General features: G+C 39.1%; 54 protein-coding genes and 3 riboswitches (1 of these 57 running past the window's edge). Of the genes, 9 read left to right on the top strand and 45 right to left on the bottom strand.

Features of this window, described 5'->3' with window-relative positions:
* From F4694_RS20045 to F4694_RS19980, 14 genes are all read right to left on the bottom strand, one after another.
* Positions 1–581, bottom strand: partial view of an ABC transporter substrate-binding protein gene (locus F4694_RS20045; protein WP_179601224.1) — the beginning only. The gene continues 688 nt to the left of window position 1, outside the view; only the first 581 of its 1,269 coding nucleotides appear in the window; its start codon is at positions 579–581; the stop codon falls past the left edge of the window.
* Between the two features lie 198 nt (positions 582–779).
* Positions 780–1,697: an ArsR/SmtB family transcription factor gene (locus F4694_RS20040; RefSeq protein ID WP_179601221.1), complete on the bottom strand. Its 918-nt coding sequence runs from the start codon at positions 1,695–1,697 to the stop codon at positions 780–782.
* Positions 1,698–2,275: 578 nt separating this feature from the next.
* Positions 2,276–3,361, bottom strand: coding sequence for a Gfo/Idh/MocA family protein (locus F4694_RS20035; protein ID WP_179601217.1), 1,086 nt, complete (start codon positions 3,359–3,361; stop codon positions 2,276–2,278).
* A 13-nt stretch (positions 3,362–3,374) separates the two neighbouring features.
* Positions 3,375–4,349, bottom strand: a complete 975-nt coding sequence (locus F4694_RS20030; protein WP_179601197.1) for a Gfo/Idh/MocA family protein — start codon at positions 4,347–4,349, stop codon at positions 3,375–3,377.
* A 37-nt stretch (positions 4,350–4,386) separates the two neighbouring features.
* Entirely contained in the window at positions 4,387–5,493 is a 1,107-nt protein-coding gene (locus F4694_RS20025) for a Gfo/Idh/MocA family protein (protein WP_179601192.1), read from the bottom strand.
* A 20-nt stretch (positions 5,494–5,513) separates the two neighbouring features.
* Positions 5,514–6,392, bottom strand: a complete 879-nt coding sequence (locus F4694_RS20020; RefSeq protein WP_179601190.1) for a sugar phosphate isomerase/epimerase family protein — start codon at positions 6,390–6,392, stop codon at positions 5,514–5,516.
* Between the two features lie 42 nt (positions 6,393–6,434).
* A complete protein-coding gene (locus F4694_RS20015) occupies positions 6,435–7,268 on the bottom strand; it encodes a carbohydrate ABC transporter permease (RefSeq protein ID WP_179601188.1) in 834 nt (277 codons plus the stop codon).
* A 13-nt stretch (positions 7,269–7,281) separates the two neighbouring features.
* Positions 7,282–8,259, bottom strand: coding sequence for a carbohydrate ABC transporter permease (locus tag F4694_RS20010; RefSeq protein ID WP_308806425.1), 978 nt, complete (start codon positions 8,257–8,259; stop codon positions 7,282–7,284).
* 64 nt (positions 8,260–8,323) lie between these two features.
* A complete protein-coding gene (locus tag F4694_RS20005) occupies positions 8,324–9,625 on the bottom strand; it encodes an ABC transporter substrate-binding protein (protein WP_257029320.1) in 1,302 nt (433 codons plus the stop codon).
* Between the two features lie 291 nt (positions 9,626–9,916).
* Positions 9,917–11,059, bottom strand: a complete 1,143-nt coding sequence (locus F4694_RS20000; RefSeq protein ID WP_179601186.1) for a GntR family transcriptional regulator — start codon at positions 11,057–11,059, stop codon at positions 9,917–9,919.
* A 469-nt stretch (positions 11,060–11,528) separates the two neighbouring features.
* Positions 11,529–12,323 (bottom strand): XdhC family protein, encoded by a 795-nt coding sequence (locus F4694_RS19995; RefSeq protein WP_179601184.1) that lies wholly within the window; start codon positions 12,321–12,323, stop codon positions 11,529–11,531.
* Between the two features lie 22 nt (positions 12,324–12,345).
* Complete coding sequence (locus F4694_RS19990; protein WP_179601182.1) at positions 12,346–13,218, bottom strand: FAD binding domain-containing protein; 873 nt, start codon at positions 13,216–13,218, stop codon at positions 12,346–12,348.
* Positions 13,203–13,679, bottom strand: a complete 477-nt coding sequence (locus F4694_RS19985; RefSeq protein ID WP_179601180.1) for a (2Fe-2S)-binding protein — start codon at positions 13,677–13,679, stop codon at positions 13,203–13,205. Before F4694_RS19985 ends, F4694_RS19990 begins: the two co-directional genes overlap by 16 nt.
* Entirely contained in the window at positions 13,676–15,838 is a 2,163-nt protein-coding gene (locus F4694_RS19980) for a xanthine dehydrogenase family protein molybdopterin-binding subunit (protein ID WP_179601178.1), read from the bottom strand. Before F4694_RS19980 ends, F4694_RS19985 begins: the two co-directional genes overlap by 4 nt.
* A gap of 297 nt (positions 15,839–16,135) precedes the next feature.
* Here F4694_RS19980 and F4694_RS19975 point away from each other — a divergent pair, with 297 nt between their 5' ends.
* Positions 16,136–16,309 (top strand): hypothetical protein, encoded by a 174-nt coding sequence (locus F4694_RS19975; RefSeq protein ID WP_179601176.1) that lies wholly within the window; start codon positions 16,136–16,138, stop codon positions 16,307–16,309.
* A gap of 165 nt (positions 16,310–16,474) precedes the next feature.
* Here the strand turns inward: F4694_RS19975 and F4694_RS19970 are convergent, their stop codons facing one another.
* Positions 16,475–17,062 (bottom strand): nucleotidyltransferase family protein, encoded by a 588-nt coding sequence (locus F4694_RS19970; protein ID WP_179601174.1) that lies wholly within the window; start codon positions 17,060–17,062, stop codon positions 16,475–16,477.
* Between the two features lie 199 nt (positions 17,063–17,261).
* On the opposite strand from F4694_RS19970, the gene F4694_RS19965 reads away from it, so the two are divergent.
* Both F4694_RS19965 and F4694_RS19960 read left to right on the top strand, forming a co-directional pair.
* Complete coding sequence (locus F4694_RS19965; RefSeq protein WP_179601172.1) at positions 17,262–18,038, top strand: arylamine N-acetyltransferase family protein; 777 nt, start codon at positions 17,262–17,264, stop codon at positions 18,036–18,038.
* Positions 18,039–18,094: 56 nt separating this feature from the next.
* Positions 18,095–19,123 carry a phosphotransferase gene (locus F4694_RS19960; RefSeq protein ID WP_179601170.1) on the top strand — a complete coding sequence of 343 codons (1,029 nt, stop codon included), beginning with the start codon at positions 18,095–18,097 and terminating at the stop codon, positions 19,121–19,123.
* 84 nt (positions 19,124–19,207) lie between these two features.
* Here F4694_RS19960 and F4694_RS19955 read toward each other — a convergent pair whose 3' ends face one another.
* From F4694_RS19955 to F4694_RS19875, 17 genes are all read right to left on the bottom strand, one after another.
* Positions 19,208–19,375: a hypothetical protein gene (locus tag F4694_RS19955; protein ID WP_179601168.1), complete on the bottom strand. Its 168-nt coding sequence runs from the start codon at positions 19,373–19,375 to the stop codon at positions 19,208–19,210.
* A gap of 33 nt (positions 19,376–19,408) precedes the next feature.
* The gene (gene purU / locus F4694_RS19950; RefSeq protein ID WP_179601166.1) at positions 19,409–20,278 is read right to left on the bottom strand and encodes a formyltetrahydrofolate deformylase; all 870 of its coding nucleotides are present in this window, start codon (positions 20,276–20,278) and stop codon (positions 19,409–19,411) included.
* Between the two features lie 27 nt (positions 20,279–20,305).
* Positions 20,306–21,706 carry a dihydrolipoyl dehydrogenase gene (gene lpdA / locus F4694_RS19945; RefSeq protein WP_179601164.1) on the bottom strand — a complete coding sequence of 467 codons (1,401 nt, stop codon included), beginning with the start codon at positions 21,704–21,706 and terminating at the stop codon, positions 20,306–20,308.
* A gap of 99 nt (positions 21,707–21,805) precedes the next feature.
* A complete protein-coding gene (locus F4694_RS19940) occupies positions 21,806–22,111 on the bottom strand; it encodes an iron-sulfur cluster biosynthesis family protein (protein ID WP_179601162.1) in 306 nt (101 codons plus the stop codon).
* Positions 22,112–22,139: 28 nt separating this feature from the next.
* Positions 22,140–23,027 carry a lipoyl synthase gene (gene lipA / locus F4694_RS19935; protein WP_179601160.1) on the bottom strand — a complete coding sequence of 296 codons (888 nt, stop codon included), beginning with the start codon at positions 23,025–23,027 and terminating at the stop codon, positions 22,140–22,142.
* A 108-nt stretch (positions 23,028–23,135) separates the two neighbouring features.
* Complete coding sequence (gene gcvPB, locus F4694_RS19930; RefSeq protein ID WP_179601158.1) at positions 23,136–24,620, bottom strand: aminomethyl-transferring glycine dehydrogenase subunit GcvPB; 1,485 nt, start codon at positions 24,618–24,620, stop codon at positions 23,136–23,138.
* Positions 24,613–25,965 carry an aminomethyl-transferring glycine dehydrogenase subunit GcvPA gene (gene gcvPA, locus F4694_RS19925; RefSeq protein ID WP_179601156.1) on the bottom strand — a complete coding sequence of 451 codons (1,353 nt, stop codon included), beginning with the start codon at positions 25,963–25,965 and terminating at the stop codon, positions 24,613–24,615. Before gcvPA ends, gcvPB begins: the two co-directional genes overlap by 8 nt.
* A gap of 1 nt (position 25,966) precedes the next feature.
* On the bottom strand, positions 25,967–26,362 hold the full coding sequence (gene gcvH, locus F4694_RS19920; protein ID WP_179601154.1) for a glycine cleavage system protein GcvH: 396 nt from the start codon (positions 26,360–26,362) through the stop codon (positions 25,967–25,969).
* Positions 26,363–26,438: 76 nt separating this feature from the next.
* Complete coding sequence (gene gcvT / locus F4694_RS19915; RefSeq protein WP_179601152.1) at positions 26,439–27,551, bottom strand: glycine cleavage system aminomethyltransferase GcvT; 1,113 nt, start codon at positions 27,549–27,551, stop codon at positions 26,439–26,441.
* Positions 27,552–27,566: 15 nt separating this feature from the next.
* The gene (gene sdaAA / locus F4694_RS19910; protein WP_179601150.1) at positions 27,567–28,448 is read right to left on the bottom strand and encodes an L-serine ammonia-lyase, iron-sulfur-dependent, subunit alpha; all 882 of its coding nucleotides are present in this window, start codon (positions 28,446–28,448) and stop codon (positions 27,567–27,569) included.
* Complete coding sequence (locus F4694_RS19905) at positions 28,445–28,960, bottom strand: serine dehydratase beta chain (protein ID WP_179601148.1); 516 nt, start codon at positions 28,958–28,960, stop codon at positions 28,445–28,447. Before F4694_RS19905 ends, sdaAA begins: the two co-directional genes overlap by 4 nt.
* 15 nt (positions 28,961–28,975) lie before the next feature.
* Positions 28,976–30,226 (bottom strand): serine hydroxymethyltransferase, encoded by a 1,251-nt coding sequence (gene glyA / locus F4694_RS19900; RefSeq protein ID WP_179601146.1) that lies wholly within the window; start codon positions 30,224–30,226, stop codon positions 28,976–28,978.
* 105 nt (positions 30,227–30,331) lie between these two features.
* Positions 30,332–30,429: riboswitch (glycine riboswitch) on the bottom strand.
* A 186-nt stretch (positions 30,430–30,615) separates the two neighbouring features.
* Positions 30,616–32,010 carry an amino acid permease gene (locus F4694_RS19895; RefSeq protein ID WP_179601144.1) on the bottom strand — a complete coding sequence of 465 codons (1,395 nt, stop codon included), beginning with the start codon at positions 32,008–32,010 and terminating at the stop codon, positions 30,616–30,618.
* A 253-nt stretch (positions 32,011–32,263) separates the two neighbouring features.
* Positions 32,264–32,320, bottom strand: a riboswitch (glycine riboswitch).
* 3 nt (positions 32,321–32,323) lie between these two features.
* Positions 32,324–32,422, bottom strand: a riboswitch (glycine riboswitch).
* Positions 32,423–32,547: 125 nt separating this feature from the next.
* Complete coding sequence (locus tag F4694_RS19890; RefSeq protein ID WP_179601142.1) at positions 32,548–33,507, bottom strand: SGNH/GDSL hydrolase family protein; 960 nt, start codon at positions 33,505–33,507, stop codon at positions 32,548–32,550.
* Positions 33,508–33,901: 394 nt separating this feature from the next.
* Positions 33,902–34,198 (bottom strand): YrdB family protein, encoded by a 297-nt coding sequence (locus F4694_RS19885; RefSeq protein WP_257029319.1) that lies wholly within the window; start codon positions 34,196–34,198, stop codon positions 33,902–33,904.
* 42 nt (positions 34,199–34,240) lie between these two features.
* The gene (locus tag F4694_RS19880) at positions 34,241–34,999 is read right to left on the bottom strand and encodes an ABC transporter ATP-binding protein (RefSeq protein ID WP_179601579.1); all 759 of its coding nucleotides are present in this window, start codon (positions 34,997–34,999) and stop codon (positions 34,241–34,243) included.
* A gap of 4 nt (positions 35,000–35,003) precedes the next feature.
* A complete protein-coding gene (locus tag F4694_RS19875) occupies positions 35,004–37,310 on the bottom strand; it encodes an ABC transporter permease (protein ID WP_179601140.1) in 2,307 nt (768 codons plus the stop codon).
* A 223-nt stretch (positions 37,311–37,533) separates the two neighbouring features.
* Here F4694_RS19875 and F4694_RS19870 point away from each other — a divergent pair, with 223 nt between their 5' ends.
* Entirely contained in the window at positions 37,534–38,469 is a 936-nt protein-coding gene (locus F4694_RS19870) for an FkbM family methyltransferase (protein ID WP_179601138.1), read from the top strand.
* A gap of 99 nt (positions 38,470–38,568) precedes the next feature.
* Here F4694_RS19870 and F4694_RS19865 read toward each other — a convergent pair whose 3' ends face one another.
* Positions 38,569–39,237: a nitroreductase family protein gene (locus F4694_RS19865; RefSeq protein WP_179601136.1), complete on the bottom strand. Its 669-nt coding sequence runs from the start codon at positions 39,235–39,237 to the stop codon at positions 38,569–38,571.
* A gap of 276 nt (positions 39,238–39,513) precedes the next feature.
* On the opposite strand from F4694_RS19865, the gene F4694_RS19860 reads away from it, so the two are divergent.
* Positions 39,514–40,131 carry an NUDIX hydrolase gene (locus tag F4694_RS19860; protein ID WP_179601134.1) on the top strand — a complete coding sequence of 206 codons (618 nt, stop codon included), beginning with the start codon at positions 39,514–39,516 and terminating at the stop codon, positions 40,129–40,131.
* A gap of 139 nt (positions 40,132–40,270) precedes the next feature.
* Here F4694_RS19860 and F4694_RS19855 read toward each other — a convergent pair whose 3' ends face one another.
* A complete protein-coding gene (locus F4694_RS19855; protein ID WP_179601132.1) occupies positions 40,271–40,768 on the bottom strand; it encodes a peptidoglycan recognition protein family protein in 498 nt (165 codons plus the stop codon).
* Complete coding sequence (locus F4694_RS19850) at positions 40,765–41,595, bottom strand: protein phosphatase 2C domain-containing protein (protein WP_179601130.1); 831 nt, start codon at positions 41,593–41,595, stop codon at positions 40,765–40,767. The genes F4694_RS19855 and F4694_RS19850 overlap by 4 nt, the downstream gene beginning before the upstream one ends.
* 266 nt (positions 41,596–41,861) lie before the next feature.
* Between F4694_RS19850 and F4694_RS19845 the strand changes: the two genes are divergently transcribed.
* Both F4694_RS19845 and F4694_RS19840 read left to right on the top strand, forming a co-directional pair.
* Entirely contained in the window at positions 41,862–41,978 is a 117-nt protein-coding gene (locus F4694_RS19845; RefSeq protein ID WP_179601127.1) for a YjcZ family sporulation protein, read from the top strand.
* A gap of 64 nt (positions 41,979–42,042) precedes the next feature.
* Complete coding sequence (locus F4694_RS19840) at positions 42,043–42,135, top strand: YjcZ family sporulation protein (protein WP_179601125.1); 93 nt, start codon at positions 42,043–42,045, stop codon at positions 42,133–42,135.
* Positions 42,136–42,298: 163 nt separating this feature from the next.
* Here F4694_RS19840 and fdhD read toward each other — a convergent pair whose 3' ends face one another.
* The 10 genes from fdhD to F4694_RS19795 form a co-directional block, all read right to left on the bottom strand.
* The gene (gene fdhD, locus F4694_RS19835) at positions 42,299–43,117 is read right to left on the bottom strand and encodes a formate dehydrogenase accessory sulfurtransferase FdhD (protein ID WP_179601123.1); all 819 of its coding nucleotides are present in this window, start codon (positions 43,115–43,117) and stop codon (positions 42,299–42,301) included.
* Positions 43,118–43,148: 31 nt separating this feature from the next.
* Positions 43,149–45,506 (bottom strand): FdhF/YdeP family oxidoreductase, encoded by a 2,358-nt coding sequence (locus F4694_RS19830; RefSeq protein WP_179601120.1) that lies wholly within the window; start codon positions 45,504–45,506, stop codon positions 43,149–43,151.
* Positions 45,507–45,658: 152 nt separating this feature from the next.
* Positions 45,659–46,021, bottom strand: a complete 363-nt coding sequence (locus F4694_RS19825) for a Na-translocating system protein MpsC family protein (RefSeq protein WP_179601118.1) — start codon at positions 46,019–46,021, stop codon at positions 45,659–45,661.
* 96 nt (positions 46,022–46,117) lie between these two features.
* The gene (locus F4694_RS19820) at positions 46,118–47,389 is read right to left on the bottom strand and encodes an L-lactate MFS transporter (RefSeq protein ID WP_179601116.1); all 1,272 of its coding nucleotides are present in this window, start codon (positions 47,387–47,389) and stop codon (positions 46,118–46,120) included.
* 429 nt (positions 47,390–47,818) lie between these two features.
* A complete protein-coding gene (locus F4694_RS19815; RefSeq protein ID WP_179601114.1) occupies positions 47,819–48,526 on the bottom strand; it encodes a DNA alkylation repair protein in 708 nt (235 codons plus the stop codon).
* Entirely contained in the window at positions 48,483–48,653 is a 171-nt protein-coding gene (locus F4694_RS31815) for a hypothetical protein (RefSeq protein WP_218895753.1), read from the bottom strand. The genes F4694_RS19815 and F4694_RS31815 overlap by 44 nt, the downstream gene beginning before the upstream one ends.
* Positions 48,654–48,794: 141 nt before the next feature.
* Complete coding sequence (locus F4694_RS19810) at positions 48,795–50,174, bottom strand: sensor histidine kinase (protein WP_179601112.1); 1,380 nt, start codon at positions 50,172–50,174, stop codon at positions 48,795–48,797.
* Entirely contained in the window at positions 50,171–50,851 is a 681-nt protein-coding gene (locus tag F4694_RS19805; RefSeq protein WP_179601111.1) for a response regulator transcription factor, read from the bottom strand. The genes F4694_RS19810 and F4694_RS19805 overlap by 4 nt, the downstream gene beginning before the upstream one ends.
* Positions 50,852–50,917: 66 nt before the next feature.
* The gene (locus tag F4694_RS19800; RefSeq protein WP_179601109.1) at positions 50,918–51,598 is read right to left on the bottom strand and encodes an ABC transporter ATP-binding protein; all 681 of its coding nucleotides are present in this window, start codon (positions 51,596–51,598) and stop codon (positions 50,918–50,920) included.
* Position 51,599: 1 nt separating this feature from the next.
* A complete protein-coding gene (locus tag F4694_RS19795) occupies positions 51,600–52,634 on the bottom strand; it encodes an ABC transporter permease (protein ID WP_179601107.1) in 1,035 nt (344 codons plus the stop codon).
* Positions 52,635–53,063: 429 nt separating this feature from the next.
* On the opposite strand from F4694_RS19795, the gene F4694_RS19790 reads away from it, so the two are divergent.
* Together F4694_RS19790 and F4694_RS19785 are read left to right on the top strand one after the other, a co-directional pair.
* Positions 53,064–56,096, top strand: a complete 3,033-nt coding sequence (locus F4694_RS19790) for an efflux RND transporter permease subunit (protein ID WP_179601105.1) — start codon at positions 53,064–53,066, stop codon at positions 56,094–56,096.
* Positions 56,097–56,509: 413 nt separating this feature from the next.
* Entirely contained in the window at positions 56,510–57,307 is a 798-nt protein-coding gene (locus F4694_RS19785; RefSeq protein WP_179601103.1) for a Cof-type HAD-IIB family hydrolase, read from the top strand.
* Positions 57,308–57,671: the final 364 nt, after the last annotated feature.

The raw sequence follows: 57,671 nt of genomic DNA, 5'->3' as shown, positions 1-57,671 counted from the left end.
ATCAGCATGTAAAACTCCACAAGACCTGTTGACGGTACACCTAGTGCGTATAGATCTTTATTTTTTGCTTGAAGCTCTTGATTCAACTTTAAGATATCTTCATACGTTTTTGGAGCTTCATTTACGAATTCTTTATTATAGAACATTGTTAAAGGATGAATATCAATCGGGAATCCGTAAAGCTTTCCATCCAATTTTGCAAGATCCATTCCAGCTTTGTGGAAATCAGATTCTTTCAAACCTGCTTTTTCATACAGAGAGCCAACATCCTGAATCATGCCGTCAAGACGGTATGTTTCTAGGTTATTTCCATGAATGACAACAAGGTCATAGTCACCGGATTTGTATTTTGTATAGTGTTCTTTTTCTTGGCTTTCGACGATTTCATACTTGTCCTGAGAAGCATTGAATCCATCTGTAATCTTTTTCATGTATGCCCCGTCACCACCGGTGAAACCGTTGATAAACGAGATTTGAATCTTGCCATCTTTTGACTTAGTTGACGCACCATTGCCGCCTGAGCAAGCGCCTAATACTAGGACACTAGCAATTAATAAAACTAGCCATTTTAAAGACTTCATTCTGTTTTCCCCCTAGGAAATAGATTAACTTCGGTTGAAAGGTCCTTTTTCTTTGTAACCCTTTATTAAAACGCTTTCAACTTTACGAAGTTATTATTACATATTTTATTATTACAAATCAAGTGTTTTTATTATAATATTTTTTATAATAAAAAAGCTGACCGGAATAACATCCAATCAACTTTCTCCTTAAGCGTATTAACCTGCTGCAGCATATTGAATTCTCATGATCAATCCTTGCTCATAATTTCCGAACTTCGAGCCGAATAAATTAATACCACCTTGATTTTTCGCATCTTTTTCTACCCCGAGCTGCAGTGAAATGTAAGGCTTTTCCTGCAATTTCAAATCATCAATCGTCACCGGAGAAATTTTCACTCCATCAATAAAACTGCCTTCATGGTTGATTTTCCAATATTTTAACACACCATACTGAGTATTATGTGTTTCCCACCAACCTGGTGTTAAAAATCCCCTCTCGCCACCAAAGTCTCCAGGGCTTGTCCAGTAGCCAATTTCTTTCCCATTAATCCAGCAGGTGATATCAGAAGGCCAGTCTAAATTATGATATGGAGCCTCCGAACATAATTCAACGGAGAAATTCAGCTCCTCGACCCTCGCTCCGTATGGAATCCTGTTTGGGAAGTGATATTCAATGTTACCGGAACGAAACCAGATAAGCTGGGCATTTTTCCGCTCTGGTTCGTAAAAGGACCGTGGATCATCAAGGATATGGATGATGCCCTTTTCACTAAGGAGGCCGCAAGTTGGCTCAATATCACATCGAACGTATTCGCCAATTTCTAATTCAAAGGTTAACACATCTTCCTTCGCGGGGGCCTTCTCCTCAAGATCTATAATGATACGGTCATAGCGCTTTGAACTCACCTTTTGGCTCCCGCGGCCGGGTACGATCTCAGTCGTGATCAAACCTACTTCCTCCAGCTTCCTTACATTCACCGCTGCCGAAGAAAACGGGATGTTTAATAGTTCAGAAAGCTCATTCACATTTTTGGGACCGCCAGTTAACGACCGAATCATTTCCATCCGGTGTTCATTTGCGAGCGCTTTACAGATATCAATCGCTTCTTGTAATGTTAATTGTAATGTTCTCACATTGTTCTCCCTTTTGTTACATCTTTTATTATAATAAAAATACCGGAAAATGAATTCAACTGCAAATTTTCTTATAATAAAACGATGGTCTTTCCTTCATTTTACAATAATTTGTTTTAAAACTAAACTTATTAATACGATTATAAGACATATCGTCTTCTCAGAATATATTAGCTGGTGTTGTAGTTTACATAGTATCCATATACGGTCTAGAAGGGTAAAGAACTTGTTTACCGTAGTTTTCTTGAATTTTTAATCTCGACATCATGATAATTAATTTGTAAGATACTGTAAATGGTAATTTGTTCAACCCATATTGGCATTTGGAGAAATTCGTGGGATTTAAATCAAATGCTTTCACTCAAAAGATAGAGTACTTATACGATATTTTTCTAATACAGTATTACAGATTAATAAAAAAACGTTCCTTCCAATGTGCAAGAAACGTTCATTCTACTTATCTATTTAATTGTTTAACTTAATCAGCTTGGTTTCCTAGAGCAAAGCGGACGGTTCTAATGGTTATTTTTGACCAGTGTTAATCACAGTTGAACCATCAGAACCGTCCCTCTTGTGCCCTAAAATTCAGGAATGTCGATTTTCACTTCAGAACCTTGTTCCGCGGAACGTAAAATTCCATCAATGATTGCTTGATTGATGACAATTTGTTCACCAGGAATTGGTGCTGGATTACCATTTTGAATCGCCAAAACAAAGTCGCGTACCTTTTCATAAAAGATATTTAACTGATGTCTTTGTATAGGAATGGCAGATTCTACATGGTGCCCTTTAATATCATGGAAAAGGCTGATCGAGCCGATTCCCCCGTCCCATACACCGCTCCATGGTCCGCTACCTGCTGGTGTTAATTTCAAACCGGCATCCATGCCAAGGAAGAGTGTTGGACCTAGAGAGTCCATATGCATGGCCCATGATATTTTAAAGTTTAAAACAATACCGCCTTCTAAACGGATCATCGCCACTCCAAAATCCTCTACTTCAAACTTATCCGCTTCCTTGTGATATAAAGGATTCGTACCGAAATGATTAGACGTATAGGCAGAAACGGTTAAGGGCTTAGGATAGCCCAGCGTATTTAAAGCCAGGTCTAATGAATAACAACCGATATCGGCCATTGCACCCGCACCTGCTAATTCTTTATTGATAAAGGTACCCCCCGGCATTCCCCGCCGGCGTCCCCCGCCTGTTTGAACATAATAGACATTCCCTAGTTCACCCGATTGAACGATTTCTTTTACGGCTTTCATATTAGGATCATATCGTGGTTGAAACCCGACCGTCAGCATTCTATCTGCCATTTTGGAGGCCTCTACCATTTCTATCGCCTGTCCTAAGGTCACGGCCATCGGTTTTTCCACTAGCACATGTTTGCCTGCATTAAGGGAATCAATGCTTGTGCTATGATGTGCGACATTCGGGGTACATATACTGACACCGTCGAGATCCATATGTAACAGCTCGAAATGGTCATCAAAAGCCTTTGCTTCTGTTAATTCAAGCTGTTCAATAAATTTCTTAGCCTTGCCTGGAATGACATCGGCAACCGCTACAACCCTTACATCCGGCATTTGCTTATAAGCTCTTGCATGTGCAGCAGCAATTCCGCCGCTGCCGATAATTCCGATCTTGACCGTATTTGACATCTTCTTTCCTCCGTTATTTTACTGAAGTAATAGCTTGATAGCCTGCCGCTCTATAAATCTGTTCGGTCAGTGCGACGACTTCCTTAGCGAATTCCCCAGGAACCTTGACTTCAGTAATGCCTAGGATGGCATCGATAAAGCTTTTGTCTGAATTGTTTGTTTGTGGAGGAAGCTCATGGATAATCGCTTCATTTCCTAATCGGCGAAGAACAATCTTGCCATTGTCATAAAAAATCGCTCCATTCTCTCCACAGAAAACATAGGTTTCATGCCAGCATGGAGCATTTCCAACAATATTTAAACCTGCCACTACATTGTTTTCAAAGCGGATCGTTGTAAAAGAATCCAGCTCTACATGCGTTTTATGCTTTTCTAATTTACATTCGACTTCAAGCGGTTTTAAACCCGTCGTCCACAAAAGTACATCGACAATGTGACTTCCCGAATCCATCAGCATTCCGCCGCCGGATAACGATGGATTCTGCCGCCAGGTACCTGTGGTCAAGTGTTTCCAATCCTGGTATAAAGAAGCGGTGACTGATGTAAGCTTTCCAATTGTTCCTTTTGAGAGTGCTTCCCGAATGTAAAGAAAGCTAGGCTCAAAATGTCTTTGATAAGATACTTGCAGAACCCTCTTTGCCTTTTTTGCCAATTCAATCAGCTGCTCTGCTTCATCTAAAGTACAAGCCATTGGTTTTTCAATTAACACATGGCATCCATGTTGAATCGAATCCACCACCTGTTGATAATGCAGGGTATGCGGCGAACAAATAAGCACCGCATCCATTGGGATTGTTTCCAACATATCTTGATGATCGTTAAATTCATCAATCTGCTCAAGGTTGAATTTTCCGATCAATTGTTTGCGATTTTCCAGACTTGGGTCAGCTACCGCAACAATCTGAGCGGTATTTATTTCCCTCAATTGTTTGACATGCACATGAGAAATACCACCCGTTCCAATAATACCTACTCTAACAGTTTCCATCTCTTACACCCCACTTTGAATCCTATTAAAACCCTCATTAATTCGTAACAAAGGAAGATTTCTCTTGGAAGTAAACGGCTTTTCCTGTTTTAGCAGATTCATAGATAGCCTCTAAGATTTGCGTGACTACATATGCTTGTTCCGGCTTTACCACAGGCTCTGTGTCATTGAGAATTGTATCAATCCAAAGTCTTGCTTCTAGATCGGCATCTGATTCTGAATCTCCATCATAAAAGGCTACTCCCCCAGCACCGAGTTCAACATTGGTGGTATAAAGCTTTCCGAAGCTTTCCCCGTTGATTCTAAGTCCATCCTTCATATCGGCTCCGCCCTCTGTACCGCTAAGTGAGCATTTTGCTTCATCCTCATCTAGAGAGTTTAAAGCCCAGCTTGCCTCGAGCACAATGGTAGCGCCATTTTCCATCGTAATAAAGCCAAATGCAGAATCCTCAACGGTAAATTTTTCAGGTTCCCATGGCCCCCATGCATTGGCAGCATTTTTCTTTTGGCTTAATTTATGATACGTGTTACCCATCACAGATTTAGGTTTATAGTTATTCATCATCCATAATGTTAAATCGAGGGCATGGGTACCAATATCAATTAACGGGCCGCCGCCTTGTTTTTCTTCATCCAAAAACACACCCCATGTTGGAACGGCACGTCGGCGAATCGCATGTGCCTTCGCAAAATAGATCTCCCCTAAATCCCCGCGATCACATACTTGATGTAAATACTGGCTATCAGGTCGGAAACGATTGTTATACCCGATTGTCAGTTTTTTTCCAGAGCGTTTTGCCGCCTCAACCATGGTTCGTGCTTCAGCAGACGTCTTTGCCATAGGCTTTTCACACATCACATGCTTACCCGAATCCAGCGAAGCAACAGATATTTCCGCATGAGAATCATTCGGCGTAAGGACATGAACCACCTCAATCGCTTTGTCCTGGATAAGTTCACGATAATCCTTATACACCTTTGCGTCAGGAATTCCGTACTCGGCCGCCGCTTTTTCAGCTCTTTCAATCAGAACATCACAAAAGGCAACTAATTCAACATGCTTCAGCTTAGATAAACTTGGCATATGTTTTCCATTTGCGATACCGCCACAACCTACAATTGCTACTTTTACTGTTCTTGTCATCTTTAAGTCCTCCTGTGTTTTTATTTAAAATAAATAGCAAGATGTTCTTTAGCCTTGATAATTCCTTGCTGTTCTTTCTCTAAAGACCCCCAATAGCGATGATCTTCTAGTTCTATACTAATCGGACCCTGATAACCGACCTTTTCTAAACGCACAGCTACCTTTGCCCAATCCACATCTCCTTGCCCAGGAATGGTGTATCTCCATGATCCTTCAGAAAAATCATAGTTTACTCCAAAAGTGGCAGTAATGTTGCCGCACTCATATTGTTCATCATATAAAATTTCAGTGTCTTTACCATGACAATAATTAATTCTGTCACCAAATTCACTTAAAACCCGTAAATGGTCAATCCCTAGCCTTACTAAGTGGGAAGGATCATAATTGATTCCGAAATGTTTAGACGGAATTTCATTGAACATCGCTCTTAGCATTTCTGGTGTACAGCCTAAAGTTGGATAATACGGAGCTGGCCCCGGCCACCCTTCTAAGGCAATATAAATGTTCTCTTGTTCCGCATGCTTCACGATAGTAGGAAATGTTTCTTTCCAGATTTCAAACGCTTTTTTTCTCGGCATCGTAATATCTTCCGGAACCAGACACATAAACATGACTTTTCCACCAAGCTCAGAAATTTCTGTCATTTGAGATTTTAGAGCGTTCACTGCTTCTTCACGACTTTTCGTATCTGCGCTTAAGAGCTTTGTGCTGCCAACCGCTCCTACACCATCAATCGATCCGACCTCAAGCCCAGCATTTTCTAATACATCTTTCACTTCTTGGTTATAAACTGGAACATCGATTACATCTAGGCCAATACTAGCAGCGAATCTTGCGACAGACTCCATTCCTTCGGCACCGATCTTTGGTGAAATTCTCATTCCTATTTTCTTATTCATATGAACAACCTCCTACTATTTAAAATAAATATTAATAGATTCCTATTTAATTCCACTAAAAGTAATTCCTTTAATAAATGTTTTTTGTAAAAAGAAGAATAGTATGATAACAGGTACTGTCATCATCGTTGATACAGCCATCATAAGTCCCCACTCAGAACCCTTCTGGCTTTGGAATTGCTGTAAACCTAGAGATAAAGTGTATTGCACAGAATCGGTTAAATAGAGTAATGGTCCGATAAAGTCTGTCCAACTGGCCATGAATTGAAATAAACCTACAGCCAATACCGCTGGTTTTGCTAGTGGAAGCATGATTTGCCAATAGATTCTGAATTCGCTGGCGCCATCTATCTTCGCAGCCTCTCTTAAGCTATCAGGTAAGCCCATAAAAAACTGCCTTAACAGGAAGATGTAAAAAGGGATTCCGAAAAATGCTGGGATGATTAATGGATAAGGCGTACCTACTAACCCTAATTTTTCAAACAATAAAAATAATGGAATCATCGTTACTTGCCCAGGAATCATCATGACGCCAATGGTAATGATAAAAAGGATATTCCTTCCTGGCCACTTTAGTTTCGCGAAGCTATAGGCGACAATCGGACATGATAATACAGCTCCAATGGTACTGACCAGGGTAATAATGGTGGTGTTTTTTAGATAAGTAAAAAATGGGATATAATTCATGGCATCGATATAATTGCTCCACTTAACGGGCTTCGGAATCCATTCAGGCGGAAAAGTAAATACTTGTGTCAAAGGTTTTAATGACGTTGATACCATCCAGATAAATGGAATCATAAAGAAAAACGATGCGATGATTAGTACCAAATGTGCTGAAAAACGTGTTACTTTCTTTTTCCTGGTTCCATCCATTTTTTCTCCTCCCTTATTTGCCTTGATAGTGAACCCATCGCTTGGATGTGATAAATACAAAGGCCGTTAATGCCATAATGATGACAAATAAAACCCATGCCATGGCCGATGCATAGCCCATTTTAAAGAATTTAAAGCCATTATCGTATAAATACATGACATAAAATGTTAATGAATTGGCTGGTGTCCCTTTCCCTTGTGTCAATGTGTAAGGCAGTGTAAATTGCTGGAAGGCACCTATAATTCCCATTACCAAATTAAAAAAGATAACTGGTGTTAGTAGAGGAATTGTAATATGAAAGGTTTTTTGGAACCAGTTCGCTCCGTCTACTTCTGCTGCATCATAATAATCTTCTGGAATATCTCCCAGCCCCGCTAAATAGATGACTACTGCCTGACCTATTCCCCACAATGACATGAGAATCAATGAAGGCTTAGACCATGTCTCACTTCCAAGCCATGACGGCCCATCAATACCGATCGTGCTTAAAACTCCGTTTACTAGCCCAAACCCTGGATTTAACAGCCACATCCATAGAACTGCCAATGCTACATGTGGAACGAGAGTCGGAAGGAAGAAAATGGTTCGGTAAACAGCCATCCCTTTTACTTTCATGTTCAGCATCATGGCGAGTGCCACACCAAAGATGATTCCTAATGGGACATAAAACACCGCAAAGTAAACGGTATTATAAACCGATTTCCAAAATAATTCATCATTCATTAGATTTTTGTAATTCTGCAAACCTACGAATTCACCAGGCTGAAGGATACTGTAGGATGTAAAGCTAAAATAGATGGATGAAAACAAAGGAATTGCGTAAAAAACCAGTAAACCAATAATCCAAGGTGAGACAAATAAAAATCCGGTTTTGTATTCCCCCCAATTACCCAGCCTTTTCTTAGCAGTGATGTTTATTTGTTTGTTAGGTCCTGTTTTAGGAGAGTTCATATTTTCAGCCAATGGTATGTCACCTTTCACATTAATCACCGCTCCTCCCGAATATTCTGTTCCGGGAGGAGAAAAACTCCTCCCTTTCTTATCCAGTAAGTTCTTATTTACTTAGTTCTTTATTTACTTTTTCATTCACTTTTGTTAATAGCTCTTCTGGCGTTCCATTTCCACGAGTTGCATTTTCTACCGCACTGGCCAGTTCGTTCCAATATAACGAGCCTTGTGTCATTACTGGTCGATGGTGAGAAACAGGTAAAATATTAACAAACTCTTTTAAGATTGGGTCTTCTTTATAACCTAGTTCTTCATTGACGGAATCAATGACAGAGAAGTCTCTCGCGATGCCACTGAAAATCTTTTGACCTTCTTCCCCGCCGAAGAACTTCAGAAATTTCCATGCAGCCTCTTTATTCTCCGCACCTTTAGGAATGACAACGGACCATCCTCCTGACCAAGTTGTATGATTTTCACCTGTTGGAGTTGGGATAGGAAATACCCCATATTTCAAGTCCGGTTTGAATTTCTTAATTGCGGAAACCTCCCACGGTCCACTTACCTTCATGCTTAATTGGCCCGTTAAGAATGGGTCCATGGCACCCTGACCTTGTGAATCAGTAAAACCAGCGATATCCTCAACATTATATTTCTTAGCAAAATCGGTCATCCACTGAAGAGCATCTACTAACTTTGGATCATTTGCTGTAGCTTTATTTGTTTCAGGATTATAGAATTCTCCGCCGAATGACCAACCCCAGCCATAAAACCAACCTTGGCCAAACCATGGAATAAAGCCAATTCGTTCAAAGCGCTTACCTTTTTTCTTCGTTAATTTTTCCGCAGCAGCTTCTAATTCAGCAATGGTTGTTGGAGGGTTTTCTGGGTCTAATCCCACTTCTTTGAAATGGTCTATATTAAAATACACAAGCCTTGAATCCGTAGTGGTAGGGATTCCGTACAGTTTACCTTGATAACTGGCCTCATCCCAAGCAAAAGGATAGTAGCTTTCCTTTTTAACTCCGCTGGATTCCGCTAATTGTGTCAAATCCTCCAAAGATCCTTGCGCTGCCCAGGATCCGATCTCAAAACGGTCGAAGTATGCGACATCTGGAGGATTTCCACCGGAAATGGCCGTCATTAATTTTTCATTTTGTCCTTCACCTTGATTTGCTGTATAGACAGCATTGATTTTGATATCTGGATTCTGTTTCTCAAACTCCTTAATGACTGCATCCACCGCTTCGCCCGTAACATCTGTCATTGGGTGCCAAAAAGTTACAGTTGTTTGATTTTTACTCCCTTTCTCTGAAGAGTTCGATTTGGAGGAGCATCCAGTAAGAATCATAGATAAAGTCAGCACGATCATTAATGCTATTGCTCCAATTCTTTTTTTCTTTTGCTTCATGTCCATCCCCCTGCTTTCTTATTAGTTTTTCATATTCCTTTTTATGTACTTTCATAGTTGAATCATTAATAAAAGCGCTTTCAAATTTACCTTTTAAAAAATCTAAGTTAAATGGTATAACAACTATAACTTGTTATTATTAATGGTATATTGATAGATTACCAACTACACACAGACATGTCAACATACTTTTTGAAAATTCTTTCTTTTTAGTTCTTAAGCATTTTTACAGTATTTTTGTTTAGAGAGCAACAAAAAAAGCAATCCTTTCACAAAGGATTGCTTTCGTATTTATATTCGCTGATTTGGCGCAGATGATTTTCCTTCAATCAAAGTAAAATCTATCACAGTATGCTTGGGAATTTTCTCGCCCTTTAATTGCTTCAATAATAGATCAACGGCCTTTTTGCCCATTTCTTCCTCATGTTGATGGATATGCGTAAAAAGCGACTGATCAAAACGGTCCTCTGGGCAGTCGAAACATACAATAGAATAATCTTCGGGAATTTCTTTTCCCAGCTTTTTTAATACATTCATTAGCGTTAAAGACAAATAATATTCACTCACCACAAAGGCCGTGACTTCCGGATTATTTAGAATAAATTGTTTAATCGAATGAAAGTCGGCTTTCATATTACTTTCCGAGTGATCCACGTACTGTGGTAAGGAACTGATCAGATCAATTAATAAAAAGTCAGGATTCATTTTCAAACCTTGCTTTGAAAAAGCAATATGAAACCCTTGGAGTCTCTCCTCTAGCGTAGAATTCCCGCTAGGAGACGGTGAAAGGAATGCGATTTCCTTATGACCTAACGTGAATAAATAATTCGTTAAGGTTTCACAGGCGGATTGATTGTTTGTACAAACGGAGCTAGCAGGAATACCTTTCAAGTAACGATCCACTAATACTATTGGATAGTCCTTTACCACTAGTTTTAATATTTCTGTATTGTAATGTTCGCCGTGCACCGGAAAGATGATGAGTCCATCCACACCACTTTTTACAAGATCGATGATAGCATTTTCCTCTTCTTTGGTGTTCCCTCCAGTACGTCGGATAATCAAGTTGCAATTATTTTGCATACAAATTTTTTCTATCGTTTTTACTAGATTTAACCCAAATGCATTATCAAAGTCAGGTATGATAAGGGCGACTAATTTACTAGTTGTAAGACTGGAACTTTGATAGCCATTGGAAGAGGACTCCATATTTTCTTGCTGCTGATGGGCGACAAATGAGCCTTTTCCTCTTATCCGCTCAATGATGTTATTTTGAGCAAGCAAATCTAATGCCTTTTTTGATGTAATTCTACTTACATCGAATTCTACAGCCAATTCCTTTTCCGAAAGTACTCGATCTCCCTCCATTAAATGACCTTGCTTAATTTGATCGATGATATATTCATATATTTTTTCATATAAGGGAGTACTCATACGCATTTCACCTTTTAAAGTTGATATATTTATTATATATAAATATATCATCTTAATGCTAGTAAAACAATATAGTTATTTTTGACTAGTTAAAAAGTTATATTCTACCATTTGAGAATTTACCGCTTTTATCGGTTGGGTGATCAGGGTAAGCACCTGAGTTGATAAATAGGCGGAAGAATTCCGCTTAATTCGTAATTAGTATTAAAAAAAGAGTAAATAGACGGAGAAATTCCGCCTATTTACTCGAAAAATTCAAAATTGGGAGATTTTTCTTTGGTTAAGCGGAAATCTCCGCTTATTTCCCCCGTAATGAGCTCCATTCTGCATCTAACCGGAAAAACTCCGCTTATTTTACTCGATTAATTTTTGATGCCAATACGACTTTCATCTCTTTACGTATCTCAAGAAAAGCACTCAAAACGGAATCCTTTACAATTATACAAGAAACGTTTTCTAAAAAATCAACCTATCTAATTAATTGTTTCTCTTTTATAGGTTTGGTTTCCTTGCTTAATTTGATGATTTCACCCATAATACTTATCGCAATTTCTTCTGTTGTTTCCGCACCAATCTCCAATCCAATTGGAGAATGAACCCGCTCTAGCTGTTCTTGTGCGATACCTTCACTTTTTAATTTCTCAAATATCGTTATCACCTTGCGTTTGCTTGCCACCATCCCAACATAGGCGATTGGAAATTGCAGTGCTGTTTTTAATACTCGGTCATCACCATCTTTTGTCACAATGATCACATAGGACTTTTCATTTAGGTTTGCCGCTAGTAATGCCTCTTCAATATCCTCGTTGACGAAAATGTTTGTGGCATTTGGAAAGCGTTCCTTAGTTGCGTAACCAACCCGGTCATCGACAATGCAATAAGGAAGTTCAAGGGAATCGGCAAGCTTTGATAGCGCATGTGCTAAGTGACCGGCTCCAGCCAGAACGAGTTCAGGTCTGCTTGTATAGACCTCGATAAACACCCTAAGTGTTCCGCCACAATTCATTTGAATTCCATCTTTTGCGTGTTTATTTAGTTTGTATTCAACGATTTTCGATTTGCCGATTTGGAGTGCTTTAACACTCTCTTCAATGATAAAGTGTTCTGCCAAGCCCCCTCCGACAGTACCTTCAATTGTACCGTCCCGGAATACAATCATTTTTCCAACATGCCTGGGAGTCGAGCCCTTTGATTCAATAATCATGGCTAGTGCAAAAGTTTCGTTTTGACGATTCAGCATGGCGACTTTTTCCATCAGCAGCATAAATAAGCTCCCCCCTTTAACCTTAAATGTGTTGAATATGTGTTGAGTTGGTAAGGAAATAACGTAATAGATTTAAAGCCACTGTTTTTCTGTATATAGCAGTGGAACGCTGATCATCGATTGGTTTGATGATTTTATCAAAGGCAGCTACAACCTTTGCAATATCCATATCTGTTACTGGTATGGTCTTACCTAGCAGCTTTTTCTCAATCTCATTGGAACGGATCATCGTAGGTCCAACCGCTCCGAAAGCGAAGCGAACATCCTCAATGACAGCACCTTTTGTCCGGATATATCCTGCAAACCCTACTTTGGCTATGGCATCTGCATTGCGGTTGCCCACCTTCTCAAAAACCACATGAGCACCTTCTTCTAAAACCGACGGCAAAATTATTTCAGTCAGAATTTCATTCGGCTCACGCTGCACTCTTCGCACACCTTGAATAAATTCACAAATCGGAACGATTCGATCCCCATTAACTGAGCGCAGCAAAAGTTTTGCGTTGTATACATACAATAAAGGCAGTGTGTCACCCGCTGGAGAGGCATTGCAAATATTGCCTCCCAATGTCCCTCTGTTTCGAATCGCCGGAGCTGCAATTGTTTTGATTGCCTTTTTCAACGGCATTGGGATTAACGGGTCTCGGAGTAATTCGCTATACGTACAGCAGGCACCAATATGGAGATCGTTACCATTTTGATTCACCTGCTTTAGCTCAAGAAGATGATCAATAAAAATAATGGGTTTCGTAATTTTTGGCGGTACACCCCTACGACTTTTGTGCATGACCATGACATCGGTGCCCCCGGCAACAATCGCACAGTTTGCTTTATTCAATTGGCTCAAGGTTTCTTCTAAACGGTCAAATCGATAGGCGATTATTGTTTCTTCCATAAGCCGTCCCCTTTTTTAGCCGCCATGTTGATTGCTTCAACAATCATATTGTAGCCCGTACATCGGCAAAGATTTCCGGATATCCCTTCACGAATTTCATCCTCAGAAGGATGTGGGTTTTGGGATAATAAAGCTGCACTGGCCATGACCATCCCGGGTATGCAGTAACCGCATTGGACTCCTCCGGCTTCGGAATAACTCTCATCTAAAATCTTAAATTGATCTGACTCCATGATTCCCTCAATCGTTACAACTTCGGCTCCATCGATGGAGCCAATTGGAATCAGACAGCTGTTTTGCAATAGGTTATTGACAAAAACACTACAGGCTCCACATTCTCCTTCTCCGCAGCCTTCCTTTGTACCTATTAAGGTAAAATCCTCTCTTATTACATCTAATAATCTTGCAGTTGGAGGAGCGTCAGTTTCTATTTTTCTTCCATTTAGGTTGAACTTTATCATCCTTCTTCACCTTCTTTCATCCAAAGACTTTCAATAATGACTTCAGGTGTGATTGGAATTTGTTGAAAAGAAGTTTGTAATGCATCCTCAATCGCCGCTTGGACGGCAGGAGCACCGCCAATTAACGTCAATTCACCTGCACCCTTTGCCCCGTATGGACCGTCCGCATACGGGTTATCAAAAACCTTGCTTTGTATAGTAACCACGTCCATTGAAGTCGGCGGTCCATAGTCCGTAATGCTTTTTTGTTGTATCCTGCCTTCTTTTGAGGTCATTTTTTCTAGATACCCGTAGGCTAAACCTTGTGCTAAGCCACCATCAATTTGCCCTTTCATCACCCTGTCATCAATGACTTTTCCTACTTCATAATTGGCATATACTTTTTCCAGCTTTACATTTCCGGTTAACGTATCCACTTCTACTTCCACAAAATTCACGCCCCATGAATATGCCGGATAGGCGTCTCCTGTAAATGTTTTTTCGTCCCATGGAATCATTTCACGGTGAACATAGTCCTCCGTTACTTCCTGTTCTACCCCTGTTAGCCACTGAGCCTTTAGTTTTTTTGCAGCACGTTCCAGTAACTTTCCGACGATCATTGTCGTCCTAGAGGCTACCGTCGGACCTGAGTCGGGGACCTCTTTTGTATCGGGATAAGGGTACAAAACTTCTTCGTATGGGAGGTCGAGTTCTTTGGCGACGATTTTACTCAGCGTTGTGAAAATGCCTTGTCCCATGTCAGAATTTGATATTTTAAGTGACACTTGATTGTCTTTAGATTTATAGAGCTTAACCTTTGCTTTTATGTGATCTCGTTCACCACTGCCTGTAAACCCACACCCGTGGAGGAACAACGACGTTCCAATCCCTTTTTTATAACGCTGGTTTTGTTGATTAAAGGTTTGAAACTCTGCTTTTTTCTTTTTGTAATTGGATGCGTTTAGCAAGTCCTCAATCATATCTTCCATTAATATTGGATCGCGGAAATTTCCTTTGGTAATCGTGGGGTCTCCCTGTTGAACGAGGTATTTTCGTTTATAGTCAAGTGGGTCGATGTTTGCTCGTTTACTAAGATGACCGATATGACTTTCGATTCCAGCAAAGCTTTGCGGCGCACCAAAGCCTCTGAAGGCACCGTTCGGTACAGTATTGGTTTTTAAGACATAGCCTTTTGCATGAAAATGCGGAATTTTATACACACCAGCACTGTTTAGTAAGGCGCGCTGCAGTACGACTGAGCTCAATCCCACATTCGCTCCGCCATCGAGAAATACCTCTACACACATGCTCATGATATTTCCTTCCTTATCAAGTGCTGTTCGATATTTGAGTTTGGCCGGATGTCTTTTCGTAGTGACGACCATATCCTCAGAACGGTCGAACACGAGCATGACCGATTTCTTGACCGCCTTTGCAGCAACGGCTACATGACAGGCCATCATCGAAGGAAACTCTTCCTTGCCCCCGAAACCACCGCCAGTTGGGCTTTGAACCACCCTAACATCATCATCGCCACACGCTAAGGCGGTTATCAATGCATTTTTTATATAGTAGAGACACTGCATCGATCCCTGGACTACAATTTCATCTTCCTTATATATGCCCAGCATTCCTTGCGGTTCAAGGTAAACATGCTCCTGATATCCCGTATTATATTCTTCTTCGATAATTTGACATGCACCCTGCTCAATGGCTGAAATGCTTTCTAAGCTTTCCCCAAATTCATAGCTTGCCATAGTTACCCCGGGTGATGACTTTTGTTTGATTGCTTCGTCCAATGTAAAAATCGCCTGATGTTCTTCCAATTCCATTTTCACTTCATCCAGCAAACGGTATAAGATATCAAGGTCTTTTCCTACGAGCATGAGAATCGGCTCACCAATATAATTGACCCACTCATTGGCAAATATGGGCTGATCTTCTTTAATAATTTTGACATAATTCGGTCCGGTGATATGCTCTGCACCAACCGCTTCATATCCTTCAGGAAGGTCTGGCAGTTGTATCGATTTGATTTTTCCATAAGCAATGGGCGAACGATACAAAACACCATAAACCATATTTTCCACTTTCACATCACTAATATAAGCCAACTGGCCAGATACCTTACCTTTATGGTCCTTTTTGGGCACTGAGGTGCTTATGTTTTTAAGATTCACGTTCCAACAACACCCTTCGACTCATTTTTAAAGAAGATACAAGATTAATAGAACCTCTTCCTACGATTTTATAAATCAGAATGATGTTTTATGATAAATTTCATCGAAGAAATTCGTTCTTTTCATTATATTTTAAAGTCGGGGAACATTACTTAACTGTGTAAGGGATCTTGACAAAGAATTTTGATTTAACGTTTCCCTGGGCATAAAAGTGAAAACGTTCACAAAATAATGTGGTAATCGCTTTCAAAATCGTTTATAATTATATTAAAATTACAACTTGAGAGGTGAAACAGCATGAAAGAATATATATTTCTTCTTGAAGAACCGGTGGGTAACAAAGAAATAAAGATCATAGCATCAGGAATGACGGAAGCCTTCAAAAAAGCAAAGGCACTTCGAAAAACTATTGTCGAAGATACTAAATTAAAGGTAAATATGATTTTAAAAGGAGTTAGATATACGGATTAACCTTAGTTTAAAATAGATTGAAAGGAATAATCCTACACATATGATCTTTTTAAGATTAAGAGAAGATAAATAAAGGAGAACACATTCGCTGGTTACGGAAATGTGTTCTCCTTTATATTTATATTTTTAAATAATAATTGATAAAACGCGAATATATCGTGAAACTTACGTTTTCTTATAATAATCAATGGCTTGTTGGTAATCTTCCTGAGTATCTACATCCATGATTATCCCCTGGTCATCTACACTGATGTATTCCCTATTGAAACCATTAAGCACCATACGCAAATTACTTTCCGGATCGGTTTCGAGAATTTTTTGTTTTACTAATCTTGATAATTTAATAGGATGACCACCTTTATAATGAAAGCTAGGAATCACAACATCCCCTTTGTGGTCCGCTAGCAGCTGAATTGTCTCCCTTTTAACAAGCGGACAATCTCCGGGTGTTATAAAGAAGGTTGGGACATTTACTTCGTTGCATCCCTTTTGGATGGAACTGAACATTCCTTGGTTAAAGTTTTCATTGTAAACAAACTTTAACTGAAATGAATAACTATTTTTATTATTGATTTTTTCGATTTCCTCTTTGATAAACTGAGCATGAAACCCAGCTACGACGATGACTCTGCTGCATACTCCTTCAAATTTAGAAATCGTATACTCCAACACAGTCTTTTGCCCAAGGGGCAACATCATTTTAAATGCATTCGCTCGACTGGAATATCCAGCAGCTAAGACGATTGCTTCCATTATTCTCACCTCACTATGGCCATGGGGACGGTTCCAGTGGATCTACCTTTTGTTTCATCAAGCTAAGAGAAACTGTCCCTCTGGAGTTTTCCATAATTTTATCATTAACACTATTAGTCTGCCTAAGATTATTTCGTATTTGGGTTACTGGGAACTTTTTGCTATCATTGAACATAGGTAGTACCAAGGAGGACGTGGAATGAACAACGTAAACGAATTATTTCGTGATAGAGTAGGTATCGCTCAAGAAAAAAAAATCACGTTTGACTATTTAAATACAGTACTTGAAAAAACTGCAAAGACCATTCCTTTTGAGAACCTATGTATTATCGAAAAAAGAACGAAGGAAATTACAATAGAAAATTTAACGAGTAAATTACTTCAACAAAACGAGGGCGGGCTTTGTTACGAACTTAATACAATTCTTTACCTTTTCTTGACTGAAAATGGGATTAGCCCCTCCCTAGTCCGCGGAGTCACTTATAATCATATGAGTCAACAATGGAGTGGGACTGGGAATACTCATGTGCTCAATCTAATTACTCATAATGGGCAGATCTATCTTGTTGATACTGGTTTCGGAGGGAATTTACCATTAAAACCTATTCCGTTAAGCGGAGAGACTGTTTCCTCTAGTAATGGAGAATTTAGAGTGGAACGAACAGACAGTGAACATGGGGATAATATTTTGTACATGAAATTAAATCGCAATGACGAGGATTGGAAAATAGGTTACGCTTTTAATTCTAAAGAGTCGATTCAAAATATATCTGAATTAAATGAAGTTCAAAGAATTATCGTGGAACATCCTGAATCTGCATTTAATAAGAAACCTTTAATCACAAAGATAACAGATAAAGGAAACATAACCTTAACTGACACTTCGTTTACACAATGGGTCGATCGTACATTGAATAAGGAAAACATCGATGAAAAACGATTTAATGAAATAAGAAAAGACTATTTTAACCTTTAAGCACCTTCCCCATGGAGTCTTGAGTTCTACAAAAATAGCAAAGGATTACGATTATAATGGTACATAACAATAAATACATTGATGAAATACTGGTACAATACTTCCCCGCAAGCAGTTGGGTAACAAGGGTTGGTCAAAGTGGTGTAAACAATACGACCCGATTTGTTCTTGTTGATCATGAACAATATGTACTCCGCGTTTACGAAACCCATCAGGATGTAGATAAGGTGAAGTATGAACATGCTATTTTAGTTGCTTTAGCAGAAATGCCTCTACCTTTTTCTATATCCAAGCCCATCCAAACAACGAATGGAAAAACGTTTGTTCGAACAGGGGATGGAAAGATTGCCGGTTTATTTCGGTACTTGGATGGTGTAAACCCTGCTCTGGATGTAGCAGCTAAGATTCATTCATTTGGGAGAACTGCTGCACTATTGTCAGCTTCGCTCGCACAGGTACATATTCAGCAGCGTCCGGCCTACAGACCGTATTATGAGATTGAAAGTACTCATCCTCGTTGTTCATTACAGGATGTCCTAAGCTTTTGCAAAAATCCTCCGAAGGAATTTTCGGAACTGAGAACAGATTTATTAGTTATACATGAACAGCTGAATTCTTTCATTGAGCAAGTTCCAGCTATAAGACAATTGCCACATCAGCTTGTCCACGGCGATATGAACGCGTCCAACATTCTCGTCAATCAAGATGATATTGTGACAGCTGTTCTTGATTTTGAATTTGTTACAAACGATTTACGGGTGATGGAACTGGCTGTTTGCTTATCAGACTTCATCCAACCTAGCGAAGAAGCAACCACTACTTGGGCAAATATTCATTCATTTCTTTCCGGTTATGGGCAATCACTAAAATTAACAGAAGCTGAAATTGAAGCTGTTCCCACCCTCATCCAACTGAGGAGTCTCGACGTATTCATTCATTTTTTTGGTCGTTATTTGGATCAGGTCAGCTCCCTTGACATTGTTAAGGAATATATTCAAAAGTGTGCGATACGATGTAATTGGATTATGGATAATAAAAACAAGCTGATCACCTTATGTACTGATAATATGTTAGATGTAAAGTAGTTAAAAACCTGAAAACTATGTGGACGGTTCTATCGATCAACATTTTTGTTTAAGCTAAACCATTAGAACCGTCCACATGAAACCCTATGTCCACTTCAATATTGATTGAAACAATAATCCCACGGCAAAAAGCAGCAGCATGAAATGTATGTAGTTTAATCTGCGCTTTCGTTTATTTTTAAGAAATATCCATATCCAAAGAATAGCTAAAACGATATGAATCCAGTCCAGTACATGTTCATCTCCTGCCATTAGTACCATCTCCTATGAACAATGATCAGCAACTCATGCAAATACAATCGTTTTATTACCATGAACTAGTACTTTATCTTCAACATGCCAGGAAACGGCTTCGGCGAGAACTCTCTTTTCTACATGACGTCCCGCGGTCTTTAAATCCGCTGCTGTATAGCGGTGATTAATACGCTGGACATCTTGCTCGATTATCGGTCCTTCATCAAGATCATTCGTTACATAATGTGCGGTGGCTCCTATTAACTTGACCCCGCGGTTAAACGCTCTTACATAAGGGTTTGCTCCAACAAAAGCAGGTAAAAAAGAGTGATGAATGTTAATGATTTGTTTTGGATAATGGGAAATGAATTTAGGAGAAAGAATCTGCATATACCTGGCCAAAACAATAAAATCCACTTTTCCTTTTAACAATTCTAAGGCTTTCTGTTCGGCCTCTTCTTTCGAATCTTGTGACAGCGGGATATGATAAAAAGGGATGCCATACCCCTCAACCATCTCTTTTAAATCAGGATGATTGCTGACTACCATTGGGATATCCACAGGAATTTCATTCGATTTCCACCGCCAAATAAGCTCAGTGAGACAGTGGTCCGCTTTGGAAACAAAGATGGCCATTCGCTTCCTTCTTTCATTACTGCTCAACTGCCAATCCAACGCATAATCCCGCGCCAGCTCATCGAGATCATTTTCAATTTTTTTATAAGTAGAATCATATTCTTCTAAATCAAACTCAATCCGCATAAAAAATATACCTGCTTGAGGATCTGTTGTATGTTGATCAAAATGTACAATATTGGCTTTGTGTTCTAATAAAAAATTCGTTACAGTCGAGATAATCCCTGGCTTTTCTGGACAAGAGATTAATAATTTTGCACGGTTCGGCTTTACTTTTGTGTTCATTGCTATCCTCCATTCTTCGGTTTTGATTTAGGCATGAATTGCCTTTCCATCTACGGCAAGGGCCGCTTCACCAATTGCTTCAGCCAAGGTCGGGTGGGGATGAATCGTATGAGCAATATCCATGGCGGTTGCGTTTAATACACGAGCGAGACCCACTTCCGTAATCATATCCGTTACATGCGGACCTACCATATGAGCTCCTAACAGTCTATTAGATCCTTCTTCAACAACCAATTTAACAAAACCATCTGATTCACCAAAAACCAAAGCCTTTCCAATGGCACGGAATGAAAACTTACCAGTTTTTACTTGATACCCTTTTCCCTTTGCTTCCTCTTCTGTTAGCCCAACACTCGCTACTTCTGGGCTGCTGTATACACATTTTGAAACAAGAGTCGAATCAAGTGGTCCAGGGTTTTCCCCAGCCATATGTTCAATCGCAATCATTCCTTCATGTGAGGCTACATGCGCAAGCTGCAAGCCGCCTATCACATCACCAATCGCGTAAATGTTTGGTTCATTGGTTTGATAAAATTCATTTGTTTTAATAAACTCACGATTGAAATCTATAGTGGTATTTTCCAGCCCAAGGCCTTCTGTATTCGGTAATCGTCCAACGGATACTAAAAGTTTATCAGCAGAAAATGACGTTTCTTTTCCTTTATGTTCCGCCTTAATCGAAACACCGTCACCTTTTTCTAAAGTCTCAGGCAGCACCTTTGCACTAGTAACAATTTTTACGCCTTTTTTCTTCATTAAACGCTGGATTTCTTTTGATACATCTTGATCCTCAGTCGGTAAGATACGATCAGCATATTCAAGTACGGTTACTTGTAATCCGAAGTCCACGAGCATGGATGCCCATTCGATTCCAATCACACCGCCTCCAACAATGATAATAGAAGTTGGAAGTGTCTCTATTTTCAAGGCTTCGTCCGATGTCATCACATAGCTTTCATCTACTTCTAGTCCTGGAAGTGTTCTTGGGCGAGAGCCTGTTGCAATCAAAATATTCCGTGGGCTTAAAATGATTTCATCTTCATCATTGTTCAATTCCACTAAAACATCTTTTGACTGCAAGATACTGCCTTTCCCCTCATAAACATCGATCTTTCCTTTTTTCATCAAATAGTGGACACCTTTAAAAAGCTGTTCCGTAATTTCTTCTTTTCGTGCCTGTACTTTTGAAAAATCAAGTCTAACTTCTGGTGCAATGACACCGTACTTTTCTACTTTTTTAGTTTGGGCGTACACTTCTGCGCTTCTTAGTAAAGCCTTGCTAGGGATACAACCAGCATGAAGACATGTTCCGCCAATTTTTCCTTTTTCAATAACCGCCGCTTTTAATCCTAATTGTGAAGCGCGAATAGCAGCCACGTATCCGCCTGTTCCACCGCCGATAATTACAACATCATATTCTTTTGTCATGTTCGTATCCCCTTCTATCAAAATATGTATTTATATCTTAGGAAAACTTAGATTATTAGTCCCAACAGGGGCTACATAAATTCATAGACTGCAAAACTATTAATCTATTTCAATTGCACATGCACTAGAGGAGAAGCTTTCTCCAACTAGAAAACCGTTTTCGTCATTATAATCAATATGTGTTACTTCATCTAAATAACGTTTTGTAAAACGATCCAGTTGAATCTGAATCCCATCCATCTCAATGATAAAATCGTTTCGTCGTGGTTCATCAAATACAATGGAAAACTTAACAGTCACACCGCAGCCGCCAGCGACTTCAGCGTCAATCCGGGGAGTCCGCTCTCCATTGACAACCATTTCCTTTAGCTTATTCATCGCCGATTCTGTCATTTTTATCAACATAGGAACTCACTCCTCCTTATTCGCTATTTTACATGGATGACACATTCGCTTTTGCTGCATTGACCTGTGCATCAGCATGATAAGAGGAGCGAACGAGCGGACCTGCTTCACAGTGGCTAAAGCCTTTTGACATGGCAATGATCTTTAGTTCTTCAAACTCTTGTGGACTCCAATATTTTTGGACTTTTAAATGATGTTTGGTTGGCTGCAAATATTGACCGATTGTCATAATATCTACATGGTTTGCACGAAGATCATCCATCGTTTCGATAATTTCTTCCTTTGTTTCTCCTAGACCAATCATAATGCTTGATTTTGTTGGAATCGCAGCATTCATTTGTTTTGCACGTCTTAAAAATTCAAGGGAACGTTCGTATGTGGCACGTGCACGAATTTTTGGTGACAAACGTTTCACTGTCTCAATATTGTGATTTAAAATGTCTGGCCCGGCATCCATTAATGTTTTTAAGTTGTCATATTCACCCTTCATATCGGACGGGAGGACTTCAATACTGCAAAATGGATTGCGTCGTCTTACTGCCCGTAGGGTTTCGGCAAATACTCCTGCCCCGCCATCTTTTAAATCATCACGAGCAACTGCGGTAATGACGACATGCTTTAGTCCCATTTGTTCTACTGATTCCGCTACACGTTCTGGCTCATCCCAATCAAGCTCTGTCGGCAGCCCAGTTTGAACCGCACAGAAACGGCAGGCTCGGGTGCATATACTTCCTAAAATCATAAAGGTTGCCGTTTTACGTACAGCCCAGCACTCATGGATGTTAGGACATTTCGCTTCTTCACAGACTGTATGAAGCTTTTTTTCACGCATCATTTTTTTTAGGCCCGTATACTCTTCATTTGTATTTAATTTTATTTTTAGCCATTCTGGTTTGCGAACATAATCGATTGACATATTTACCACTCCTATGAACTGTCATGAAGCTTAGGCTATTTTGAACCACCAAGAATGATATAGTAAGAACATCTATTCATTCTTGATGGTTCATGTTTAAACATTCAGTTATGACATTACAGTTTCTTTATTTACTACTTTTTCTTTTGTATAGCGCAAGATTGGTTGTCTAGCAGCCTGTACTTCATCTAACCGGCCAATTACTGTCGTATGTGGTGCGTCTAATACGACTCCTGGATTTTCTTCCACTTCTTTTGCAATTTGAATCATGACATCCGCAAAAGCATCCAGTGTTTCTTTTGTCTCTGTTTCTGTTGGTTCAATCATCAAACATTCCTCTACATTTAGCGGGAAGTAGATGGTAGGTGGATGGTAGCCAAAATCCAGCAGGCGTTTGGCCATATCTAGTGTTCTGACACCAAGCTTTTTCTGTCTTGATCCAGATAACACAAATTCATGCTTACAAATTTGCGAATACGGTGCTTCAAAATATGGTTCTAGTTTTTTGCGCAGATAATTGGCATGAAGTACTGCACTTTCCGATACTTGACGTAAACCCTCTGCCCCCATAGTTCGAATATAGGTATACGCTCGCAATAGAATACCAAAGTTTCCATAGTATCCTTTTACACGGCCAATAGAAAGTGGCTGGTTAGAGTCTAGTACATATACTTCATTTACTTTCTCAACACGAGGTACTGGTAAGAACGGAATCAATTTCTCTTTCACACCGACTGGGCCTGCACCTGGGCCGCCCCCGCCATGAGGTGTTGTAAAGGTTTTATGAAGATTTAAATGCACGATGTCAAATCCCATTTGGCCAGGAGTTGTTTTCCCTAAGATGGCATTCGCATTGGCTCCATCATAGTATAGTAAGCCGCCTGCTTCATGAACAACCTTAGCAATCTCTACTATTTCTTTTTCAAATAGACCGAGAGTATTTGGGTTTGTCAGCATTAATGCTGCTGTATTTTCATCGACATGTTTCTTTAATTCTTCTAAATCGACTAGCCCATGCTCATTGGATGGAATCGTTATCGTATCAAAGCCAGCAACCGTTGCACTTGCAGGGTTTGTTCCATGTGCGGAGTCTGGAACAAGGACTTTGGTTCTTACCTCACCTTTTTGCTTATGATAGGCTTTGACCATCATTAACCCGGTCCATTCTCCTTGAGCACCTGCTGAAGGCTGTAACGTCACGGCATCCATTCCTGTAATGACAGCTAATTCTTCCTGTAATTCATATAAAACTTCTAATGCGCCTTGGACCGTTTCAGTTGGCTGGTAGGGATGAATGCGGCTAAACCCTTCCAAACGTGCTACGTCCTCGTTTATTTTCGGATTATACTTCATCGTACAAGAACCAAGTGGATAGAAACCATTATCAATCCCATGGTTCTTATTCGAAAGCGCGGTGTAATGTCGAACAAGCTGTAACTCTGATACTTCTGGGAGTTCTGCCGGCAGATCACGAATCAAATGCTTCGGTAGTTTATCATTGAGATCAACATAATCAACATCACTCTCTGGAAGACTTGAACCAACACGTCCCTCACGACTAATTTCAAAAATTAGATCATTATATTCAACCATTTACAGCTGCCTCCAATACCTCGATAAATTGGTCAATCTCTTCTTTTGTCCGCTGCTCTGTTACTGCAATAAGCATTTGATCTTCTAAGCCGTAATCATTTCCTAAATCAAACCCGCCGATGATACCAGCTTCAAGAAGTTTTGAATTGACTTCCTTTACTGGACGAGGAAGCTTGACAACAAATTCATTAAAGAATGGAGCTTTATTCATAATAGTAAAGCCTTTTTTATCTAACGATTTTGCCATGTAATCTGCTTTTTCAACGTTTAGCTGCGCCATTTGACGAATTCCTTGCTTTCCAAGTGCACTCATACAAACCGCAGAAGCAAGTGCATTTAATGCTTGGTTTGAACAAATATTAGACGATGCTTTATCTCGGCGAATGTGCTGCTCACGTGCTTGCAGGGTTAATACAAATCCACGTTGTCCTTTTTCGTCACGCGTTTGCCCTACAATTCGTCCAGGGATTTTTCGCATAAATTTCTTACTTACTGAAAAATAACCGCAGTGCGGGCCGCCGAAGGACATCGGGACTCCTAATGGCTGCATATCCCCGATCACAATATCTGCTCCAAGTTTACCGGGAGATTGCAAGAGTGCTAGTGCCAATGGATTGGCGCTTACAATGAAAAGCGCTCCTTTTGAATCAGCGATATTCTTAATTTCTGTTAAATCCTCGATGGAACCGAAAAAGTTTGGGTATTGTACAATAACCGCAGCTGTGTTTTTATCAATTTGTCCTTGAAGCTGCACTAGACTTGTTTCATCATCAATAAGATTGACGTCCTCAACATTATAACCTTGGCCATCTGCTACCGTATTTAGGATGGCACGTGATTCAGGATGAACTCCCTTCGACACAAGAACTTTGGAACGTCGTGTCGACGCTACAGCAAGTGATGCAGCTTCTGCAAGTGAAGTAAAGCCGTCATACATGGAAGAATTAGCTACATCCATTCCTGTAAGCTCACAAACCATCGTTTGAAATTCAAAAATCGCTTGTAATTCACCTTGGCTGATTTCCGGTTGGTATGGTGTGTATGCTGTGTAAAATTCGGAACGTGATATCATATGATTGACCACACTTGGTATGTAGTGATCATAGGTTCCCGCACCAAGAAACGTCGGGTAATGATTCGCATTTTTATTTTTAGAAGCAAGCTGATTCATTTTTTTCGAAAGAAGTGATTCAGGGACAGCCGCTGGGATATTTAGCTCTGATTTCAGCTGGATTTCTTCTGGAATATCTTCAAATAACTCATCTATCGAAGAAATATTTAAAAAAGATAGCATTTCCTCTTGATCTTGTTTCGTATCAGGGAGGTAGCGATAAGTAGAAGTCATTTTATTCCTCTCCTTCATTAATATATGCTTGGTATGCCTCTTCATTTAAAAGTGATTCCAATTCATCTGGATTCGACATTTCCACTTCTACTAACCATCCTGCTTCATATGGATGTTCATTAATCGTCTCAGGTGCATCTCCTAACTCTTCGTTTACCAGTACAACCGTTCCTGATACAGGAGAATATAGATCTGAAACTGCTTTAACTGATTCGATGGTTCCCATTGATTCATTTGCTGTTACTTCATCATCCAATTCTGGGGTTTCAACGAAGACAATATCTCCTAATTGCTTTTGTGCAAAATCAGAAATTCCAACGCGTACTCGATTTCCGTCTAATTGTAATACCCACTCATGTTCTTTGCTATATAGTAAAGTTGCTGTTGCTTTCGTCATTATTTCTCTTCCTTCCAATTTTTATTTACTTTCGTAATGCCTATCTGCTCATGCAAACTAACACTCTATGACTCTATTATCCCTTTTTATAGAAAGGTGTTTTAACCACAACCGCTTCAATCAACTTATTACGGATTTCCACTTTCAATGGTGTTCCCACTTCAGTATGTTCAGCTGCAATAAGTGCAAGACCAATACTTTTCTTTAATGATGGTGATTGGGTTCCAGATGTTACTACACCAATAGCCTCTCCATCTTCCGAAACTACTTTATACCCATGACGAGGGATTCCCCTGCCTGTTACTTCAATTCCTACTAATTTTCGCTTTAATCCGGCTTCTTTTTGTGCTAATAGTGCGTATTTACCGATAAAATCATTCACTTTGTTCGTTTTTACTGCAAAGCCGATTCCCGCTTCAAGAGGACTTATATCAGGCAATAACTCTTGACCATAGAGGGCAAGACGTGCTTCTAAACGTAGGGTGTCACGTGCACCTAGACCGCATGGCTTTAAGCCATCATCATTTCCAACTTCTAAAAGCTTTACCCAGAGTGCTTCCGCTTGAGAAGCAGATAAATAAAGCTCAAAACCATCTTCCCCTGTATAACCAGTGCGAGATACGAGCACATCAGTAATCCCGTCAAGGTTGACATGTTGAACAAATCTAAAAGAGCCAATTTTCGATAAATCGGTTTCTGTTAACTTTTGTAAAACACCTTCAGCATTGGGACCCTGGATGGCAATCTGCGCAACCTCATTCGAAATATTTTGGAGCGCCATCTCTCCTTTTGCATGCTGCTGCATCCATTCGAAATCCTTCTCAATGTTTGCCGCATTAATCACTAGTAAATATTTTTCATTGTCTAATTTGTACACTAATAAATCATCAACCGTTCCGCCGTCTGGATAGCACATTGCAGTATATTGTGCTTGATTGATGACAAGCTTTGTCACATCGTTCGTGCATAGGTAGTTGATGTAACGCTCTGCATCTTTTCCTACAACAAGTACTTCACCCATATGAGAGACATCAAAAAGTCCTGCTTTTGTTCGGACTGCCTCGTGCTCATCTAAAATGCTAGAAAACTGAACTGGCAGTGCCCAGCCTCCAAAATCTATCACCTTCGCACCAAACTTTCCATAAACTTCAAAAAGTGGCGTTTGCTTTAATGCTGTTGCCATACCCATTGAGATATCTCCTCCTTAAGATTTCTTACAAAATAGTCGTTCCTTCACCTGTTTACCTGTTTCTGTCGTTGCTAGACCTCCAAGCGCTGTTTCCCGAAGTGTCCGAGGCATATCTTTTCCGATTCGATACATTGCTTCAATCACTTCATCACATGGTATGCGGCTTTCAATCCCAGCCAGCGACATATCAGCCGCTGAAAAAGCGATGGAGGTTCCGATTACATTACGCTTAATGCAAGGCACTTCAACAAGACCTGCGACTGGATCACAAACTAATCCTAAGAGTGACTTCATGGCAATGGCAGTCGCATTCACAGCCTGCTGTGGCGTGCCGCCTTTTAACTCTACAATGGTTCCAGCTGCCATAGCTGTTGCAGATCCTACCTCTGCTTGACAGCCCCCCGCTGCCCCAGAGATGAATGAACGATTTGCAATGACAAACCCGAGCATGCTTGCTGTGAATAAGCCCATGACTAAATTTTTATAGGGGGTGCCATCATTTTTATGAAGCGAAAACAATACACCAGGCAATATGCCGGCAGCTCCAGCAGTTGGAGTGGCAACAATAACCCCCATCCGTGCATTGTTTTCAGAAGTTGCCAATGAAAAGCTCATTGCATTGCTGACATAATTTCCAGACAGAGATTTCCCTTGCTGTACGTAATCAACCATTTTCACGGCATCACCGCCAGAAATTCCACTTGGTGCGGTTGAAGCATCTTTTATACCGCTATCAACGGCTTCTTTCATTTTGATCAAGCGCTCTTCCATCATGCTAATAATGGTTTCTTTGTCTCGTCCTGATTTTTCTATTTCCATCATCAGCATGATTTCACCAATGGTTTTTTGTTCTCTTTCACAAACCTCAATCAGCTCTTTCATCGACTGTATCTTCATCCTATTGCCTCCATCAGTACTTTCCCTCTTGGTTGATAAGAACGAGCAAGGACCGTAAAGTCATCGCCTGCATTTAAACGAATATCTACCATCTTCTCGTTAATCATAAAAATCTTGGATAAGCCGCCGCCAAGTGACGCACCGCCTACCTTTACAAGACGATCGTCGTGTTTCACTGTTACCATAGTTGTATTTGGATGATCATAGTACTCACAGCTTTCAGCAAATTCGAATTTGTACTCCATCCCAACCTCTTTTGCCCACTCCAATGAGTGTTTAATGCGTGTATCATCGGTATCCATCCCAAGCAATCCGCCAAGAAGTGCTTTATCTGTTCCATGTCCTTGGTAGGTTTCAGCAAAGGAATCATAAAATACAATATTGACCTCTTGCGGATAATCTCCTACCAGTTCATAAATAAATTTCCCGATGGATACGACTCCTGCTGTATGTGAACTCGACGGTCCCACCATAATAGGACCAATAATGTCAAAACAACTCTGAAATTCCATCCTCATGCTCCCTTCTTAAACTGTGATTGCCTGTTGAAATAACGGATAGCCACTACAGATTGCTTTGGTAGTTTCTTTTGCTTTCTCAAGAACTGCTTCGTCGCCTTTACTTTTCAGAACAGCTGCGATTACTTCCCCGATTTTCACCATTTCATCCTGCTTCATACCACGTGTCGTTAAAGCCGCAGTTCCCATGCGGATACCACTTGTAACAAAAGGCTTTTCAGGATCATAAGGAATCGTATTTTTATTGACCGTAATACCGGCTTCTTCTAATAATTTTTCTGCTACTTTTCCAGTTAAATTCCATGGACGTAAATCTAAAAGGACAATATGATTATCGGTTCCGCCGGAAACAAGGGCTGCGCCATGTTTTTTTAATGTTTCTCCTAATGCTGCAGCATTTTCAATGACTTGTTTCGCATAATCCTTAAAGCTTGGCTGCAATGCTTCGCTGAATGCAACTGCCTTAGCTGCAATAATATGCATCAGCGGACCGCCTTGAATTCCTGGAAACACGGATTTATTAAGGGCTTTTATCATCTCTTCATCATTTGTTAAAATAATGCCGCCACGCGGTCCTCGGAGCGTCTTATGCGTAGTGCTCGTTACAACATCTGCATAAGGAACTGGTGATGGGTGAAGACCAGCTGCAACTAGTCCTGCGATATGCGCCATATCTACCATAAACTTCGCGCCAACTTGATCCGCAATTTGTCTAAACCGTGCAAAATCAATCGTTCTAGGGTAAGCACTGGTACCTGCAATGATCAATTTCGGTTTTTCTTTTTTCGCAATTGCTTCCAGTTCATCGTAATCAATCAATTGAGTATCTTCTCTGACACCATAGGACACTACTTCAAACCATTTTCCTGAAACACTTACAGGACTTCCGTGCGTTAAGTGCCCGCCATGTGAGAGGTTCATCCCCATCACTTTATCACCGGGTTGAAGGAGAGCGAAAAATACAGCGAAGTTTGCCTGGGCACCTGAGTGAGGCTGGACATTGGCATATTTAGCACCAAACAGTTGAGTTAGGCGGTCAATGGCAACTTGTTCTGCCACATCGACAAATTCACAGCCTCCGTAGTAACGCTTTCCTGGATAGCCTTCTGCATATTTGTTCGTCAACACACTACCCATTGCTTCTAAAACATCTTGGCTTACGAAGTTTTCAGATGCGATCAGTTCCAATGTTTGATGCTGACGTTGCTGCTCTTTCTGGATTGCTGCAAAAATAGTGGAATCATTTTGTTGTAAACTCATTCCCGTTTCCCCCTTGATTGTTGTAATGACTACCTCTATCTGTAGTTAAAAACCTACTTTTTTGCACGCAAAAAAGGACAGAAAAGGGTAGCACTAGGCTTTCTTCTACCCTTCTCTGTCCTTTTACCTGAGAGTTTAAGTTCGATTAAGAACCTTCCCCTTTGGTGGCATATCATTTATATGCGCTCTCCAGAGTTGCGTCCAATTGTGGTTCCATCTACCTGAGAGATTAATTCCAAGGGTCTTTTTGGAACTTGCTCCTTCGGTGGCGTGTAAACTTGCACTCTCCCACAACCATCTTCCGCTTATTAATTTTTATTATTTTCAGAATAATAGTAACAGGAATCTACGTCAAGCTTTTTTTGAAAGCGTAAACATTATTTTTTTAGTTATCGCTTAATTTCTGCTAAATTTTGTTGATTCTCCTGTTCTGCATAATCCACCTTCGTGATCACCATTTTATAAATCGCTATCAGCATGATAAACCAAACAGGTGTTACAAACAAGGCGATACGAGTATCTTCGGCAAGCCCAAGTACAACAAGCACGAACGCAAGGAAAACAAGAATTAAGTAATTGGAAAATGGATAAAGCGGCAATTTAAATTTGTTCACTTTCGCTAGATCCGGTCTGGTTTTTCTGTATTTTAAATGGCTGATGACAGTAATTCCCCAAATAAAGATGAAACATACTGTAGAAATACTTGTAATCAGCGTAAATACTCCTTCTGGCATAACATAGTTCAATATTACGGCAATTAGAATGACAACAGTGGAGAAGAACAATGCATTGGAAGGTACTTTACGAGAATCAAGTTTTGCTAATGGTACAGGTGCATTTTTATCTTTTGCAAGAGAGTATACCATCCGGCTTGTACTGAAGATTGCGCTGTTACAGGCCGACGCTGCTGAGGTTAGGACGACAAAATTGACGATACCAGCTGCTGCTGCAATTCCAACCGCCACAAAGACTTGGACAAATGGACTTTTCGCAGGATCAATCGCATTCCACGGATAAATACTCATGATGACAATGAGGGCGCCAATGTAGAAAATCAATACTCTTATAGGGATATTATTTATTGCTTTAGGAATTACTTTCTCGGGGTTTTCTGTTTCACCTGCAGTAAGTCCTACAAGTTCAATGCCAACAAACGCAAACACTACCATTTGGAATGACAGAATAAAACCATTTATGCCATTTGGGAACATTCCGCCGTGGCTCCAAAGATTGGTAAAACTGGATGCACCGGAATTTGTTGAGAAGCCTTTAATAATCATGAATATTCCGATAACAATTAGCGCAAGAATCGCAATTACTTTAATTAATGCGAACCAGAATTCCATTTCGCCAAAAAGCTTTACGGTTGCAAGATTCATAAGAAGCAAAACGACTAGTGCAATTAACCCAGGCATCCACTGTGGTACATCAGGAAACCAAAATTGGGTATAGAGACCCACTGCTGTTAAATCGGCCATTGCGATTGAAATCCAGCAAAACCAGTAGGTCCAGCCCGTAATAAAGGCCGCCATATTCCCCAAATAGTCTCTAACAAAGTCCACAAAAGAATGATATTTTAAGTTGGATAAAAGCAATTCTCCAAGTGCGCGCATGATTAAAAAGCAAATGGCACCTGTAATCAAGTACGCAAATAAAATCGATGGACCTGTTAAATGAATAGATTTTCCTGCTCCTAGAAATAATCCTGTTCCAATAGCCCCGCCAATAGCGATGAGTTGAACGTGCCTGTTTTTTAGTCCTCGCGATAATTTTTGTTCCTGCAAATGAATCCCCTCTTTCTTCTTTTCCAGGATAGGTTATATCCCTATCAAAGTTTAATTTACCATTAGTCAAACCTGCAGAAATAAGCGCTTACATTTTTAAAAAGTAAATCGTTAACCAGATCAACCCAATTGGAAACTGAAAAAAATGGACTCCCCAACTAGAAATTTTCTCTTTTAGCACCCTCCTTTTTCTGTTTTTCTCTATTTTTCTCCACAAAAAAGGACAGAGAAAAATAGGCGTTTCCCTATTTTCCTCTGTCCTTTTACCTGAGAGTTTAACTCCTTTGGTGGCACATGGCGCTCTCCAGAGACGCGTCCTATTGTGGTCCTTTTACCTGAGAGATTGAGCCCATTTTTGGGACTTGCTCCTTCGGTGCTAAACAATGCGTTTAGTCTCTCCCACAATATTCATCCGCTAATATGAATTTAAATATATACTAGTCTATCAATATCAAGATGTCAAACTAATTTTCTGAATTTAAACACTATTATAAATTCACAGTAACAAACCACCTAGAAACCTCTGCTTCTTTTTGACTATGATGGAACTTCTACTGAGTTAATCTCAGTTTCTTTATTGGGTTCTTCCAAGTATTCTAAAACTCGCTGGGCCATTAGTTTGTAACCAGTTGTGTTTGGATGAAATTCATCTTCTGCCAATAAGTCCAAGTTAGTATTACTGAATAAGTCTTTTGTTGGAATATACCTTACATGATCATATTTTTCTGCAAGGGATTTTCCAGCCTCATTCCAACTGTCAATAATCATGCCCAGTTCTTTTATTTCACCAAAATGCCGTTCAAATGGATTGTAAAAACCAATTAAATAAATTTGAGTATCTGGATTCAGTTCATTGATTTTACTAAAGATGGCCTCTAATCGCTCTATATATTTCACCCTTTCCTCTTGAAAGGGTTCCATCGTAACATTCATAAAGTTGGTTTTTAATACATTCATAATGTCATTGGCACCAATTGTGATTAAAACCACATCAGCCTCTTTAATAGTGGAAGCAACGTCTTCTTTTTCCAGTCTTTTCAGTAATTGATCTGTCCGGTTTCCTTTTTTACCAAAGTTTTCAACGGAGATATTTAAGTTATTGCCTTCAAACGTGTGGTTAAGGATTCCAACATAACCACCACTCTTTGTTTCATCACCAACACCTTCGGTTAGAGAGTCCCCGATTGCCACAATCTTTTGATCATTTTTGAAAAAATCAAAGGCAATTTCCACTACTTCCCTGACCTTAGTTTTAATATCTTCCGTTATAGGTTTATCCGTTTCTTCTTCCTGTTCAGCTTGTATTTCTTTATCAGCTGTAGCATCTTCAGTTACTGTGGCTTCAGTTATTTCTGGTTGGTCTTGATTAAAGGAAGTAATAGCCTTCACTCTTTCAATCTTTACTGGATCACTCTTAGGCAAAAGTAAATATAAAACGACTCCCACAAATAACAAAATACCAAAAAAATTCATCACTGATGCTTTTTTTCTCCTCATAATTTATCACACCTATTACTATTGTAAAATCTTAATCTAAATAATACCCTCTTTGTAATATAGTTATTCATTTTATCATGCTTGGCACCATACAAAAAGACAACAAATATTAGAAATCAATGGGACGGGTTTCATGCTTCCTTTGAACCATTGACTACCCACAAAAAAAGAATCCGGTTACGATGGTTGTAACCCGGATTCTTTTACTCAATCTATAAAATTATGAATTAAACAAACCAACTGTTTTATGAATGTAAACATTCACCAACGGCTAAATCAGAGACCTTGTAATACTTCTGGCAGTATATAACTCCTCATCCAAGACCGTGAGAAACTCAATCATGCGGAACATATGCTCATTGTTTCCATAGAAACATCAGCAGCCGATTTATCACTACAATATTCCATAAATCCAAGCAAGCTGGGATTTCCCTGCAGCGTATAATGCAATTGCAGGTATCCCAAACACAATGATTTCTATGAAAATATGCAATGGCGTTGGAACCACAATCATTGCTTTCGGTGATCCGAATACTCCCCATATCATTGCCAGGAAAATAGGAGTCCCAATTCCTAACACCCACTTTATCATTCCATTCCCAGTTCGAAACCCCCAATATCCAACTGCTGCTAAAGCACATAATTCTAATAGGAACCTAACAGCTAAATTTAAATATTGTAGTATCATCATAAAGCTCCCCCCAATGCCTTCTATCAAAATACTTCATATAAATCATATTCCTATATCTCTCATTTTCACTGTTACAGTTTCCACTCTGCCATCAATATCTTTTCCATCAAACTTCGGAAGTTTCAGCTCACTCACGATTTTTCCGTCACGCATAAACATAATACGCTCCGTCCGCGCCGCAATCTTTGCGTCGTGAGTTACAAGCATACATGCAGTACCGTTTGCGTTGATTTCGGAAAATATGTCCATAATCTCGTGCGCTGATTTTGAGTTAAGCGCGCCTGTAGGCTCGTCGCCGAAGATGATTTTCGGGTTGTTCATAAGTGCGCGGCATATTCCCGCACGCTGAAGCTGACCTCCTGAAACCTGTATAATGTCGCGCTTTTCAAGACCTGCAATTCCTACCCTTTTCATAAGCGCTCTTGCCTTCTCGGTAATTTTTGCGGTGTTCTTCCTATTGCCGCGCATTGACGGAAGAATGATGTTGTCAAGGATATTTAGATTTTTTAACATAGTCGGCTGTTGAAAAACAAACCCCATTTTTGTTCTACGTATATTTGAAAGTTCATTATCCCCGACCGCCGATATATCCATGCCCTCAAAAACAATCTTCCCCCTGTCTATTCCGTCCATTCCGCTCAGCGAAAACATTAGTGTCGATTTTCCCGACCCCGAAGGGCCCATTACTGAAACAAACTCACCCTCGTTTATTTCAACAGATACTCCATCAAGAACATTGCGCTGTTCATCACCATTGCCGTATGATTTTACAATATTTTTACCGATAATCATTTTCTTCATCATCTTACCCCTTTATATTTTCGGATATTTTTATTTTTCCCGTACCCGATGTGCCGATCATCGTGGAGATAAGTACTGCAAATATCATCATCAACGGACTAAGCAAATACGCTGTAATTGGATTAACATTAAAATTAAACGATGACGCTCCAAACGAAGAAATAAGCACGCCTGCAAGTACCTCTCCAAGAGTGTTAGCGAGAAGCGTACCGAGAAAAATTCCGACAATCAGTACGAAAACCGAACGAGAAAAATACTGCGCTCTTATATCCGAAATTGTAAAACCGATGGCCTTCATTATGACAATGGAATATCTGTCCTTTGCAACAAGCATTTTCATGAACAATAGTGTAACTAGCACTGTAATAACCAGAGCAACGACAATAGAAGCGTAGGAAGCCATTTCGATAGAACTTATTGTCGAACCTAGTGTCTGAGAAACAAATTCATCTATGTCTGAAGTCTTTGCAAAATCAAATTTGTTCGAAAATCCTGAAACCTTGCTTTCAACAAGGGATTTATTATAAAGTTCAACACAGACGATGGTCCACATGGCCTTTGCCGAATTGTCGATAAATACAGCCTTTGCAGTTTTGCCGCCGTTCGTAACGTCAGAGTAAATTCCAGATACGGTTAGATCTTTCTCCTTCCCTTCAATCACCATCGTAATGACATCACCGACCTTTTTGTTCAACTCATCGGCGTTTATCGTCGACAGTGCGATTTCATTATCACGGGAAGGTGCACTACCCTCAGAATACTCTATCGGAAATGCAGAATGATCGCCGAGTTCAACTTTTATATTTTCCTCTGACTCGTTACTCGTTTTTAGTTTGAAAGTCTTAGTTGTTAGAACAGCATACCTTGATATATCACTGTCGCTGTCTATCAATGTCACAATATCATCGGTTTTGGCAGAGCTACTAGTTTGAATTCGTAAATCGTAATCTCCAATCCCCATATATTGAATGAAGCTTTTTGAGGAAATCGTGTTATAGAGGTTTTGGGGAACAATCATGATAAATGCAGAAATGATCAGGACCACCAAGCTTGTGGCGTAAAGTTTTTTTCTTGCAAGAACATCCTTAATCCCCAGAAAAATATTAGTGGTAAATAAGTTGTTATTACTTAAGGAAAAATGCTTAGCACCGGGTTTCATTTCCTGAGAAGAACCGAAGCGTATTGCTTGTGCAGCGGATATTTTCCGAAAGCGATTCAAAACAACGTTGACAAATGCAACAATAGAAATAAATACCAGCAGGATGCCAATAAGTCCTACACTCACAGCAAGTGAAGTATTTTCGTCCTCGCCCATATAAAGCCGTATATTTTCAAGTAGCATGCCTTGGAACATAAGCGAAAAAATAAACCCAAGAATACTACCTGCCGCTGCTAAGCTAGCGTATTTCGCAAGGTAAATCTTCTTTATGTCGGAAATACGAAGCCCTATTGCTTTCATAACACCAATTTCACGGTAGTCATCTTCGATTTTCGCAAGGAGCGTAAAGCGTATGCACATAAATGCAATCGTAACGACAAGTGCGCTTACAAGAAGGATCACAGCAATCATCATTCCGTCTGAAATGGCATTCATTGTTTTGAAAAGTGTATAGGTAACACTTGGTCCGTTTGCTTCAAGTCCTGCGGAGGCATAAGCTGTTTCAAATTCGCCTATCTCTGAAAAATCTTTTAGTCTAAACTCAATGAGATACTCGATACTTCCAAGGTCTTTTATTTCAGCGAAATCATTGCTGCTTACAAGAAATCTTTTTGAAGCAGATAACGAGGAATTCATAGTCGAATCACGGAGAAATCCAGCAACGGTAAATTCCTTCCCGTTAATTATGGCTTTTTCACCGATGGATGTGGTCTTTTCCTTCATATAGGTTACTGGAACATAAAGCTCGCCGTCAGATACGTTGATGATGTTCCCGTTTAGATCCAGAAGATAATCGAATTTTTCGTTTTGTACGCTAAAACCGTTATCCTGAACACTATTCGATAGTGAATGATCTCCTAAAATAATCTCCGAGCCGTCCATGCCTAGAAACTCAACTACCTGATATTCTTCGACGTTTTTATGTTGTTCTGCAAAGGATTTAAGTCGAGCAGTATCAATTTCACCGGAATGCATTTGCATAAAATGCGGAGTTTTTGCCTGTGTCATAAGAGTATCTAGCGCGCCTGAAAGATTGATTATGAGTATCGCTGCGAGCGAAACAAGCATTGCTGCGGCAGAGACAAATATCATTGTTGTCAGAGTTATCACTTTGCTCCTTAAAATATCATTGCGAATTATTCTAAAATACATACGTCACCTCTCTTTTCAAGTTCTTAATTATAACTATACAAATAATCGGGTTTTCATTTAACAGTCCTTCGCTTTAATTTCATCTAAGACTTCAGGTTGACTTACGATAAGGCTAACATATAAATGTAAATTTATTGTTAATCTTTCTGAACTGTGAAGGAATTTTTAAATATTAAAGAAAATTCTTTTAATGTAGTTATTTACATATACAGGGGGGAAAACGATGAACACGAGAGCTTCTGGGGGAAAAACTTTCATTTTAAAAATGTGGGAAAATTATCCGAAGATATGGAAGTTTTTAATTGATTTAGGGATATTTCTTAAATACAAGACCTTGAATACTAGTAAAATTCCAAATAAAATTGTGCTGCCTTCCTCCAATACGATTTTTGTCAATTCAGAAGAAAATCGGGGTAGAGCATTGTTGATCAGCAATGGGACGACTCAGAAACGTTTGACAAATTTTTGGATTAAAGCTGTGAATGAATATTCACCAGATTTGGTAATTGATGTTGGCGTAAACTATGGAGAATGTATTTTCTCGACAAATTATCCTAACCATACACAAATATTTGGAATCGAAGCGAATCGAGAATTGTTAAAGTATCTTCATCAATCAAAAGAAGTTCATCGAAATAAAGAGCAAATAAAAATCTTTAATGTTTTTGCTGCTGATAAAGCAGAAGAAAAAACGTTTTATGTAGACAAACATTGGTCTGGTACATCTTCTGCAGCCTATCGTCCTGCACATGATATGACTGAACAAACAACCGTTAGCTCAGTAACGATTGATTCAATAATCGAAAAAGATTTTACGAACAAAAATATTTTATTTAAAGTTGATGTCGAGGGTTATGAAGCGTTTGTTTTAAAAGGAATGACAGAACTAATTCAGCAAAGTGCTTCAGCTTTAGGTTTTGTTGAGTTTAATAGTGAGTATATAGAAAAGTCTGGAGTGAATGTAAATGACTTTTTGCGGTTTTTACATCAACATTTTTCAGTATACATTTATATCAAAAATGAGCTAGTAAATGGAAGTCAATTAACTCTCTCCGAATTACATAAACTTTTCAGGTCAAAATATGTTCATACAGATATAATTTTAGTGAAGAATGTAAAAAAGCATATAGATTTAATAAAGCTTACTTCAGCTTCTTAATGTTTATATGCACAGAGCTTATGACTGGTGTTGTTAATGGTAAACATATAAAACCCCGTTCTAAGAAAGAACGGGGTTTATGCTAATCTTTTTATTCTATCATTCTTTATCTGAAGGCATTTCGTTAAAGAACGCTACATCCTCAATAGGAAGTCGTGTAGTAGGATGTCCTGGTTTCGTTGCTTTACCAATAGCAATAAGCATGACTGGCACAAACTGTTCAGAAATTCCGAACGCTTCAACAAACTTCGCTTTATCGTATCCTCCCATTGGAACAGTGTCGTACCCTTTGGATCGTGCGACAAGCATGAGTTGCATCGATATTAGTCCACCATCTGTAAATACGATTTGGCGAGCCGTTTCAGGAGGCAAGCTCGAGTACATGCCAACTGTTCGTTCAATGAATGATTTAGCCGTATCTCTTGGCATAAAACCTGCATCAGCAGCCTGTCCATAAATTTTTTCAGCTTTTTTGTAGCTTTCCACATCGCCAAGTACCGCAATAACGGCAGAAGCTTCCACTACTTGCTGTTGGTTAAACGCGATAGGCAAAAGCTTTTCCTTTAACTCGGGTTTATCAATGACGAGAAAACGCCATGGCTGTAGGTTCGAAGACGAAGGAGCCAACGTTGCCAGTTCAAGTATTTCAGTCATTTCTTCGCGTGAAATCTTTACGGTTGGATCGTATGCACGAACAGATCGACGTTCACGAATAACATCTAAAAACATTTGCTGTTCAATCTTTTCTATAGTTTGAGAGTTTGACATTATAATTCCTCCTAGTAACATCTTGATCGTTTCGTTCAACTATACTTTGAACATTTTAAGAAAATCTCATTAAAAAATAATAAAAAGATACATCTTCCACTAATCCTAGTACCTTACTAGGTTACCTTACTCACATTTAAAGCAATTGTCAAAAGTAATGCATTAGCAACTTAAACCATTAAATGAAGACTTAGTTCAAAAAGTAGTAGCAAATTTTTGCTTGATTCATATATATGGTAATAGCAAATATTATTAGACAAGCTGGTGGTGTTGATATTGGAACCGAATTGGCTGGATTGGGCGAAACAGCTTCAATCCATTGCGCAGGCGGGATTAACGTATTCAAAAGATGTTTATGACTTGGAGAGATTTGAATTAATAAGAAATATTAGTGTTGACATTTTAGCGCATTACACAGACATGGACAGGCCAGTAATCAAAGATTTATTTGCAAGTGAAACTGGTTATCCAACTCCTAAGGTGGATATTAGGGCCGTTGTCTTTAAGGATGATAAAATTCTGATGGTCCGTGAAAATAGCGATGGGAATTGGGCATTACCTGGCGGCTGGGCTGACATTGGACATACCCCAGGTGAGGTCGCTGTTAAGGAAGTAAAAGAAGAAGCGGGATATACTGTGAAACCGATCAGAGTAATAGCGGTAACCGATAAAAAGTGCCACCCACACCCTCCGTCTGCTTATCATGTTTATAAAATATTTATACAATGTGAAATAATTGGCGGGCAGCCAGCTTTTGGAATTGAGACAAGTGAAGTGAAGTTCTTTGCTGAAAACGAACTGCCACCTCTGTCTACGGCTCGGAATACAAAATCACAAATTGAAATGGCATTTAAATACTTAAAAAATCCCGATCAAGCTGTTTATTTTGATTAGTTAAGGTACCACCTTTTTTTAATCACTAAATGTTAAAAACCAAGATGTACTTAAAATACATCTTGGTTTTTAATTTCTATTTTATTAATGCCTCGAAGCTTCACATTTTTAAAGAACCTATAATGTTTTTTGAATGACATTACTTTTTACCTTTATATTTTAACCACTGAATTTTAATAGATTCTCTGATTTGGTCCATATTAAGGTTTTTACCTGGACAACTTTTTGCGGTACTTTTTAATTCACGATGTCCAAGAATCTGAGTAGTTGATAAATTATATTGTTCCAAAAGGAAAATGCAGAGTTTACTCAATGATTTTAGCTGCTCTATTGAGGGAATATGAATATCAAAATTTCCAGCTAAACATATACCAATTGATTTTTGGTTATATGAATAGGCGTGTGCTCCAACATGATACCCTCTTCCTTTAATGATTTCACCATTTTCCTCAATAAAAAAATTGTATCCTATTCCACTCCATCCACGATGTTCCTGATGAAACCTATGGGTCTTATTAATATCCCAACCTATTTCCTCGGTATGGTGTACAATGATGTACATGACATTTTTTAAAGCAACAAGGGGTTCTTTAAACGATAGATTTATATCATTAATCCATCCTGGTTCTATTTTCATTTAGACCTCTCCTCATAGCATAAGCTAATCATGATCCCAGACTTATCATCTGAACGAAGATTATTCCTTTTCTCATATTGTTCTAGTTCGTTAGAATATGCATGTAAACCAGATGTTTGGATCTTAGTAAATGTTTCTTCAATTGAATATTTTGGATGAAATAGGCCATCTGTTATTAATAATAATGTTTTGATTTCACTGGTATTGACTTGACCATGCTGAATAAAATTTAAGACTTCTTCTTTTCCATTGGCTACAGTGTAACCATGTTCCATATTAGCTAATGAACGATTAAAGAGCAGCTGGTGAGTACGATCATGATAATACTCTTCATCTGGAATTTTAACTCCTTGCTTTCTTAGTTCCTCACGATATGCCTTCGCTCGATAACTTATATCTTTTACCATATCCCTTGTTAAGGCCTTTACGGTTCCGTTTTGATACTCAGCAATGATCATACAATCACCAAGTTGAGCATAAGAAATCTTTCCTTCTTCTTCAATCTTTATTATTGCAGCACATGTCGACCAAAGATTTTCATATTTTTCCTGATTGACCTTGTATTTTTCCATGTGTCCTCTCAACATTCTATTAGCAGCCATGATTCCTTCCACTAATGAATGGTTACTTCGGTAGAGTCCAAGGAAATAATCTTTAAATATATTAGATGCTAAATATGCACCGTTCATCCCGTTTTCATCTTTGAATGGCATTAATGGAGTTGCCCCATCAAAGACACCATAAACGTTATTCTTTTCATTTAATACGATTGAATCTTCACTTACACTTTTATGAGGTGCAGCACTAAAAAAAGACTCAACCTTCATTGGTTTACACCTTCTTTCTTAAAAAAAACAATAAATCGATGAATTATATAAGAGATTATATGATTTAATAGAAATTTGTTGTTACGCTAAGCCAGGGGTTTCGAAAGAATGGGCTTTAAAAAACACACTGTCTTTGTGGGTTACCACAATTCTATGCTTATTTTGTTCTCATCGATGATATTTGTCCAATCACACCTTGTGTTGAGAAATATATATAACAAGGGGAAAGTAATCTTTACTTTAACATCCAGTAGGTGGTGAAAAAAATGGGTTGGTTTGGATCCAATGGTTATGGTTACGGAGGTGGCTATAACGGCAGTAGCTTTGTATTAATCGTAGTATTGTTCATACTTCTTATCATTGTCGGAGCTTCATTCATGTAATAACTATTCGAAATAGTGTTTTTGGAATGCCATATGACCTTTTAAAAGGGGAGGTGTAACATTTATGTCAAATGGATATGGGAATGGATCTACTTTTACATTAATCGTGGTTCTTTTCATCCTTTTAATTATTGTTGGTGCATCCTTCGTATACTAATAGCAAAAAGATTAGATAAAATCTTGACGATGAAAAAAAAGCTCCAAACTTACTTTCCTAAGTTTGGAGCTTGTTCTTTACAAATATTATTACTTGTAGATAAGTTACTCTTCTATCATTTTTATTGCACCTATAAACCGACTCTCTTATTACGGAAATCTACTTATAACACCTCAAATGAACGATCATATTCAATTCCTTGTATCCTTTGCTGATGGGTATATACATTGAATCCGTTACCTCGTATAAAACCAACGGCCGTAATTCCAAGTTCCTCTGCTAGATTTAACGCTAGGTTGGTAGGAGCCGATTTGGACAGGATAATTCCGACACCGATCTTAGCGGCCTTTAGTAACACCTCTGATGAAATTCGACCACTAAAGGCAATAATTTTATCCTTTAATGGAATACGATTCATAATACAATAACCAAATAGTTTATCTAGGGCATTATGGCGGCCGATATCGGTTCTTGAGATAACGATTCCGTCACTGGTGCATAATGCCGCATTATGAACACCGCCTGTTTGTTGAAAATGAGAAGAGCTTTCCTGCATTTTCTTCATCAGATCACGGCATTGTTCCGGTGTAACGGTCAATTTCGTCATCACCGTCTTTGCGGTTTTCATGTCATTATGAAAGTAAAATTGTCGCCCTTTTCCACAGCAGGAACCAATAAAACGCTTGGAGTGCAAATCCTTTTGGATATTGTGTTTATTCACAAGTTCAACATATGCGAATCCCTTTTCTTCATCTATGTGGAGAGATTTGATGTCTTGATAAAAGCGTATCACACCCTCGGATGCTAGAAAACCGACAACCAATTCCTGCAGTTCAGAAGGAGTACAAACCATGGTGGCAAACTCGTCACCATCTAAAATAATCGTTAAGGCTGTTTCAACAGCAATCTCATCCTCTTCTTCGAAAAAGCTTTGTCCATTATATCTGACAATGTTTTGAGAAGTTGTAATCTCCTTTAACAAAGATGTCGCCCCTTTTCCTCGTTTATCCCTATTAACTAACCTCTGTTTCAAGATCTTCAATTGGCTTTTCTACATATTGGGTATCTTTCCGAGCATTATACCGCTCTGCTTTTTCAACATTTACGGTAATGTTGTAATCTGGGATTCCTGCAAATTTCTCGTACCTGCCACGCGGCAGCAAGAAGTTTCCTTCTGGAAAGTGTACTTCGATATTCCCAGGAGCAATATCAACGAACTTTGCCGTACCTTGGAAGACACCAAAACCATTGTATACAACGATTCCTTCTCCGTCAGCGATACTTAATTTTTGCCCATCCACAGGACTCATTAATACGTCATAGCGACCTGCACCGTTTAAAGGGTCAACCTCTTTATATACCATCGAGTTGAACTGTTTGCCTCGACGGGAGGTGACGATGAACTGTTCTGGCTTTTTATTTAAATCTGGAATATCTACTGGAATTAAGCTTCCTCTGCCATCCGGGGTTGGACAAATACCATCTTCACATAGCCAAGCTCCACCCCACTGGAATACATCCCCTTGCTTCTTCAAGTGCTGGATGCCGTCGTAATCCGGATTTGCTTTCGCAATCTCTTCTCGAATCTCAAAACCATCGGCAAAATCAACCAAGTGGGCTGTGTCAGGTTTTACCCGCTTTGCAAGGTCGATGTAGATCTTCCATTCAGCACGTGCTTCTTCAATTTTGTTTTTGTTACCTGGAATTTCAGGTGAAAAGTAAACCATCCGTTCTGTTGATGTACTCGTCCCTCCATCCTCTTGCTCATAACGCGTTTTCGCTGGCAGTACGATGACCGCTTCTTTTGCATCCACTAATGTGGAGGTATTTAGAATAATATCTTGATGCACACGAACTTCAAGCTCTGATAAGGCATATTCAATGAAATCCGGATCCGGCATCGTTTCTAAAAAGTTACCGCCAGATAAATAATAAAGCTTCACTTTCCGTTCATGGTCTTCTGGAAGCACGATGTTTTCCAAGGTCACCCCAACGATATCGCCCTGCCATTTTGGAAGCTCAAATCCCCAAATTTGCTCCATTCTTTCCACATTCTTCGCATCCCAGCCGCCGCCAGGCAGTACGAATGGATCTGCTCCCATTTCACCGCTTCCCTGAACACTGGAGTGTCCACGGAATGGCATAAGGCCAGCGTGTTTACGTCCAAGGTGGCCGCGAAGCAGTGCCAGATTTGCCACTTGCGAGATGTTATCTGTTGCAAAGGAGTGCATCGTTAGTCCAAGCGCCCACGCATACACAGCGTTTTTACTGTTTGCTAAAACTTCAGCTAATTCAATAATCCGTTCTTTTGATACACCAGAAGATTCAATAATTTCGTCCCAGCCTTGCTCTTGGACTTTGATCTTCAGTTCTTCATATCCGTTCACATGTTCTTTAACAAACTCATGGTTGATCGCTGAACCATATACTTTTTCTTCCATCGAAAACCAATGCTTCATAATTCCATGCATAAAGGCAATATCACCGCCAATATTGACTTGAAAGAAATCATCGGCAATTTTCGTTCCGAATAAGGCAGACTCAGGATTAGAAGGAATCCAATATTTATCCATTGCCGGCTCACGGTATGGGTTGACAACGATAATTTTGGTTCCCTTTTTCTTTGCTTCAAGCATGTATTTTGAAGATACAGGTGAAGCGTTTGAAGCGACACTCCCCCAAAACAATAAGACGTCAGTTCCGATCCAATCCAAATAATTCGATGTCGAAGCCCCTACTCCAATCGAGCGTTTTAAAGCTGTCTTACTTGGAGCATGACAAATTCTTGAAGCGTTATCTATGTGATTTGTTCCAAGAAAACGGGCTACTTTTCCAGCAACATAATAGCTTTCATTGGTAATTCCACGAGCAGTTAGATAAAACGAATATTGCTTTGGATTCAACTTTTTCATTTTGTCAGCTATTAAATTCATTGCCTCATCCCATTCAATCCGAGAAAATTTTCGTTCTCCTTTTCTGCGAATCATCGGATAAGGAATACGGCCGAGCTTTCGGAGTTCCGTGCTATCATACTTTCTTAATTCATCTATATCGGCATGAAGAATTTCCGGCTTAATAGCAGGCATTGTATTTAGCCTTAAAACATTCATACGTGTGGTACAAACATGCGGTCCTTCCAATGTCTGATCATATAAACCAGATACACCAAGTGCGCAGCCGTCACAAACACCTTTCGTAATAATGTTTGCTGCATAGCCTATGTTATCTCGATTATCCCATGCAATTTTCATCGTATCACGAATATGTTTTGGCTTCATTTTTCCTAACCCAAACGGAATTGGACTTACCCAATGTTCAGGAGCAGGCATTTTTGCTTTCTTTTGTGGTCCAGGATGTAATGTTTTTCCCATTTATATTTCCTCCTCTAGAGTTCCCAGTTCTAAAAACCAATAAAAAACCACCAGGGAGCGCACCTAATACTTAGATGAATTCTCCGAGGTGGTTAGTCTTTAACAGGTTCGCTGCCAAGTGCCAACAAAATGTAGTTGGGTAGAAGTATTCGTTACAATTCTGTAAACTTTTTTTCAATATCTTGATCAAAAACGAAGATCGACATCCCTCTGTCCTCTTCAATATCAATATCGACAAATACATGAAGGAAGTTAGCACCTAACAGTTCCTCCATTTCAACAGGATGGTTTTTCTTATAAATCTCTTTGACCATTTCCGTTCTAGCAGCACGGAGCATTTGTTTTCCATCATCTGCTGTTGCAATAAATTTTTCAATCGGTGATAAATTTCCTTCTAATTCAGAAATTGCCCAGCACTTACAAAAGGTTGTTCTCACTTGACTTGGGCCTTTTCCCATATGGCGTTTTCGATACGCGCGAACAATATTACTAAATTCGGCTTCATATTTATTCACTTTGATTTCATCTCATTTCACTTACATTTAATCTTTATATTCACTGTGCTAATGTTGTTTTTATGGGATAAGTATACAATATTATTAGCCAGATTACTAACTTGCTTGATTTTTTAATGATGAATCAACACCTTGTTGTGCCTTCAATTTCTTAATATCAAGTCGAATTAGGATGGAGATAATAAATGCGACTACGAATAATGCTGAAAAGAATGTTAAGCTGCCGGAGTAGCTTCCTGTTGTATCCTTAATCCATGCAGTAAATAATGGACCCACGAGTCCAGCTGCTGCCCATGCGGTTAAGATGTAACCGTGAATAGCTCCCAACTGCTTTGTACCAAAAATGTCGCCAATAAATGCCGGTATAGCAGCAAAGCCACCTCCGTAACAGGTGTAAACGACAATTAACAAGCCCATGAACAACCATTTGATCGATACATCCGGCAGGATAAAAAAGATAACCATCTGCAGTATAAAGAAAGTAGTATAGGTAGTTGGTCTGCCAATTATATCTGAAAAACTTGCCCAGCCAATTCGACCTAGACCGTTAAAAATTCCAATTGCTCCAACCAGGGCTGCTGCAGCCGCCATTTCAATTCCGATACTTTCCATCGCAAGCGGTTTAGCAACTGCTAAAATGGCGATACCGCAAGTAATGTTAATGAATAACATCATCCACAAATACCAGAACCTTTTTGTTCTTACAGCCTCATTCGCCATAAGCTGAGATAAATCCATTGTTGGTTTCGCTTTTCCACTTTGGATTTTTTCTTTAAAGCCTTCTGGCATCCACCCTTCCTCTGGCTTTTCAAGATAAAGAGAAGAAAGAGTCATAATGACAAAATAAGAGCTCCCTAGTATGAAAAATGTATTTGCAACACCCACAGAAGTGATCAGCATGTTCATAATCGGGCTGCTGATTGCAGCTGCAAACCCAAAGCCCATGATCGCGAGTCCAGTCGCTAATCCTCGTCGATCTGGGAACCATTTTACCAGCGTTGAAACGGGAGCAATATAGCCTACCCCTAAGCCGATGCCGCCAAGCGCACCGTAAAAAAAGTATAATAACCATTTTGAACCTAAGTTAACAGCAAGTCCTGAACCAATGATACCAATACCAAAGAATGTTGCTGCAAGTAATCCCGCTTTTCTTGGACCATGCTTCTCTACAAAGTGCCCCAGGAAAGCAGCGGACAAGCCTAAAAATAAAATCGCAATACTAAATGTTAGTGCCACTTCTGAATCAGACCAGCCAAATAATTCTTTTAGCGGGGCAGTAAAATTACTCCAAGCATAGACGGAACCAATTGAAATGTGAATTCCGACCGCTGATAAGGCAATTAGCCACCGGTTTTTTCTCTTTTTCATTAAGACCTCTCCCCAATGTAAACATTTTCATTAAACAAATCGTAAAAAAAAACAAAAAAACCGTCATAAAGATTCATATCAAGAATTCCAAAAAACGGAATCCAAAAAGAATCCTTATAACGGTTTGCCTTAAACAGGAACGCTGCTAAGTACCAACAGTTATGGTATGTACCTACAATATGAGAGAAAGCTCTCTTAACCGATAAACAGGGTCGCTGTTTCGTATTAGTAGAGTCTCATATTTTATGAGAAATGATATTTCACAATTTGTTCACAATTTAATTTTTATATTAACATGGTCGCGGATTCATTACAATAGATATATTTCATTATTCCCTTATATACCAAACCTTTGCAATCAAATCATTCTTTATCTCATAAATGGCCATTAAGCTTGAACTTTCGCCAGTAATTCCATTCGTTGCTATGCTAACACCTTACATATTTGCGTTTGAAACCAAGCTTCCCTCTATCCAATTCCTTTTGAATAGTTTCGGAAGCAAGCAAAATACTTGGTTTTTTCTTGTCCCGTCTAATTTCAACTGGACCTACAGCCTTGGCGGTTTCAACCGCCTTATCATGGAGTGGTAAATATGATATGCCAACTGTGTAGATAAAATTATTCATAGCAGATTTTGTCCGTTCCGGAGATGTATGAATTGTTTTTTCCACATGATCCAGCATACTGGCAATCTTTGCTGCACTAAATTCAACGTCCGGCCGATTCCCCAAAAGCCAGCAGTAACAGCTCCACCCTGCTGACATTCTATGTTCCTCCCCGCTTGCAATCCATTTATCGGCAACTACTTGCGCAATATTGGCTTCAGACAAAGTCACCGCCACTACGTAATCGGATAGCATATAAAAATACGCTCCATCCATCCACCGCTCAAAATCCGCTTCCGTCATTATCATTGGATCTGCAATGATGCCCGCAAAATACATAGCATCATAGTTCCCAGTCGCGTATAGCTGCTCTGCCAAGGGCTGATTTTTCTTAATTTTCTTTGCAATCGGCTTCATGGCACCTGTAGCCACCCCAAATACCGGTTCATGCGCTCCATTGCTTATGTACATCTTTTTCATTCGTTCCTTACCCAGTGACTCCAGTTCCTGCATAACCATTTCGAAATCCATCGTTAACACTTCCTTCCATTATCATCATATCAAACATTTCCATCATTATAAATTTTGGATTATCGTGCCGTGATCCTGCCACATCGCTATCAGTATGACTTAAGTCATTGAAAAATTCAGTCTCCACAAAAGATTAAAAATATGGGATATTTAGGTAGCAAGATTGCTTTCTATAGAGGAGTTAAGGTAATCAACCGAAATTAATCCCTACTTTGATTTAAACAGCAGAAGCACAAAAAATGCTACTGCTATATCTATGATAAATTTTCTATTTAACTGGCAATTCAATAATAAAAGTAGACCCTTCTCTTTCTTTACTCTTTACTGTTATAGCCCCATTATGCAGCTTGACAATGCTTGAAACAATTGAGAGTCCCAATCCTGTCCCTTCAATACTTCTTGTACGTGATGTGTCTGCACGGTAAAAGCGTTCGAATATCCTATCCACTGCCTTACTGCTCATCCCTAAACCTGTATCAACAAAGGTCACGAAGACTGTATTTCCTCTTTCTTCAATGAATATCTCTATGCTGCCATTAGGTATATTATATTTAATCGCATTGGATAAAAGATTATCCCAAACCGTCTCAAGTAAAGAGGGATCACCCATAATCACAATATCAGGTATGGAGTAACTAAGCATTAATCCTTTTTCACTTATTGCCCATTGGTAATTTCGTATCAATCCCTTTATTTGCTCACCAATGTTGAAACATTTTTTCTTCATGATATTCTCATTTCGATCCAAAGAAGCAAGAAGTAATAATTGTTTCGTTAATGAAGAAAGCCTTCTAATTTCACTATTAATAATGGATACGTATTGAGTCTTCTCTTCCCTGCTGATAGAATCTTGTGCCAATAGGTTTGTGTATCCTTTTATATTCGAAAGTGGTGATTGGATATCATGAGAGATATTGGAGATAAATTCCTTTCTCATATCCTCCATTAGTTCTAACTTTCTCGCCATTTGTAAAAAACTTTGGAAAAGTTGCCCTATCTCATCATCACGTTTACTAGCTAGGTCCACCTTATAATTACCATTTGCAAGTGACTTTGTTGCTTTCGTTAGTGTTGAAATAGGTTTTATTAAATATCTGGTGTTGATCAATACCATCAGTATGGTCAAAGAAATGGCTAATAGAAGGATCCACCCCAAAAAAACATGCAACTCACCGAAAAGAAATTTTATATCTGGTCTAATAAAAAGGGCATATTCTTTTCCGTTATGTTTTAATGGAACACCAATTGTGTTCCTCAGTTCATTGGCAAAAAAGCCTGTAACAAAGGTTTCACGTGGGAAGTGAAGAATACCGTGAAAAATTTCACCATTTAATACATGTACTTTGGTTGAAGCAGGCAGACTTTTATCTCTGAAAGTTTCACCAAAATAATGTTCATTCCCAAGGCTATCGACCAAATATAGTTGATAGCCAACTTCAGAAATGTTCTCTAAATAGACCCCTAAGTTGTTATCAGGATGTTCGTTTGCAAAGGTGGCAATTTTTAGGGCAACGGTTGTGTTTTTTTTGTCATTAAAAGGCTTTATTTTTTGATGGTAATAGGCATTTGAGATTAAAAAGGCAAAAATAAAACTTGTCAGCATCATGCCAGTGGTGATCACAATAAATTTTACATAAAGGGTTCTCATTTCCTTTGGCCCTCCAAGAAATAGCCGACCCCTCGTACTGTTTTGATCTGAAAATCATCACTTAATGTTGAAAAACGTTCCCTTAATCTTTTTATATGAACATCTACCGTTCGGTCATCTCCTTCATAATCCCTTCCCCAAATCTGTTCGATCAGATGCTCCCTGGAAAACACTTGCTTCGGATAAGAAAATAGATACGATAAAAGTTCAAATTCCTTTAAGGGCAGGAGCACGGTTCGGTTTCCAATTTGAACTTCATAGCTTTTCTTATTAATGGTTGTATTACCAATACGCATTATGGTTTTATCTACTTGATGTTCATATCGCCGTAATATTGCTCTTATTCGAAAAAGTAATTCCTTTGTTTCAAAGGGCTTAACCAAATAATCATCTGTTCCGGCTAGAAATCCTTGCTCCTTATCCTCGATTTGGTTTTTTGCCGTTAACATGAGGACAGGAATGTTATATTGTTTACGAATTTCCTTTGTTAATGCGAAGCCGTCCATGAATGGCATCATCACATCGACTATGGCTAAGTCACTAGGTTTCTTTTTAAGTACTGCCAAGGCTTCAACCCCATCTTTTGCTAAGAGTACGTTATAGCCTTCATTCGTTAGTTGAATGTTGACTAGATTTAAAATATGAATGTCATCATCAACAATTAAAATAGTTGTCATATCTGTTCTCCCATAAAATCAAAAGTGTCTGCTTCATTATACCCTTACAATCGTTGGATTTTAATGTTACCTGCCTAAAACCAGTCCATCACTCATCTTAATGATACGATCCGCATTGGAAAGTATTTCCTCGTCATGCGTTACCATTAATGTAGTCAGGTTCAAACTTTTTGTTAAATCTCGTAGTAATGTCATCACATCTCTTGATTTTGTTGAATCCAAGCTGGCAGTTGGCTCATCAGCGAACAAAACCTTTGGTTTATGAATGATGGCACGTGCAATCGCAACCCGTTGCTTTTCCCCGCCAGATAATGTTGACGGGTAGGCATGCTTTCGATGGTCCATTCCTACTAACGTAAGGATGTTGTCGATTCCCCTTTTTTGTTCTGTTTTATTTATTTTAGATTCTGATACATCCAGCATAAGGAGCAGTTGCTCTTCTACGGTGAGAAAAGGAACCAAATGGGCGAATTGAAAGACAAAGCCAAATTTACTGGCACGAATTTTTCTAACTTGATCTCCATTCATTTCGGTCAAATTTCCACCTTCGAATAGTATCTTTCCATCTGACGCAGATTGAAGTCCAGCTGCAATAGTTAGCAGTGTACTTTTACCAGATCCTGAAGCTCCGACTAATGCGGTTAACTCACCTTCTTTAAGAGTAAGGTTGACTCCTTTTAGGATTTCCTCCTTCACTTCCCCATTTGTAAACGTTTTTCTCACGTTATCGATAGTAAATAGTGTCATATTAAACCTCTCCTCGTTGAATCGCATGTAATGGTTCGACTTTTTTGATCTGTATGCCAGAAATTGTAGACCCAATAAAACCTATCATGAAGAAGACGATAGATAATTGTCGTGTTGTTTCTAGAGTCAAATGAAAGGGCATATCTTTAGGTGCAAGCATGTTTAAAACCTGACTTAGTGTAATCGAGATCATTAAGGCCATCCCGGTAATAAATATCATTTGTGTCCACATCATTTTAAATAATGTTCTTGTTTTTACTCCGATTGCCTTTAAGATTCCGTATAAACCCATTTTCTGAACGTTCATCAAGTAGAAAAAGATTCCGAAAAGCATACCGCTAATAACAACTAAAAACCAAACAATCATATTTAGGGAGGTCTGCTCTGCCTTGTAACTGGATATGGTGTTTAGGAATTCTTTCTTAGTAAACACTTCTAATTCTTTGGCTGCATCAGGAGAATCCTTTCCTGGTACAAAAATCAATTGCATTTCAGTAGCGCGGTACATTTCTCTGTAGTCTTCGGTGTTGATAAATGCAACAGGTGCATGACTGAATTTTTTTTGATCAGAGAAACCTTTTACAATGAACTTTCCGCTGTACTGATTACTCGTTAAGGAATCACCAACTTGTATCCCCTTGTCTTGCATTGACTGATCTAAAACAACTTCTCCCTTTTGGACATTTTCAAACAACTGAGATTCGGTCGACGTAACAAAGGCCACACTCTGCTGCTTTTCATCCTCATCATTCAAAAACCCCATCTGAATGGAAAATGCAACTGCTTCTTTATGTTTGTTTAATAGTTTACCTTGGACATCAGTATCTATTTTTGAAAGGTTAATCGTTTGTTCCGCCTCTGTAGACATATAAAATTGTCCATCAGGCAAATCTTTTATTAATGCAGCATTATCCTGTGACAATCCATTCGCCAAACCAGATATGATAAAAGTTAATAAACTAACAAGAAAAACAATAGAACCTAAAATCATAAATCTCATTTTATTCTTTTTCATTTCTTTCCAAGCCATGTTCATCTTCATTCCTCCCATTTCTTTTTACATTGATAGTTTATAATCGGAATATGAACTGTAGATGAACAACTGAATACATTTTTTAGTAGAATACAAAAGTGCTGGGTACCTAAAAAAAATTGGATGGTGCCTGGCACTTTTTTCTCTTTTACTTTTTCTCCTTTCTTTTTGCTGAGTCAATGTTGTTTTACAATCAGCTAAGACTTAAGTCGTAGAAAAAATTCAGTCTCCTCAAAACAAGAAAAATATGGGATATTTAGGTAGCAGGATCGACGAAATAGTCAAATAGAACTACCAATGGAGGAGGTGTGATTAAATTCATTAAGAAATTGTTAAACTTTTGAAATATTATGGTAAATAATGGCTGGTTTTACAAAATTGTGTTAAGATTCATTTTGGACTTTCTATCTATATCAAAAGGGAGATGTACCTATGTCGATGTTTACGAAATGGGCTTTTCAAAATAAAGCCGCTGTCTCATTGATGACGATATTAGTGTTAATCATTGGGGTTGTTAGTTATTTTAGATTACCTATGGAGTTCTTGCCTTCCGCAGACAATCCGCAAGTAACCATTATTACGATGGGGCAAGGAACAGATTCAAAAACAATGGAAAGTGATGTTACTTCTCCGATTGAACGGGCTGTTACCGGAATTAAAGGGAAAAATTCGATTTATTCCACAACGGGAGACGGATTTTCAAAAGTAGATTTATTTTTTGAAGCTGGTTCAGACATGAAACAAGCAAAACTAGATGTTCAAGAGGCATTATCAAATGTGGCACTTCCAGCTTACATATCAAAGCCCATCATTTCGCAGCTAAATACCTCCATGATTCCTATCTCCAACATCGCTGTAACCTTTAAAGATGGCCTCACGACCAAAAACCTAGAATTGGTAAAAGAAAAAATCGAACCGTTATATAAAGACATTGACGGTGTGGCCCAGGTTCAAACTTATGGATTGGTTGATCCTGTTATCTCAGTAAAAATTGATAATCAAAAGTTAGCTGAAAACCAGGTATCTCTTGAAACGGTACTCGGAATTCTTCAAGGTCAAAACAGCGCCCTTGCAGTCGGCGAAAAGAATATTGACGGAAAAACCAGCAATATTAAGGTGATTGGCGACGTATCAAGTCTCGAAAAACTTAAAAGCCTGCCAGTGGCACCAAATGTAGCTCTTGAGGACATCTCTTCGATTGAGGAAACAACCGAATCCAATTTTCTTAATCGTTTCGACGGGAACGAAGCATTAAGCATCAGTATCACGAAGGACAGTAATTCAAACGCTGTAACCATTAGTAAAGAAATTGAAAAAGTAACAAAAGAAATTAACAAAAAATACGATTCACAAGAATCTACCATCTATGTTGCTTCAGCTGATATGGTGGAAACATCTGTGCAAACGATGATGAAAGAAGTCCTACTAGGTGCTTTATTTGCAACCATTGTGATAATGATCTTTTTACGCAATATCAGAACAACGTTTATTACGATTGTTTCTATTCCGTTATCACTTTGTTTTACCCTATTCCTGCTTTCACGTTCTGGGGTCACGTTAAACATTTTAACACTCGGCGGTGTGGCTGTTGCGGTTGGGCGGCTTGTCGATGACAGTATCGTTGTCATTGAAAATATTTACCGTAAAATGCAGACAGAGAAATTCTCTGTTCAAATGGTGATTGACGCAACAAAACAAGTAGGTGTTGCCATTACAGCCTCCACGTTAACAACAGTAGCGGTGTTCCTGCCAATGAGTTTATTAAACGGCGGACTGCAGGAATTCCTTTTACCATTCGCCTTAACGGTTACCTATTCCCTGCTTGCCTCGTTATTGGTTGCCTTAACATTGGTGCCGTTAATGAGTGCTGGTTTATTGAAAAATACGAAACTTCCAGAACACAAACCGGCGGTACGCTTTCCAAAAGCAGTGAAATGGTCTTTAAATCATAAATGGATTGTATTTACGATTAGCTTCCTATTGTTTGCCGGATCGATTGGTGCTTACTTTGCCGTACCGAAGGGTGCTGTTGACAATTCTACTGCCGACTTTGTTACAGCCACCTTGAAATACCCAAATGAAACACCTTTTGAAAAGGTCAAAGAAAAGGCTATTGAGCTTGAAAAGTCTATAACTGAAATGGATGAGGTTGAATATGTATTTAACCAAGTCGGCTCTTCGGCGGATAGCGCTCAATTTGGTCAAATCGGTTCGCCAACAGAAGCGGTCATTAGTATTCTATTAAAAGATAAAGATGATACAGATAAAGTATTAGAAGAAATTGAAAAGAAAAAGGACGACTATAAGGATGCTGTATTGGAAGTCGCCACTGCTTCGTTTATGATGGGCGGCTCAGCAACCAATATTACCATCGATGTGGTTGGTGAGGATATCGCCCAGCTTGAAAAAACAGCAAACAGTATTAAAGAAACCGTATCTGATATTGACGGTGTGGAGGAAGTTACAACGAATCAAGATGAAAAGAAAACCGTCTACTCTTTAGTCGTAGATCCTGCAAAAGGAAATACACAGCAAATCGCCCAGCAGCTTGGGGTCATGCTAAATCAAACACATCTTGGAACCATCACGATAAATGAAAAACAAACCATGGTTGTTCTTGAACCTTTACTAAACACAGAAACGGAAGCTGACTTGAAAAACATTCCAATTATGACCGAAAACGGGATGATACCTGTGTCTGAGATTGCAACATTAAAAGAAGCTGAGAGCTCAACCAGTCAATTTCATAAAGATGGAGAGACCTACCTTCGTGTTACAGCAACCGTCGATCCTGCTAAGCTCTCTGAAATCTCGACAAAGATTAACCTAGAATTATTCGGAGATCAAAAAGACAATGAAGGACTGGATATTCCTGAAGATGTGGAAGTTCTTGTTGGAGGAGCAAGTGCGCAGCAAATGGAGGATTTTACCGATTTATTCTTAATCATGCTTGTTTCCATCGGAATTGTATTCTTGATTATGGTTATCACGTTTAAGTCGATTAAAGCGCCAATCGCGATTTTAACTTCCCTGCCGCTTGCGGCCATCGGTGCTATTTTAGGAATCTTGATCAGCCGGATATCCGTTGACATCACCGCCCTGCTTGGAGCACTTATGCTGATTGGAATTGTCGTGACCAACGCGATTGTTCTGATTGACCGTGTGAGACAAAATGAAGAAAATATGACGATTCGCGCAGCACTGGTCGAAGCGACGGCTACCAGAATGAGGCCGATTTTGATGACTGCCGTTGCAACTATATGTGCGATGATTCCACTTTTGCTTAAGGAACCTCAGTCCGGAAGCTTAGTTTCCCAGAGCTTGGCGGTTGTCGTGATTGGCGGGCTGGCCCTCGCTACCCTCTTGACGTTGATCGTCATCCCATGTGTATATGAATTATTGTATTTTAAAAAGTCAAAAAAACAAAGAATGGCAGAAACAACCGAACAGCAGATTCAAATGTAAAAAAGTATTATTCACCTTATTGATTGGATCCAAAAATGTAAGTAGACTCGTATGCAATATAACAAGGCCGAAAACATGCAGAGATGAATAAAAAAATGCATGTTTTCGGCTTATTTATTATCCTAGCGATTTTATAATAGTTTTACATAACCTTAACATCAACAAAACAGGCTCTTAACATTGATTTATTATTCTATTATTAGTGGGGATAGCATGTGTGGCTATCATGGTAGTTGGCGTAGGTGGAGCCATTACTGATTTTACATACTACTCTGAACACTCTTTTAAAACAACTTGCAGAGGAACTTGTCCTGCTTGCCCAATTAACTTCACTTAATCTATACACAGTGTTTACTAAGCTTTAATATTCAAATGATATGATTGGCCTAACAACCAATGAGGAGGCAGATTAAATGAATGTTCGTGCAATATTTGTTGATATGGATGGTACACTACTTAAAGCCTCAAACTGCATTTCACGCCGAAATATGCAAGCCATTTATGGGCTCATAAATCAAGGAGTACATGTTTTTCTAGCCACTGGTCGACACTATGAAGTAACCGCACCCTACCATAAAGAATTAGGGTTACGAACACCGATGATCTGTTTGAATGGTGCTGCTATACACCATGAAGAAACAGGAATAATTACCGAGATGAAAACTGTCCGATTGAACGAGGAACGATTCCACCATCTGACCGCTGAAAGTCTTTATAATGTTATAATCCATACAGCAAATGGACTCTACTGTAAGGAAACAAATGAAGAAATCGATTATTGGACAAAAGTTGGGCGAATTCCGCCACGATATATTGGAGATTTAAGACAGGCGAATTATCAAGATGTCCTTAAATATAGTGTTCGGACTGGAGAACCTAGCCCGCAAATTTCGGCTTTGTTTAAAAAGGAAGCAGAAGTGGTCGATTGGAATGACGGGTTTGAGCTGCTTGCTCCTAATGTTTCAAAATGGTCTGCTATTAAAAGCTTACTTACCGAATTTCGAATTCGTCCTGATGAAGTCGTAGCCATTGGAGACGGACCCAATGATATAGAAATGCTTCGGCATGTGGGTACAGGTGTGGCAATGGGCAACGCTAGTGCAAAGGTAAAAGCTTCAGCTGATTTTGTTACTGGACACCATGAAAATGATGGATTAGCGGAGTTTATAGAACAATATCTTCTACAGCCATATAAATCAAATGCGATTTAGATGGTTTGTAAAAAAAGACAGGCGTGGTACACAAAAGGTTTCCGTTTTGAAGTACTTTTCTTATAATATGTGGCGAAATAACAGTCATATTGGCATCGTTATTGTTATATAAATAGGTACCATGTCCTTAATTTGCAAAAGTAAAATAACCGGAGATTTTCCGGTTAAATGCCGAATGGAGCTTGTTTCGGGGAATATAAGCGGAGATTTTCCGACTATGCAAAGCAAAATCCCCCATTTTGGCATTTTTCGAGCCAATAGACGGAATCTCTCCGTCTATTTCTTACGATTAGTCAAGTGTATTTCAGTTAATTCATTTATGTTTTTTTATTTAGATGTACTTGGGAGGGGTACCCCTCCCAAG

The organism is Neobacillus driksii, from assembly GCF_013409995.1.
GTDB classification, from domain to species: Bacteria; Bacillota; Bacilli; order Bacillales; family Cytobacillaceae; genus Neobacillus; species Neobacillus driksii.
Note: the sequence above shows the minus strand (reverse complement) of the source record. Positions and strands in the feature narration are given on the sequence as shown.

Excerpts from the sequence above, each read along its gene's own strand:
- F4694_RS19840 (WP_179601125.1), top strand. The coding sequence starts at position 42,043 with ATGTCAAATGGATATGGGAATGGATCTACTTTTACATTAATCGTGGTT.
- F4694_RS19940 (WP_179601162.1), bottom strand. The coding sequence starts at position 22,111 with ATGTTGATAAAAATGACAGAATCGGCGATGAATAAGCTAAAGGAAATG.
- F4694_RS19890 (WP_179601142.1), bottom strand. The coding sequence starts at position 33,507 with ATGAGGAGAAAAAAAGCATCAGTGATGAATTTTTTTGGTATTTTGTTA.
- F4694_RS19795 (WP_179601107.1), bottom strand. The coding sequence starts at position 52,634 with ATGAACATGGCTTGGAAAGAAATGAAAAAGAATAAAATGAGATTTATG.
- F4694_RS19975 (WP_179601176.1), top strand. The coding sequence starts at position 16,136 with ATGAAAGAATATATATTTCTTCTTGAAGAACCGGTGGGTAACAAAGAA.
- F4694_RS19990 (WP_179601182.1), bottom strand. The coding sequence starts at position 13,218 with ATGGAAGAAACAATAATCGCCTATCGATTTGACCGTTTAGAAGAAACC.
- F4694_RS19845 (WP_179601127.1), top strand. The coding sequence starts at position 41,862 with ATGGGTTGGTTTGGATCCAATGGTTATGGTTACGGAGGTGGCTATAAC.
- F4694_RS19865 (WP_179601136.1), bottom strand. The coding sequence starts at position 39,237 with ATGTCAAACTCTCAAACTATAGAAAAGATTGAACAGCAAATGTTTTTA.
- F4694_RS20005 (WP_257029320.1), bottom strand. The coding sequence starts at position 9,625 with ATGAAGCAAAAGAAAAAAAGAATTGGAGCAATAGCATTAATGATCGTG.
- purU (WP_179601166.1), bottom strand. The coding sequence starts at position 20,278 with ATGAACACAAAAGTAAAGCCGAACCGTGCAAAATTATTAATCTCTTGT.
- sdaAA (WP_179601150.1), bottom strand. The coding sequence starts at position 28,448 with ATGAAGATACAGTCGATGAAAGAGCTGATTGAGGTTTGTGAAAGAGAA.
- F4694_RS19965 (WP_179601172.1), top strand. The coding sequence starts at position 17,262 with ATGAACAACGTAAACGAATTATTTCGTGATAGAGTAGGTATCGCTCAA.
- F4694_RS20015 (WP_179601188.1), bottom strand. The coding sequence starts at position 7,268 with ATGGATGGAACCAGGAAAAAGAAAGTAACACGTTTTTCAGCACATTTG.
- F4694_RS19885 (WP_257029319.1), bottom strand. The coding sequence starts at position 34,198 with ATGATGATACTACAATATTTAAATTTAGCTGTTAGGTTCCTATTAGAA.
- lpdA (WP_179601164.1), bottom strand. The coding sequence starts at position 21,706 with ATGACAAAAGAATATGATGTTGTAATTATCGGCGGTGGAACAGGCGGA.
- F4694_RS20025 (WP_179601192.1), bottom strand. The coding sequence starts at position 5,493 with ATGACAAGAACAGTAAAAGTAGCAATTGTAGGTTGTGGCGGTATCGCA.
- F4694_RS19875 (WP_179601140.1), bottom strand. The coding sequence starts at position 37,310 with ATGTATTTTAGAATAATTCGCAATGATATTTTAAGGAGCAAAGTGATA.
- lipA (WP_179601160.1), bottom strand. The coding sequence starts at position 23,027 with ATGTCAATCGATTATGTTCGCAAACCAGAATGGCTAAAAATAAAATTA.
- F4694_RS20030 (WP_179601197.1), bottom strand. The coding sequence starts at position 4,349 with ATGGAAACTGTTAGAGTAGGTATTATTGGAACGGGTGGTATTTCTCAT.
- F4694_RS19960 (WP_179601170.1), top strand. The coding sequence starts at position 18,095 with ATGGTACATAACAATAAATACATTGATGAAATACTGGTACAATACTTC.
- F4694_RS19820 (WP_179601116.1), bottom strand. The coding sequence starts at position 47,389 with ATGAAAAAGAGAAAAAACCGGTGGCTAATTGCCTTATCAGCGGTCGGA.
- gcvT (WP_179601152.1), bottom strand. The coding sequence starts at position 27,551 with ATGGGTATGGCAACAGCATTAAAGCAAACGCCACTTTTTGAAGTTTAT.
- F4694_RS19805 (WP_179601111.1), bottom strand. The coding sequence starts at position 50,851 with ATGACAACTATTTTAATTGTTGATGATGACATTCATATTTTAAATCTA.
- F4694_RS19880 (WP_179601579.1), bottom strand. The coding sequence starts at position 34,999 with ATGAAGAAAATGATTATCGGTAAAAATATTGTAAAATCATACGGCAAT.
- F4694_RS20020 (WP_179601190.1), bottom strand. The coding sequence starts at position 6,392 with ATGAATAAGAAAATAGGAATGAGAATTTCACCAAAGATCGGTGCCGAA.
- F4694_RS19790 (WP_179601105.1), top strand. The coding sequence starts at position 53,064 with ATGTCGATGTTTACGAAATGGGCTTTTCAAAATAAAGCCGCTGTCTCA.
- F4694_RS19785 (WP_179601103.1), top strand. The coding sequence starts at position 56,510 with ATGAATGTTCGTGCAATATTTGTTGATATGGATGGTACACTACTTAAA.
- F4694_RS19955 (WP_179601168.1), bottom strand. The coding sequence starts at position 19,375 with ATGGCAGGAGATGAACATGTACTGGACTGGATTCATATCGTTTTAGCT.
- F4694_RS19870 (WP_179601138.1), top strand. The coding sequence starts at position 37,534 with ATGAACACGAGAGCTTCTGGGGGAAAAACTTTCATTTTAAAAATGTGG.
- F4694_RS19905 (WP_179601148.1), bottom strand. The coding sequence starts at position 28,960 with ATGGAATTTCAGAGTTGTTTTGACATTATTGGTCCTATTATGGTGGGA.
- gcvPB (WP_179601158.1), bottom strand. The coding sequence starts at position 24,620 with ATGGTTGAATATAATGATCTAATTTTTGAAATTAGTCGTGAGGGACGT.
- F4694_RS20000 (WP_179601186.1), bottom strand. The coding sequence starts at position 11,059 with ATGAGTACTCCCTTATATGAAAAAATATATGAATATATCATCGATCAA.
- F4694_RS19995 (WP_179601184.1), bottom strand. The coding sequence starts at position 12,323 with ATGCTGCTGATGGAAAAAGTCGCCATGCTGAATCGTCAAAACGAAACT.
- F4694_RS19815 (WP_179601114.1), bottom strand. The coding sequence starts at position 48,526 with ATGGATTTCGAAATGGTTATGCAGGAACTGGAGTCACTGGGTAAGGAA.
- gcvH (WP_179601154.1), bottom strand. The coding sequence starts at position 26,362 with ATGACGAAAGCAACAGCAACTTTACTATATAGCAAAGAACATGAGTGG.
- F4694_RS19800 (WP_179601109.1), bottom strand. The coding sequence starts at position 51,598 with ATGACACTATTTACTATCGATAACGTGAGAAAAACGTTTACAAATGGG.
- F4694_RS19970 (WP_179601174.1), bottom strand. The coding sequence starts at position 17,062 with ATGGAAGCAATCGTCTTAGCTGCTGGATATTCCAGTCGAGCGAATGCA.
- glyA (WP_179601146.1), bottom strand. The coding sequence starts at position 30,226 with ATGAGTTTACAACAAAATGATTCCACTATTTTTGCAGCAATCCAGAAA.
- gcvPA (WP_179601156.1), bottom strand. The coding sequence starts at position 25,965 with ATGACTTCTACTTATCGCTACCTCCCTGATACGAAACAAGATCAAGAG.
- F4694_RS19830 (WP_179601120.1), bottom strand. The coding sequence starts at position 45,506 with ATGGGAAAAACATTACATCCTGGACCACAAAAGAAAGCAAAAATGCCT.
- F4694_RS19985 (WP_179601180.1), bottom strand. The coding sequence starts at position 13,679 with ATGATAAAGTTCAACCTAAATGGAAGAAAAATAGAAACTGACGCTCCT.
- F4694_RS19855 (WP_179601132.1), bottom strand. The coding sequence starts at position 40,768 with ATGAAAATAGAACCAGGATGGATTAATGATATAAATCTATCGTTTAAA.
- F4694_RS19810 (WP_179601112.1), bottom strand. The coding sequence starts at position 50,174 with ATGAGAACCCTTTATGTAAAATTTATTGTGATCACCACTGGCATGATG.
- F4694_RS19850 (WP_179601130.1), bottom strand. The coding sequence starts at position 41,595 with ATGAAGGTTGAGTCTTTTTTTAGTGCTGCACCTCATAAAAGTGTAAGT.
- F4694_RS20035 (WP_179601217.1), bottom strand. The coding sequence starts at position 3,361 with ATGTCAAATACGGTCAAGATCGGAATTATCGGCAGCGGCGGAATTGCT.